Source organism: Alteromonas antoniana (assembly GCF_019249295.1).
GTDB lineage: Bacteria > Pseudomonadota > Gammaproteobacteria > Enterobacterales > Alteromonadaceae > Alteromonas > Alteromonas antoniana.
Genome location: NZ_JAESDH010000007.1, coordinates 1 through 57,671, shown reverse-complemented (window position 1 = coordinate 57,671; position 57,671 = coordinate 1). Strand labels below are relative to the sequence as shown.

The 57,671-nt window shown below is 49.0% G+C and carries 48 protein-coding genes; 27 read left to right on the top strand and 21 right to left on the bottom strand.

Annotated features, from left to right (window positions below; genetic code table 11):
- Positions 1-151 precede the first annotated feature (151 nt).
- The 3 genes from glgX to malQ form a co-directional block, all read right to left on the bottom strand.
- The gene (glgX, locus tag JKP77_RS07650; RefSeq protein WP_218310597.1) at positions 152-2,239 is read right to left on the bottom strand and encodes a glycogen debranching protein GlgX; all 2,088 of its coding nucleotides are present in this window, start codon (positions 2,237-2,239) and stop codon (positions 152-154) included.
- Between the two features lie 2 nt (positions 2,240-2,241).
- Entirely contained in the window at positions 2,242-4,425 is a 2,184-nt protein-coding gene (gene glgB, locus JKP77_RS07645; RefSeq protein ID WP_218310596.1) for a 1,4-alpha-glucan branching protein GlgB, read from the bottom strand.
- A gap of 78 nt (positions 4,426-4,503) precedes the next feature.
- A complete protein-coding gene (malQ, locus tag JKP77_RS07640; protein WP_218310595.1) occupies positions 4,504-6,702 on the bottom strand; it encodes a 4-alpha-glucanotransferase in 2,199 nt (732 codons plus the stop codon).
- A gap of 238 nt (positions 6,703-6,940) precedes the next feature.
- On the opposite strand from malQ, the gene gap reads away from it, so the two are divergent.
- Both gap and JKP77_RS07630 read left to right on the top strand, forming a co-directional pair.
- On the top strand, positions 6,941-7,936 hold the full coding sequence (gap, locus tag JKP77_RS07635) for a type I glyceraldehyde-3-phosphate dehydrogenase (RefSeq protein ID WP_218310594.1): 996 nt from the start codon (positions 6,941-6,943) through the stop codon (positions 7,934-7,936).
- A 185-nt stretch (positions 7,937-8,121) separates the two neighbouring features.
- Entirely contained in the window at positions 8,122-8,979 is an 858-nt protein-coding gene (locus JKP77_RS07630; RefSeq protein WP_218310593.1) for a D-hexose-6-phosphate mutarotase, read from the top strand.
- 142 nt (positions 8,980-9,121) lie between these two features.
- Here JKP77_RS07630 and JKP77_RS07625 read toward each other — a convergent pair whose 3' ends face one another.
- From JKP77_RS07625 to zwf, 5 genes are read right to left on the bottom strand one after another with little or no spacing between them, the layout of a single operon-like run.
- A complete protein-coding gene (locus tag JKP77_RS07625) occupies positions 9,122-9,766 on the bottom strand; it encodes a bifunctional 4-hydroxy-2-oxoglutarate aldolase/2-dehydro-3-deoxy-phosphogluconate aldolase (RefSeq protein WP_218310592.1) in 645 nt (214 codons plus the stop codon).
- A 3-nt stretch (positions 9,767-9,769) separates the two neighbouring features.
- Positions 9,770-10,723 (bottom strand): glucokinase, encoded by a 954-nt coding sequence (locus tag JKP77_RS07620; RefSeq protein ID WP_218310591.1) that lies wholly within the window; start codon positions 10,721-10,723, stop codon positions 9,770-9,772.
- On the bottom strand, positions 10,720-12,549 hold the full coding sequence (gene edd / locus JKP77_RS07615; RefSeq protein WP_218310590.1) for a phosphogluconate dehydratase: 1,830 nt from the start codon (positions 12,547-12,549) through the stop codon (positions 10,720-10,722). Before edd ends, JKP77_RS07620 begins: the two co-directional genes overlap by 4 nt.
- A gap of 9 nt (positions 12,550-12,558) precedes the next feature.
- Positions 12,559-13,251: a 6-phosphogluconolactonase gene (pgl, locus tag JKP77_RS07610; protein ID WP_218310589.1), complete on the bottom strand. Its 693-nt coding sequence runs from the start codon at positions 13,249-13,251 to the stop codon at positions 12,559-12,561.
- On the bottom strand, positions 13,251-14,744 hold the full coding sequence (zwf, locus tag JKP77_RS07605; RefSeq protein ID WP_218310588.1) for a glucose-6-phosphate dehydrogenase: 1,494 nt from the start codon (positions 14,742-14,744) through the stop codon (positions 13,251-13,253). The genes pgl and zwf overlap by 1 nt, the downstream gene beginning before the upstream one ends.
- Positions 14,745-15,018: 274 nt before the next feature.
- On the opposite strand from zwf, the gene JKP77_RS07600 reads away from it, so the two are divergent.
- Together JKP77_RS07600 and pyk are read left to right on the top strand one after the other, a co-directional pair.
- On the top strand, positions 15,019-15,870 hold the full coding sequence (locus JKP77_RS07600; RefSeq protein ID WP_218310587.1) for a MurR/RpiR family transcriptional regulator: 852 nt from the start codon (positions 15,019-15,021) through the stop codon (positions 15,868-15,870).
- 239 nt (positions 15,871-16,109) lie between these two features.
- Positions 16,110-17,546, top strand: a complete 1,437-nt coding sequence (gene pyk, locus JKP77_RS07595) for a pyruvate kinase (protein WP_218310586.1) — start codon at positions 16,110-16,112, stop codon at positions 17,544-17,546.
- A 152-nt stretch (positions 17,547-17,698) separates the two neighbouring features.
- On the opposite strand, the gene JKP77_RS07590 is transcribed toward pyk, so the two are convergent.
- Together JKP77_RS07590 and JKP77_RS07585 are read right to left on the bottom strand one after the other, a co-directional pair.
- Positions 17,699-18,250 (bottom strand): NAD(P)H nitroreductase, encoded by a 552-nt coding sequence (locus tag JKP77_RS07590; RefSeq protein WP_218310585.1) that lies wholly within the window; start codon positions 18,248-18,250, stop codon positions 17,699-17,701.
- An 85-nt stretch (positions 18,251-18,335) separates the two neighbouring features.
- A complete protein-coding gene (locus JKP77_RS07585) occupies positions 18,336-18,950 on the bottom strand; it encodes an HvfX family Cu-binding RiPP maturation protein (protein ID WP_218310584.1) in 615 nt (204 codons plus the stop codon).
- An 18-nt stretch (positions 18,951-18,968) separates the two neighbouring features.
- Here JKP77_RS07585 and JKP77_RS07580 point away from each other — a divergent pair, with 18 nt between their 5' ends.
- The 4 genes from JKP77_RS07580 to JKP77_RS07565 all read left to right on the top strand — a co-directional run bounded on the left by JKP77_RS07580 (position 18,969) and on the right by JKP77_RS07565 (position 23,455).
- Complete coding sequence (locus JKP77_RS07580; RefSeq protein WP_218310729.1) at positions 18,969-19,184, top strand: hypothetical protein; 216 nt, start codon at positions 18,969-18,971, stop codon at positions 19,182-19,184.
- A gap of 113 nt (positions 19,185-19,297) precedes the next feature.
- Positions 19,298-21,160, top strand: coding sequence for a signal peptide peptidase SppA (sppA, locus tag JKP77_RS07575; RefSeq protein WP_218310583.1), 1,863 nt, complete (start codon positions 19,298-19,300; stop codon positions 21,158-21,160).
- Between the two features lie 3 nt (positions 21,161-21,163).
- Complete coding sequence (locus JKP77_RS07570) at positions 21,164-21,652, top strand: SprT family zinc-dependent metalloprotease (RefSeq protein WP_338024849.1); 489 nt, start codon at positions 21,164-21,166, stop codon at positions 21,650-21,652.
- Between the two features lie 177 nt (positions 21,653-21,829).
- Positions 21,830-23,455: an ABC-F family ATPase gene (locus JKP77_RS07565; protein ID WP_218310582.1), complete on the top strand. Its 1,626-nt coding sequence runs from the start codon at positions 21,830-21,832 to the stop codon at positions 23,453-23,455.
- Between the two features lie 61 nt (positions 23,456-23,516).
- Here JKP77_RS07565 and yfbV read toward each other — a convergent pair whose 3' ends face one another.
- Positions 23,517-23,963: a terminus macrodomain insulation protein YfbV gene (gene yfbV / locus JKP77_RS07560; protein WP_218310581.1), complete on the bottom strand. Its 447-nt coding sequence runs from the start codon at positions 23,961-23,963 to the stop codon at positions 23,517-23,519.
- 265 nt (positions 23,964-24,228) lie between these two features.
- Between yfbV and trxB the strand changes: the two genes are divergently transcribed.
- The 4 genes from trxB to infA all read left to right on the top strand — a co-directional run bounded on the left by trxB (position 24,229) and on the right by infA (position 26,992).
- Positions 24,229-25,191 (top strand): thioredoxin-disulfide reductase, encoded by a 963-nt coding sequence (trxB, locus tag JKP77_RS07555; protein ID WP_218310580.1) that lies wholly within the window; start codon positions 24,229-24,231, stop codon positions 25,189-25,191.
- Positions 25,192-25,240: 49 nt separating this feature from the next.
- Positions 25,241-25,987, top strand: a complete 747-nt coding sequence (gene aat / locus JKP77_RS07550; RefSeq protein ID WP_218310579.1) for a leucyl/phenylalanyl-tRNA--protein transferase — start codon at positions 25,241-25,243, stop codon at positions 25,985-25,987.
- Complete coding sequence (locus JKP77_RS07545; protein ID WP_218310578.1) at positions 25,984-26,697, top strand: arginyltransferase; 714 nt, start codon at positions 25,984-25,986, stop codon at positions 26,695-26,697. The genes aat and JKP77_RS07545 overlap by 4 nt, the downstream gene beginning before the upstream one ends.
- A 76-nt stretch (positions 26,698-26,773) precedes the next feature.
- Positions 26,774-26,992 carry a translation initiation factor IF-1 gene (gene infA, locus JKP77_RS07540; protein WP_014949333.1) on the top strand — a complete coding sequence of 73 codons (219 nt, stop codon included), beginning with the start codon at positions 26,774-26,776 and terminating at the stop codon, positions 26,990-26,992.
- A gap of 84 nt (positions 26,993-27,076) precedes the next feature.
- On the opposite strand, the gene clpA is transcribed toward infA, so the two are convergent.
- Both clpA and clpS read right to left on the bottom strand, forming a co-directional pair.
- Positions 27,077-29,353 (bottom strand): ATP-dependent Clp protease ATP-binding subunit ClpA, encoded by a 2,277-nt coding sequence (gene clpA / locus JKP77_RS07535; protein WP_218310577.1) that lies wholly within the window; start codon positions 29,351-29,353, stop codon positions 27,077-27,079.
- A gap of 27 nt (positions 29,354-29,380) precedes the next feature.
- The gene (gene clpS / locus JKP77_RS07530) at positions 29,381-29,701 is read right to left on the bottom strand and encodes an ATP-dependent Clp protease adapter ClpS (RefSeq protein ID WP_218310576.1); all 321 of its coding nucleotides are present in this window, start codon (positions 29,699-29,701) and stop codon (positions 29,381-29,383) included.
- Between the two features lie 203 nt (positions 29,702-29,904).
- On the opposite strand from clpS, the gene cspD reads away from it, so the two are divergent.
- Entirely contained in the window at positions 29,905-30,123 is a 219-nt protein-coding gene (gene cspD, locus JKP77_RS07525) for a cold shock domain-containing protein CspD (protein WP_218310575.1), read from the top strand.
- Positions 30,124-30,303: 180 nt separating this feature from the next.
- Here cspD and JKP77_RS07520 read toward each other — a convergent pair whose 3' ends face one another.
- Positions 30,304-32,529: an NADP-dependent isocitrate dehydrogenase gene (locus tag JKP77_RS07520; protein WP_218310574.1), complete on the bottom strand. Its 2,226-nt coding sequence runs from the start codon at positions 32,527-32,529 to the stop codon at positions 30,304-30,306.
- Positions 32,530-32,938: 409 nt separating this feature from the next.
- Between JKP77_RS07520 and JKP77_RS07515 the strand changes: the two genes are divergently transcribed.
- From JKP77_RS07515 to JKP77_RS07485, 7 genes are all read left to right on the top strand, one after another.
- Entirely contained in the window at positions 32,939-33,481 is a 543-nt protein-coding gene (locus JKP77_RS07515) for a pseudouridine synthase (protein WP_218310573.1), read from the top strand.
- Positions 33,482-33,720: 239 nt separating this feature from the next.
- On the top strand, positions 33,721-34,830 hold the full coding sequence (gene mnmA, locus JKP77_RS07510) for a tRNA 2-thiouridine(34) synthase MnmA (RefSeq protein WP_218310572.1): 1,110 nt from the start codon (positions 33,721-33,723) through the stop codon (positions 34,828-34,830).
- The gene (gene hflD / locus JKP77_RS07505) at positions 34,830-35,456 is read left to right on the top strand and encodes a high frequency lysogenization protein HflD (RefSeq protein WP_218310571.1); all 627 of its coding nucleotides are present in this window, start codon (positions 34,830-34,832) and stop codon (positions 35,454-35,456) included. Before mnmA ends, hflD begins: the two co-directional genes overlap by 1 nt.
- A gap of 14 nt (positions 35,457-35,470) precedes the next feature.
- A complete protein-coding gene (purB, locus tag JKP77_RS07500; RefSeq protein ID WP_218310570.1) occupies positions 35,471-36,847 on the top strand; it encodes an adenylosuccinate lyase in 1,377 nt (458 codons plus the stop codon).
- A gap of 54 nt (positions 36,848-36,901) precedes the next feature.
- The gene (locus tag JKP77_RS07495) at positions 36,902-38,173 is read left to right on the top strand and encodes an adenylate/guanylate cyclase domain-containing protein (protein WP_218310569.1); all 1,272 of its coding nucleotides are present in this window, start codon (positions 36,902-36,904) and stop codon (positions 38,171-38,173) included.
- A 4-nt stretch (positions 38,174-38,177) separates the two neighbouring features.
- Positions 38,178-39,302: a JmjC domain-containing protein gene (locus tag JKP77_RS07490; protein WP_218310568.1), complete on the top strand. Its 1,125-nt coding sequence runs from the start codon at positions 38,178-38,180 to the stop codon at positions 39,300-39,302.
- 59 nt (positions 39,303-39,361) lie between these two features.
- Positions 39,362-39,820: a GNAT family N-acetyltransferase gene (locus tag JKP77_RS07485; RefSeq protein ID WP_218310567.1), complete on the top strand. Its 459-nt coding sequence runs from the start codon at positions 39,362-39,364 to the stop codon at positions 39,818-39,820.
- A gap of 175 nt (positions 39,821-39,995) precedes the next feature.
- Here the strand turns inward: JKP77_RS07485 and JKP77_RS07480 are convergent, their stop codons facing one another.
- The gene (locus JKP77_RS07480; protein ID WP_218310566.1) at positions 39,996-40,412 is read right to left on the bottom strand and encodes a DUF4826 family protein; all 417 of its coding nucleotides are present in this window, start codon (positions 40,410-40,412) and stop codon (positions 39,996-39,998) included.
- Between the two features lie 12 nt (positions 40,413-40,424).
- Positions 40,425-43,481 (bottom strand): D-2-hydroxyglutarate dehydrogenase YdiJ, encoded by a 3,057-nt coding sequence (ydiJ, locus tag JKP77_RS07475; protein WP_420840059.1) that lies wholly within the window; start codon positions 43,479-43,481, stop codon positions 40,425-40,427.
- Positions 43,482-43,672: 191 nt separating this feature from the next.
- On the opposite strand from ydiJ, the gene JKP77_RS07470 reads away from it, so the two are divergent.
- The gene (locus tag JKP77_RS07470; protein ID WP_218310564.1) at positions 43,673-43,888 is read left to right on the top strand and encodes a tellurium resistance protein TerC; all 216 of its coding nucleotides are present in this window, start codon (positions 43,673-43,675) and stop codon (positions 43,886-43,888) included.
- Positions 43,889-44,089: 201 nt separating this feature from the next.
- The gene (locus JKP77_RS07465) at positions 44,090-44,278 is read left to right on the top strand and encodes a hypothetical protein (protein WP_218310563.1); all 189 of its coding nucleotides are present in this window, start codon (positions 44,090-44,092) and stop codon (positions 44,276-44,278) included.
- Between the two features lie 399 nt (positions 44,279-44,677).
- Here the strand turns inward: JKP77_RS07465 and ppsA are convergent, their stop codons facing one another.
- Positions 44,678-47,050, bottom strand: coding sequence for a phosphoenolpyruvate synthase (gene ppsA / locus JKP77_RS07460; protein ID WP_218310562.1), 2,373 nt, complete (start codon positions 47,048-47,050; stop codon positions 44,678-44,680).
- A 192-nt stretch (positions 47,051-47,242) separates the two neighbouring features.
- Here ppsA and ppsR point away from each other — a divergent pair, with 192 nt between their 5' ends.
- Entirely contained in the window at positions 47,243-48,055 is an 813-nt protein-coding gene (ppsR, locus tag JKP77_RS07455) for a posphoenolpyruvate synthetase regulatory kinase/phosphorylase PpsR (RefSeq protein WP_218310561.1), read from the top strand.
- A 73-nt stretch (positions 48,056-48,128) separates the two neighbouring features.
- Here ppsR and JKP77_RS07450 read toward each other — a convergent pair whose 3' ends face one another.
- Complete coding sequence (locus JKP77_RS07450; protein ID WP_218310560.1) at positions 48,129-50,123, bottom strand: tetratricopeptide repeat-containing sulfotransferase family protein; 1,995 nt, start codon at positions 50,121-50,123, stop codon at positions 48,129-48,131.
- A 58-nt stretch (positions 50,124-50,181) separates the two neighbouring features.
- Positions 50,182-52,872: a TonB-dependent receptor gene (locus tag JKP77_RS07445; RefSeq protein WP_218310559.1), complete on the bottom strand. Its 2,691-nt coding sequence runs from the start codon at positions 52,870-52,872 to the stop codon at positions 50,182-50,184.
- Between the two features lie 306 nt (positions 52,873-53,178).
- Between JKP77_RS07445 and JKP77_RS07440 the strand changes: the two genes are divergently transcribed.
- Together JKP77_RS07440 and JKP77_RS07435 are read left to right on the top strand one after the other, a co-directional pair.
- Entirely contained in the window at positions 53,179-55,146 is a 1,968-nt protein-coding gene (locus tag JKP77_RS07440; RefSeq protein ID WP_218310558.1) for a BCCT family transporter, read from the top strand.
- 33 nt (positions 55,147-55,179) lie between these two features.
- Positions 55,180-55,656, top strand: coding sequence for a MarR family winged helix-turn-helix transcriptional regulator (locus JKP77_RS07435; protein ID WP_218310557.1), 477 nt, complete (start codon positions 55,180-55,182; stop codon positions 55,654-55,656).
- A gap of 34 nt (positions 55,657-55,690) precedes the next feature.
- Here the strand turns inward: JKP77_RS07435 and JKP77_RS07430 are convergent, their stop codons facing one another.
- Positions 55,691-56,056, bottom strand: a complete 366-nt coding sequence (locus tag JKP77_RS07430) for an RnfH family protein (RefSeq protein WP_218310556.1) — start codon at positions 56,054-56,056, stop codon at positions 55,691-55,693.
- Positions 56,053-56,484 carry a type II toxin-antitoxin system RatA family toxin gene (locus tag JKP77_RS07425; RefSeq protein WP_218310555.1) on the bottom strand — a complete coding sequence of 144 codons (432 nt, stop codon included), beginning with the start codon at positions 56,482-56,484 and terminating at the stop codon, positions 56,053-56,055. The genes JKP77_RS07430 and JKP77_RS07425 overlap by 4 nt, the downstream gene beginning before the upstream one ends.
- 149 nt (positions 56,485-56,633) lie before the next feature.
- On the opposite strand from JKP77_RS07425, the gene smpB reads away from it, so the two are divergent.
- Positions 56,634-57,113: an SsrA-binding protein SmpB gene (gene smpB, locus JKP77_RS07420; RefSeq protein ID WP_218310554.1), complete on the top strand. Its 480-nt coding sequence runs from the start codon at positions 56,634-56,636 to the stop codon at positions 57,111-57,113.
- Between the two features lie 129 nt (positions 57,114-57,242).
- Positions 57,243-57,671 (top strand): IS4/Tn5 family transposase DNA-binding protein (locus JKP77_RS07415; RefSeq protein WP_274608639.1); only part of this gene is annotated, 429 nt, incomplete at its 3' end.

Here is a 57,671-nt window from a genome sequence, read left to right as displayed (position 1 = left end):
GGATAATCCTCACGTTTCAGATGGGAGCGCATCATACCATCCGCTGGAGATATGAACAGACTTCCCGGCCGGGTTTTTGAAGAATTCGATAAACTTGCTGTAAATCACGACGCTGGTAAATCAATTACCTTGTCTGATGACTGAATTTCCGTCAGCGTGCCTGCTGATTGTAGCTAAATAATGCCATACTACGCCCTGCCTGCAAAAATACGCGCTGAATGCATATCGCCGGTTGCTCATCCACCGAACAATACCGGGTATCCAGATGCAGGGTCCATCCACCGCGCACAGAGAGCGCTGGCAAATTAAATCTGACATCGTTATCGCTGGCATTGACACACAAAAACCAGTGTTCCTGATCATGTTCACCGTCATTACAACCCCGGATTTCAACGCCAAATGCTTTGTTATGCGCGGCCTGCCAGTCTTCTGATGCCTTGTCAGTCCCGTCGGGTTTATACCAGTTTATCGCTGCGACATTGTAACCGTTGTAAAAGAGATCATCTTCCAGGTTCATACGACTGAGCAGTTCGCTGTTTTGTCGTAATCTAATCACATGCTGGCAAAAAGTAAGAAAATCCTGTTTACGCTTGTTCAGGTTCCACTCATACCAGTTAAGTGCATTGTCCTGACAATACGCGTTGTTGTTTCCCTGCTGCGTTTTACTAAGCTCATCGCCGCCTAAAATGTGCGGCGTGCCCTGGGAAAACAGTAAGGTCGCAAACAGGTTGCGTTTTTGACGCTCTCGCAACGACAGGATCCTCTGGTCCTGCGTTTCCCCCTCATGGCCATAATTTGCGGAAAGGTTATGGCCATGCCCATCGCGATTGTCTTCTCCGTTTGCCTGATTATGGCGCTCTGCATAGCTCACCAGATCGTGAAGGGTAAAGCCGTCATGATAGGTCACATGATTTACCGACGTATTGATATGGCGACGGCCTTTATGAAAGATGTCGCGTGAGCCCATCAGGCGCGTAGCGAAGTCGGCAGTAAGGCCTTCATCACCGCGCCAGAACGCGCGTATGGTGTCCCGGTACTGATCATTAACCTCCAGCCAGGAAGTCGGAAAGTTGCCCACCTGATAACCACCCGGACCAATATCCCAGGGTTCGGCAATCAGAACAACATCCTTTAATACCGGATCCTGAGAAATAGCCCGCAACAATCCGGCGTTTTTACGATACTGCTGAGGATCCCGGCCCAGACAGACCGCAAGATCGAAACGGAAGCCGTCAACACCAATAACTTCTACCCAGTGACGCAGGGCATCCATCACCAGCGCTGTTAACATGGTATGCGCCGTATGTACCGTGTTGCCGCATCCGGAATGATTAGAATATACCAGCTCACCGTCAGCGGATTGCTCCAGCAGATAGGATTGATATGGGCTAAACCCTTTGAACGACAGAATCGGCCCCCCCTTCCCGCCTTCCGCAGTGTGATTGAAGACGACGTCAACAATCACCTCCAGCCCTGCCCTGTGGTAGCAATCTACCATGTGCTTGATTTCGGCAAGCGCATCGCGGATCCCATAGCGAGGTTCCGGGGCAAAAAAGTTGACCGGATTATACCCCCAGTAATTCGTCAGTCCCTTCTCGGTGATGTAAGGCTCGGGCATGAAGCTGGCCACAGGCATGAACTGCACTGTAGTAACCCCGAGTGAAACCAGATGCTCAAGGACTTGCGGATGACAGGCACCAAGGTACTTACCCTGCTCAGGCTCAGGTACTTCAGGATGCAGCTTGGTCAGCCCCTTTACGTGCGTTTCATAAATAACACGCTTGTGAGGCGCTATAGTGGGTCTGGTTTCAGAAGGTGCTGCGTAGCGAGTGGCATCAACTACAACACTTTTCGACACCATAAAATGTGAGTCATTTGCGTATTGCCTTGCGTTCCAGTGCATGGGGCGACTGAGTTTTTTCGCGTATGGATCAATAAGCAATTTATCGGCAGGCGCGCTATGAAGCTGTCCGTCTCCTCTGTCAACACGGTACCCGTAGAGTTGCCCGTGTTTGACGTCCGACACAAAACCGTGCCAGATATCGCCGCTTTTGCCGGGCAGCAGCACTTCGCTTAATGGCTCTTCAGTATCGTTGTTATAAAGGCATAGCAGCACAGCCCGGGCATCCGGGCTGTAAACCGCAAAGTTACACCCTGTCTCGCTGACCGCAGCACCTAACGGGTATGGATGTCCCGTGGAGACCACTGAAAACGTTGATGTGTCGACTTTTGCGTCCACACTTACTCCTGTTCAAAGGTTATAAACAGCGTGGCCAGAGGAGGAAGAGAAACTTCGATAGAATGCGGCTGATGATTCCAAGGCTGGTCATCTGCCTGCATCACGCTGTTAACGGGATATTCACTGCCCCAAAATACCTGACTGTCGGTGTTCAATGCAACTGTATATTCGCCTGCGTCCTGCACTCCCAGTCTGAAATGAGAACGTGGCACCGGCGTGAAATTACTGATGACATAGACCTTTTGCTTGCGGTCGGCAGAAAAACGTACGAACGACAGCACGCTTTGCCCTGCATTTTCATGATCAATCCAGGCAAAGCCTTCCGGCTGATTGTCCAGCTCATACAATGCAGGCAGGTTTCGGTAGGTATGATTAAGCGTGCGGTACAGTTGCTGAATGCCGCGGTGTTTGTCAAACTCAAGCAGTCCCCAGTCCAGGCCGATATCGTGGTTCCATTCCCGACTCTGGGCCAGTTCATTACCCATAAAATTCAGCTTTTTACCCGGGTGCCCATACATAAATGCCGCATAACAGCGCATGTTGGCCGCCTGCTGCCATTCGTCACCCGGCATTTTGCCAATCAGGCTGCCTTTGCCATGCACCACTTCATCATGAGAAATTGGCAGCACGAAGTTTTCATCGAATGCATAAACCATGGAAAACGTAATATCACCGTGGTGATAGCGACGATATGCCGGATCTTTGCTGATAAAATGCAAAGAATCGTGCATCCAGCCCATATTCCATTTGAAGCCGAAGCCCAGCCCGCCGTCGAAAACCGGTCGAGACACTTTTGGAAATGAGGTTGATTCCTCCGCAATGGTCATCGCATGGGGGAAGTGCTTATACACTTCTTCATTCATCCAGCGTAATAAACTGATCGCTTCATAGTTTTCGTTACCACCATCAACATTCGGGATCCATTCCCCGTCGTTGCGCGAATAATCCAGGTATAACATAGAGGCCACGGCATCGACGCGCAGACCGTCAATGTGAAATTTGTCCAGCCAGTAAAGTGCGTTGGCAACCAGGAACTGGCGAACAGCACCTTTGCCAAAGTCGTAAATACAGGAGTTCCAATCCGGATGCCAGCCACGGCGCGGATCTTCGTATTCGTAGACATGGCTGCCGTCAAACCTCGCCGGGCCGTGCCCGTCCTCTGGAAAGTGCGCGGGCACCCAGTCGATGATCACGCCTATACCGGCCTGATGGGCTGAATCGACAAAGTATTTAAAGTCGTCAGGAGTTCCAAAGCGACTGGTTGGCGCAAACATGCCTACCGGCTGATACCCCCAGGAACCATCAAACGGGAATTCGGATACCGGCAGCAGCTCAAGATGGGTATAGCCCATATCCTTCGCATAGCTCACCAAGTCATCTGCCAGTTCACGATAGCTCAGGTATCGCTCAGAACTCTCTTCGCCCGGACGTTTCCACGAGCCAAGATGCACTTCATAGATACACATTGCAGAGCGATATTTGTCTTTTTTGCGCGCTTCCATCCATTGCTGATCATTCCACTGATAGTTATCGTGGTAATAAATTCTGGAGGCATGAGACGGGTATTGTTCAGCGTGAAAACCAACCGGATCTGCTTTGTGCGGAAGATCGTTGCCCGCACTGTCTTTAATCTGGTACTTGTACCGTTCACCTTCCTGAAGGCCGGGAATCACTAATACCCAGTATCCCAGTTCGGTTTTCTGCATAGGATGGCTACGTCCATCCCAGCCATTAAAGTCGCCTATCAGAGAGACAGCACCGGCGTTGGGTGCATACACCGCAAAACGGATAGCATGTGCATCGCCTTTGCCATCGTTAATGGTGATTGGCTGCGCACCTGCCTGACGGTACAGGTTTGCTGGTTGGTGATCGATAAAGTGGACAGCGTGATATGCGTCCTGAGAAAACTGATAAGGATCCAGAATCTTACAGGTCTCACTGCCTCGTGTAACATGCAGTATATAGCGCTCGTCATCTTTCAGCGGCACCGCTGCGCTGAATAAGTCGCTGTCATTCTGGCGATCCAGTGATACCGGCTTTTTGCGACTTCCAACGATTGCGGCTTTTACCTCTGTAGCGCCGGGCAGCCAGGCTGTCACCACCTTATTTTTTCCCTGCTGGTGAGGGCCAAGAATCGAGAACGGATGGGGACATTTCGCCCATGCAAGTTGCTGCTCAATCTGCATGCATTACTCCTATAAAAAGCCCGTGGTATCACGGGCTTCATGTTTCTGTGTATAGCGTAGGTCAGTCAGCACTAAAAATTAGTTTGTGCTGGCATTTTTCCTCGCCTGCGACAGTGATCCTGCTAATTCGACAATATCACGGTTGGTGAAAATCGCCTCAAGATTTTGACTGAGTTTTCGACGCCAGTTCGGATACTCATTGAACGTGCCAGGTACATTCACCGGCTTGTCCATCTGCAACCAGTCTTCTAACTGCAGACTCAGTAAGGCACTGGAGCCCCCTGCCATATGCACCTGCATGCCGTAATTCAGCGCCTGCGTCATACCGGTATAATTCACATCGTGACCCACGCTGTCATCAACAGAATGATGGCCATGCAAGGTATTTAGAATTTCCTGCTTGTTTTCATGGCGGTCTTTGTACAACGTACTCAGAATTTCCTCGGTGGGATACAGGCCAAGCTCCTTACCTAATTCTAAGTCAAGGCAATGCCAGTAACCAATCAGCGTGGGCATATCGTGGGTTGTCAGGGTCGACATCGATTGCTCAGGATAATGAGATGGTGAAAAGAAACCACCGTCCTCGGCCTGCTCAAAGAAGAATACCCGATAGGAATGCACACCATTGTCGGCCAGTTTTGCACGAATTTCTTCAGGAACAGTCCCCAAATCTTCACCAATTACCAGACTCTGGTGGCGATGGCTTTCCAGCGCCAGTATGCCCAGTAAGTCGTCCACCGGATAATAAACATACCCACCATCACGGGCATGATCCCCTTTCACTACCCACCACAGCCGAAGCAAGGCCATCACGTGGTCTATGCGTAACGCGCCTGACGATGCCATGTTGGCAGAGAATAAATCAATAATGGGCTGATACTGCTGCTCATACAGCTTTTTCGGATCCATCGGTGGCAAGCCCCAATTCTGACCCAGAGGCCCAAGAATGTCGGGTGGCGCGCCCACACTGGCACCGGTGCAATACAAATCTTTGTTACCCCAGATTTCGGCACTACCTTCACTGACACCCACCGCAAGGTCACGGTAAACCCCAATGGTCATTCCCGCCTTCTCAGCAGCGTCGCTGGCCAGCTTCATTTGCTCGGCCGCCATCCACTGCAGGAACAAATAAAACTTCACCAGCTTTTTGTTGGCTTTTTTGAACTTGGCCACTTCCGGATCCTGATAATTTTTCAGGTTGTCAGGAAATACCGGCCATCCCCAAAATTCCTTCCCTTTCTCTTTGAGAGACGCCTGCAAGGCATCGTACACAGCCAGCATGTCCAGACTTTCACCGCCTTCTTCAACAAAGGCTTTAAAGGCGCGGTTCTGTTTCGTGTTTTTGCTCAGGTATTGAGCGTTATACACGTCAAATACGGCTTTGAGCGCCTGAAGTTTGAGTGCCGAAACGCCATCGTAATCAACATAGTCGACGCTGCGCACATGTTCGAGCTGCGCTTTGAAAGCCTCGCTGCTCACAATCTCCTGAACCGACGCGTCCTGATAGCCATCAATTTTCGTCACGTCGATATACAGGTAATTCAACCAGCGGCGAGATGACGGGCCGTACGGAGAACATGCGTCCGGGTTAGCAGGATACAACGCATGAATCGGATTCAGACCGATAAAGTCAGCTCCCACCTCCGAGGCGCGGTTAATCAGTTGCGTAAGATCGGAAAAGTCTCCAATTCCCCAGTTCGCTTCACTGCGGACACAGTAAAGCTGTACGCTCAACCCCCAGATTTTCTTACCCTGCTTAATCACGTCTGGCGTATAGCACGCATCAGGCGCCACAATCAGACGCATCGACGCGAGCTCGTCACCGTCAGCTTCTAACCGCAACGTATGGTAGCCAAGTGGCAATGCATGGGGAAACGCGACAACATATTCCTGAAACTCCACATCGTCTAATTGCGCTGCCTGTAATAATTCCTCATCTACCGGCGTAAACGTGTGAGTGAACTGCTCACTCGAATCCGTTGTCACAGTAAACACGTATTCATCATTAACCAGGTCAATTGGCAATCGAACTGTTAACTGAATGTTATCGGCTTCACGGTTAACCTGGACCGGGTTTAACGGGGACAACCAGATTTTTCTGGCTTCTTCGGAAAGCTGATGATGGATTGCCTCCTCACTGGAGGTGTCGTAACCCAGTGTATTCAGCAACTTCGCTTTGCTCGACTCTGCGATGGTAGCAGGTTTGCCCCAGGCATCGACGTATTGGCTCTCAATGCCCCGCATCTCTACCAATGTCTGCAGAACGTTTTTCGTCATAGTGTTGTTATTCCTGTTTTAAAGTTGTCGCTCATGGAACCCAACGGGGTCTGATGGCCAACGTACAAATTTTTAACATTATTGTTGAAGTTGCCGCGTAACGAAACTGAATACGTTTGCATTAGGAAATGTTTGTAATTTTGCAACATTATTTGCTTTTTCTTTTGCCAATTATGCCATTTTGATCCATACTTTACGTAATTTATTTTCATTTTTTACAAAACAATCGAGGTACGTCATGACAATACGCATCGGTATCAATGGCTTCGGTCGCATCGGCCGTCTGGTAATGCGTGCGGCAGAAACACGCAACGATATTGAAGTGGTTGCAATCAACGACCTGCTGGACACAGATTACATCGCCTACTTACTGAAGTACGACTCTACGCACGGTTTATTCGACGGTGAAGTAAAAGTAGATAACGATCAGCTGATTGTAAATGGTAAGAAGATCCGTATTACATCAGAAAAAAATCCGGCCGACCTCAAGTGGTCAGAAGTAGATGTCGATGTTGTTGTTGAATCAACCGGATTATTCCTGACAAAAGACACGGCGGCGCAACACCTGGAAGCAGGTGCCAAAAAAGTGGTGATGTCAGCACCGTCGAAAGACGATACGCCAATGTTTGTTATGGGCGTAAACCATGACAGCTACAATGGCGAAACGATCGTTTCAAACGCATCTTGTACTACTAACTGTCTGGCACCGCTTGCCAAAGTACTGAATGACAAGTTTGGTATTAAAGATGGTCTGATGACAACTGTTCATGCGACCACGGCAACGCAAAAGACTGTAGACGGTCCGTCGATGAAAGACTGGCGTGGTGGCCGTGGTGCAGGCCAGAACATCATTCCGTCTTCTACCGGTGCTGCAAAAGCGGTAGGTAAAGTGATTCCGGCATTGAATGGTAAGTTGACCGGTATGGCATTCCGCGTACCGACGCCTAACGTATCCGTCGTAGACCTAACAGTAAATCTGGAAAAGCCAACATCCTACGATGATATCTGTGCTGCGATGAAAGCCGCTTCTGAAGGCGAGCTGAAGGGCATTATGGCATACACCGAAGATGCCGTGGTTTCAAATGACTTTATCGGCAATGCTAACACGTCTATTTTTGATGCCACTGCCGGTATTGCACTGACCGATACCTTCGTAAAACTGGTAGCCTGGTACGATAATGAGTGGGGTTATTCTAACAAGGTCCTGGACCTGGTAGCGCATATCTCAGAGTAAGCGTAAAAGCTTCAGCATTTGCTGTGCTAAATACTTAAAAAGGTGCGATTTTTTATCGCACCTTTTTTTATTTCAGTGCACAATGAGAATGCAATTCCACGGGTGAATTTTATTCTCCGAAACACAGAGCGAAACTGTCATTTGCTCCGTATTTGTCATTGAAACCGTTTTTGCAGGGAGTCGCTATGACCATCGCGAGCAGCGTTACCGTGAATGAATCACAGGGAATAACGTTTCTGGATATTGATAACCCGTTTTCGTCCGGGCGGATTAGTCTGTATGGAGGGCATGTGCTCTCTTTTACTCCAAAACATGACAATATAGAACGGCTTTGGCTTAGTCCTCACGCCTTTTTAAATGGCGAAAGGCCCATTCGTGGCGGCATCCCTGTTTGCTGGCCCTGGTTTAGTGATGACCATGGCAAAGAGAAAGGCGAGCTGCCCTCTCATGGTTTTTTGCGCACTCAGGTATGGCAACTTAAGTCATCAGAAGACATCGAAGACGGTACACGCATCGTGCTCACTCCTTCTTTCACCAGAGGAGACGGCTTTGAGTTTGACTGTAAAGTCAGTCTCACTGTCGTGTTTGGCGAACGGCTTTCCGTATCACTGAAGACTGAGAACACCGGGGTTGTACCTTTCACTTATAATCAGGCACTTCACAGCTATTTTGCCGTACCAGATATCAACAAAGCATCGCTGGAAGGAGTTACCGGGCAATACAAAGATAAACTGCAACACTGGGCCGTGCTGGATACGCCCTCCCCTTATACATTTACGGGCGAGACAGATCGCATTCATTTAGAGCCCATAAACGCCATCACGCTGAACAGTGAAAATCGCCCTGTCACTGAAGTACAGTCGCAGGGTCATGACTCAATCGTGATTTGGAACCCGTGGCGGGGCGCTGCCACCATGTCTGATATGGACGCATTTGGTTATACGCACATGCTATGTGTGGAAACGGCATGTACTAAAGGCGTTACCATTGAGCCAGGCAAGAGCCATACGATGACCCAGACGGTAAGTGGCCTGCCCAACTAGATACCGGCATTGATGCGTCGGATATCGCAAACCTCATGTGCCGGTCAGCACAGACAAAAAAGCCCGGAAACGTTGGACGTTATCCGGGCTTTTAAATAATACAAACCACAGCGTCGTTAAGATACCGGGCTTGTTACTGACACTATGCAGAGGCTCCGTCAACAGCGTCTTTAGCTAACTGCGTGATTCTGTCCCAATCACCTTCATTTATGGCATCATCCGGTGCAATCCACGAACCGCCAACACATTTCACATTGGGAAGGGCCAGATACTCTTTAAAGTTACCCGGACCAATGCCGCCGGTTGGACAGAATGTCACGTCCGGGAATGGACCTGAAATCGATTTAATGGCTTTCACACCACCAGACGCTTCTGCCGGGAAAAACTTCATGTGGGTATAGCCCGCATCCTTTCCTTTCATCAGGTCAGAAGTCGAGGAAATACCAGGAATTAACGGAATATCGCCATCCATTCCGGCTTTCAGCAAATCTGCGGTCATGCCCGGGCTGATGGCAAATTTAGCACCGGCATCGGTAACCGCTTTTAACTGTTGCGCATTGGTCACCGTACCGGCACCAATCAGTGCATCAGGCACTTCCTTCGCAATAGTGCTAATAACATCAATTGCCACAGGAGTGCGAAGCGTGACTTCCAACACTTTAATGCCGCCAGCCATAAGCGCTTTTGCCAGCGGAACTGCTTTTTCGACGTCGTTGATAACCAGTACCGGCACAACGGGCCCCGCTGCAAAAATCTCGGCTGGAGATATTTTCCAATTTGTTGTCATAATTCAGCTCGCAATATGTTGTTGTAAATACGCTGACGCACCCAGAAGGCCGTGATCCGGCTCAGCGATTAAATAAGTGGGAATGTCTTTGACGTAATGCTTCATTTGTCCTTTCGCTTCGAACCGGGCGCGGAAATCACTACGTTGCAGGAAGGCAGTGAAACGATTAGCGATACCACCGCCAATGAATACCCCACCCGTAGTCGCCATATTCAATGCCAGATTTCCGGCGAAACTTCCCATGATTCGGCAAAACTGGGTTAACGTGGCCGCGCAAATATCGCAGCTGCCGTCTACCGCTTTTTCTGTGACCTGGGCAGGCTCTGTCAGTTCGGCCGCAATCCCATTATGCGCAGCCAGTGCACGATAAATGTTTAACAGACCGCGACCAGACATCACCTCTTCTGCTGAGGCCCGCCCAAACTGGTTTTGGAGATAACGCCACACGACAATATCGGTTTCATCTACCGGTGCGAAGTCGGTGTGACCGCCCTCACCATCCAGTGTCTGCCATCCAGAACTGGTCATAGTAATGTGCTCAACCCCCAGACCGGTGCCCGGACCAAACACAGCAATATTGCCATTGGCTTTGCCATGACCCTCACCTATCTGAACGACCTGCTCACCGCTTAGCACCGGAAGTGAGTGCGCCACAGCAGTGAAATCGTTGATGACGTAAAGGTCATCCAGTTTCAGTTGCTGACGAAGCGCCTGCTGGGAAAATGCCCAGCTGTGGTTCGTCATTACAACCTGGTCGCCCAAAACCGGACACGCGATAGCAATGCATCCCTGAGTGAACGAGTACGCCGGCATATCTTTAAAATACTGCAAAATTGCCAGATCAATGCTGGCAAAGTCATTGCACATGTATTTCTTTATATCGCCCACACCGTCGCTGGTGACGCGTGCCAGACGGATATTGGTTCCGCCTACATCAGCAACGAACTGGGCACTCATAGCTTTTGCTCCTGCTCAACAAACAACGAGCATGCACCTTCTTCGGCACCTGTCAGCACAGCACGCATGCCGGCAAACATTTCACGGCCCATACCGATCTGGTGATGACCGATATCCGCGGCACGTGGTTCACGCGCATTCAGCGTGTCTTCGTCAACCAGCAGCGTCAGTGCACCTGTCTTGGTATCAAGCTCAATCATGTCACCGTTTTCGACTTTGCACAGCAACCCGCCCTTGAAGGCTTCAGGAGTAACATGAATGGCTGCTGGTACTTTGCCTGATGCGCCAGACATACGGCCATCAGTTACCAGAGCAACTTTAAAACCGCGATCCTGCAGCACGCCCAGTGGTGGTGTCAGGCGGTGCAGCTCTGGCATGCCGATCGCTGAAGGTCCCTGGAAGCGAACGACAACAATGCAATCTTTATCGAGCTCACCAGATTTGAACGCTTCATCAAGCTCAAACTGATCTTCAAAAACTACAGCCGGAGCCTTTATGTGGCAATGCGGTGTACGCAACGCCGAGGTTTTGATTACGGCACGGCCCAGGTTGCCCTGCAATACACTCAGGCCACCATCTGGCTTAAACGGCGTGTCAACTGGCGCCAGCACCTCTTTGTCCAGCGACTCCGTCGGTCCGTCACGCCACTCCAGCACGCCGTCATTCAGGAACGGCTCTTTGGTGTAGTTGTCCAGCCCTTTACCACAAATGGTAGTTACATCATTATGCAGCAATCCGGCATCCAGCAGCTGCTTCATCAACAGTGCCATACCGCCCGCGGCAGTGAAGTGATTGATGTCAGCCGAACCGTTAGGATAAATACGCGTAAGCAGCGGCACCGCATTGGAGATTTCAGAGAAATCATCCCAGTTGATGATGTAACCCGCTGAGCGCGCGACCGCAATAAGATGCATGGTATGGTTTGTTGAACCGCCGGTTGCCAGCAAGCCCACAAGCCCGTTTACCAGCGCTTTAGCATCAACAATATGACCAATAGGCGTGTAGTTTTCGCCTAAGTCTGTCAGACGTGTTGCCTGTACCGCTGCGGCCTTGGTTAACGCGTCACGCAGAGGCGTACCTGGGTTAACAAACGACGAGCCAGGCAGATGCAGCCCCATCATTTCAACAACCAGCTGATTAGAGTTGGCGGTACCATAGAAGGTGCAGGTACCGGCTGAATGGTAAGACTGCGATTCTGCTTCAAGCAGCTCTTCACGACCGACTTTGCCCTCGGCATAAGCCTGACGAACACGGGCTTTTTCTTTATTCGGTAACCCTGATGGCATGGGGCCGGCAGGGATGAAAACCGTTGGCAGGTGACCGAAGCTCAGCGCGCCCATTAGCAGCCCCGGGACGATTTTGTCGCAAATGCCCAGCATCACTGCCGAATCAAACATGTTGTGAGATAAGGCAACAGCCGATGCCATAGCGATAACATCGCGACTCATCAGACTCAGGTCCATCCCTTTCTGACCTTGCGTTACCCCGTCACACATGGCCGGCACTCCGCCGGCGAATTGCGCGACACTGCCAACTTCTTTTACGGCGTCTTTAATCAGCGCCGGATACGTTTCATAGGGCTGATGCGCAGACAACATATCGTTATACGCCGACACAATACCGACGTTGGCTTTTGTCATTGAACGCAGGTCAGATTTATCTTCTGTGCCGCAAGCGGCAAAACCGTGTGCCAGGTTTCCGCACGATAACACACCACGGTGTGGTCCTTCGCGACGGGCGTTTTCAATTTTGTCCAGATACGCTTTACGCGTGTCTTTGCTTCGTTCAATGATACGCTGAGTGATTTCAGCTAATTGCGAGTTCATAATAGTCTCCTATGGCGCCCACATCAGTGTAACCGGTGCACGGTTGATAACTGCAGTGATGGGTTTTTGCGCTTCGGTGGAATTTTCCAGGGCTTCCGTCAGCACCTCTTTTTTACGTTCGCCGGTCAGGTGCAAAAAGATATTGCGGCTATTCAGCAACGTAGGAAGCGTCATCGATATGCGCTGGTGTGGTGCAGTGGTTGGTGTAACGGCAATACAGGTTCTGCCGCTATTCATATCCAGCCCATCCTGCACCTGCTCTGAACACGGAAACAATGAGGCGGTATGACCGTCTTCGCCCATTCCCAGAATCAGCGCATCGAATGGCTGGGCCATACTGGCAATGTTAGATTCGGCTTCATTAATCCCTTCATTGGCATCCGCATGGTCGGCTTTTAACTCAACGAAATGCGCTGCTGCGGCTTTATTCTGAAGCAGATTCTGTTTCACAAGTTGCGTGTTACTGGCATCGTCGTCTTCGTTTACCCAACGCTCATCAGCCAGCGTAACATCCACTTTACTCCAGTCCAGATCCGCATTACTAAGCAGCTTGAATAAGGCCAGTGGCGTACGTCCACCACTGACGACGAGAGACGCGCGTCCTCGTGTCTGAATACCGGTTTTCAGAATAGAAGTCAGGGTTGATGCGAAGGCTTCAGTCAGTGCATCCGGTGTATCGTAAGATTCAATCGTTAATGCCATTATTTCTTTTTCACCTGTTTGCTTTCATACCAGCTACGGTTTGCTCGTGCCAGCAGACCAATTGAGTCTACCGGCCCCCATGTACCTGCCTGATAAGGCTCTGGCGGCTCGTTGGTGTTTTTCCATGCTTCAAGAATTGAGTCAACCCAGTTCCATGCCTGTTCAATTTCATCACGACGGACGAACAGCGCCTGGTTACCCAGCATCACTTCTAACAGCAGCTTTTCATAGGCGTCTGGAATTCGCTCGTCACCAAATGCTTCAGACAAACTCAGGTTCAGCTTTGACTTTTGCAAATCCATAGAGCCGGAACTGGTCAGCCCAGGCACTTTATTCATAACGGTAATTTCGACGCCTTCATCTGGCTGCAGTCGGATTACCAGTTTATTCGGTGGCAGGTTTTTGAAGCTGTCGCCGAACAAATTGTGCGGCTGACGCTTAAAGTAAATGACAACTTCACTGACTTTGGTTGGCATACGTTTACCGGTTCTCAGGTAAAACGGCACCCCAGCCCAGCGCCAGTTATCAATTTCGGCTTTGATCGCAACAAACGTTTCAGTTTTACTCTGCGTATTGGCGTCTTCTTCCTCAAGATACCCTGGTACTTCTTCGCCTTTCACGAAGCCAGAGGTGTACTGTCCGCGCACCGTCACGTCACTCACATTAGACGCATTAATTGGACGCAACGCTTTAAGCACTTTCAGCTTCTCGTCACGAATATTATCAGCATCGAGGGTTGTGGGCGGCTCCATCGCAACCAGAGACAATATCTGAAGCAAGTGGTTTTGCACCATGTCGCGCATCTGACCGGCGTCATCGAAGTAACCCCAGCGGCCTTCGATACCGACAGACTCAGCAACGCTGATCTGAACATGGTCAATACAGTTATGATCCCAGTTTGTCGCGAAAATAGAGTTAGCGAAACGCAGCGCTACCAGGTTAAGCACCGTTTCTTTACCAAGGTAATGGTCGATACGGTAAATCTGTTTCTCGTCAAAGAACTCAGCAACCTGATTGTTGATGATTTTCGACGACTCCAAATCGTGACCAATTGGCTTTTCCAGCACAACGCGTACACTTGAGTCGATAATTTTGCAGCCATGGAGACCACGACAGATATCACCGTAAATTGCCGGCGGCGTAGCCAGATAGCAAACCATGGTGCGACTCGGGTCAACATGTTCGTCGAACTGTTTGTAGCTCTCGACATCTTTCATATCGACACAAACATAATCCAGTCGGGCTTTAAGGCGTGACCAGGTGTCTTCGCAAAGTTCAGCGCCACCAAACTTCTCGATATTCGCTTTTACTTCACTTACGTACTCATCAACCGTCATCTCCTGACGTGCCACACCAATAATCATGGTATCGGGATGGATGAGTTCCGCTTTTTCAAGTTGGTACAGAGACGGCAACAGCTTGCGCCGTGAGAGATCCCCCATTGTGCCAAACAGCACAAAATCACAGGGTTCGTAGGAGTTATCCACTACCATATTCGTCGACCTTCTTAATAATAACAGTAACGTGGTTTTAGTTCGTTCCAGGCAACGGCTACTGATTGGTTGTTAGCACATAGTTAACACCAAATGTAGTAAAATTACAACTTTGCCGTATTTCATATTTTATTTGATGATTTTTGAGTGTTGACGAGGGAAAAACGAAATTAAAAATGTCAAAAAATTACATTTTTCTTGTCACCACTGTCACTTTCAGTAGACTATCTACCGAACAAGGCGCACATAATACTCTACTAAACGCTATATCCGTATGAATATATTAGAAAAAATCACCCAAAATAAAGCTGTATTCAGTAAGTCAGAGCGCAAAGTAGCAGAAGTTATTCTGTCAAATCCGCAAACTGCCATCCATTCGAGTATAGCAACCCTCGCAAAAATGTCGGATGTAAGCGAGCCTACCGTGAACCGGTTTTGTCGTCGCCTGGATACAAAAGGCTATCCTGACTTCAAACTACATCTGGCGCAAAGCCTTGCAAATGGCACGCCCTATGTAAACCGCCACGTCGATGAGCAGGATGGTCCTGAAGAATATACGAACAAAATTTTTGAATCGACCATGGCGTCGCTTGAAGTGGCCAGGCAGTCCATTGACGTCAATATCGTTAACCGGGTTGTCGATTTGCTTACCCAGGCACAGAAAATATCCTTCTTCGGCTTAGGGGCATCCGCGTCTGTCGCTCACGATGCATTGAACAAATTTTTCCGCTTCAATGTGCCGGTAGTGTATTTCGAAGATATCCTGATGCAACGTATGAGTTGCATGAACTGCTCTGACGGCGATGTGGTGGTACTGATCTCTCATACCGGACGCACCAAAAGCCTGGTAGAGATCGCGCAGATAGCGCGCATGAATGATGCAACCGTAGTGGGTATCACCTCAGCAGAGAGCCCGTTGGCGCAGGAATGCAGCTACGTGCTGTCGCTTGAGGTTCCCGAAGACACCGACATGTACATGCCAATGGCCAGCCGAATCGCGCAACTGACACTGATTGATGTACTGGCAACCGGTTTTACACTGCGCCGGGGCAACAAGTTCCGTGAGAATTTGAAACGGGTTAAAGATACGCTGCGCGGCTCTCGCTACGAGAAGCGCAACGAATAGCGCCAAGAAATTGTGAAAAAACGTCACCCCGGTGGCGTTTTTTTATACCTGCAAAATCAGTGCGTAACACCTATACTGGTAAGCGCAGTTAACATTTTATTCCCAAACATTCACATTTCTGTCAGATTCTACTAGTATTTTGTAATAAAATTACGAAAAGAGATTACAGCATGAGACAGACATGCAAAAATAATATCTCTGATTCAATCACCTAAACGACCAAGAGACTGCGAATTATTATGACCAGAAGAACGAAAATCCTTGCCACGTTAGGCCCAGCTACGGACTCGCTTGAAAAAATCCAGGCAATAATAAAAGCCGGCGCTAACGTAGTACGCATGAACTTCTCTCACGGCCAGGCTGACGATCATATTGAACGCGCTAAGCGCGTACGTGAAGCCGCCAAGAACCTAGGCAAGTATGTTGCGATTTTGGGCGATCTTCAGGGACCGAAAATCCGGGTTGCCAGGTTTAAAGATGGCTCAGTGGTACTAAAAGAAGGCGCCAGCTTTATTCTTGACGCTGAAATGGGCAAAGAAGACGGTGATATCAATGCGGTAGGTATCGACTACAAAGCGCTGCCAGATGATGTTGATGCTGGCGACATCCTGCTGCTGGATGATGGCCGTATTCAGCTAGAAGTTACTGCGGTAAAAGGCCGCCAGGTACACACGAAAGTGACGGTTCCCGGTAAATTATCGAATAACAAAGGTATCAATCGTCAGGGCGGCGGTCTTTCTGCTGAAGCATTAACAGAAAAAGATAAAGAAGATATTAAAACTGCTGCCAAAATTGGCGTTGACTACCTGGCAGTCTCTTTTCCCCGCAGTGGTGCAGACTTAAATTATGCCCGCGAACTGGCTCAGGCTGCTGGCTGTGATGCCATGATTTGCGCTAAGGTAGAACGCGCAGAAGCCGTGGCAACAGACGAAGCCATTGACGATATCATCAGTGCGTCCGACGCCGTTATGGTCGCCCGCGGCGATCTGGGCGTTGAAATCGGCGATGCTGAGCTGGTTGGTGTACAGAAAAAGCTTATTGCCCGCTCGCGCCAGCTTAACAAAGTTGTTATTACCGCAACCCAGATGATGGAATCGATGATTGACAGTCCGATGCCGACCCGGGCCGAGGTGATGGACGTCGCAAACGCCGTACTTGATGGCACCGATGCAGTAATGCTAAGTGCCGAAACTGCTGCGGGTAATTATCCGGTGGAAACAGTGCTGGCCATGGCGCGGGTATGTGAAGGAGCCGAAACGCACCCCAGCATCAAACTCTCCAAACACCGCATGGACGACATTTTTTCTTCTGTCAGTGAAACGGTTGCCCTTTCTGCTGTGTATGCCGCGAATCACTTGCCTAGCATCCGCGCGATTGTTGGTCTGACAGAAAGTGGTAATACTCCGAAACTGATGTCCCGCATTACGACTTCACTTCCTATCATCGCATTATCGCGCCATGAGCATACACTAAACTCTATGGCGCTGTTTCGTGGTGTAAAGCCGGTGTATTTCGACTCGCGCAACTGCGAGCCAGGCCAGTTGAAACACGATGTAATGAATGCATTGAAAGCGCATGGGCTGGTAAAATCCGGTGACAGCGTCATTATGACGTACGGCGATGAAATGGAAAAAATCGGGGCGACAAACGCCTTAAAAATAGTGAACGTTGATTAAGCACCCAACTGACACTCAAAAGGCGCCTTCTTCAGGCGCCTTTTTTATTTAAGGTAAAGGGTGTGCGTTACAGCAGCCCCCACGACACAGATGAGAGAAAAAACACTGAAAGATACCAGTGTTGTTTTACTGGTGTCGCCAGATTTCAGGCACTACGACCAGTGCTCGAAATAGTCGCTCGTATCACGCGTCGGCTTGCTGGCCCCTTCTATCGCGGGTGTTCCCAAATACAGAAAGCCTACAATTTCATCCTCTTCTGCCACATTCAGCGCATCACGCACTGTATCGCAGTGAGCATAGCTGCCCGTCCGCCAGATACCGTTAAACCCTTGTGCTACAGCCGCCATCTGCATTGCCATCACAGCGCAGGATGCCGACGCAATCTGCTCAACCCGCGGCACCTTTTCATGTTCTTTGTAGTTAGCGATGGCGACAATGATCATGGGTGCGCGCTGCGTTAACTGAGGCGCGCGCTCAATCTCTTTTTCGGACTTATCGTTATCGATAGCCGACTGTTCAAAAATAGAACCTAGTTTCAGTAGCCCTTTATCCTGACAAACAATAAAACGCCAGGGCGTCAGGCAGGCATGATCGGGGGCCCTGAGCGCGGCCTGCATGATATTCTCCAGCGCCTGACCTTCCGGCGCCGGGGCTTTCAAACGAGGCTGGGAAGCCCGATTCAGTAACAATGACATCGCATCCACAAACAGTCTCCTTGTGCTGCAGGTTTGATAATGTGATTTATCCTACGCACAGGTGCTCAAAAAGACCAGAACCTTAAGGGCGAATTTAACCTATTTTTGTTTTCATAAAGCGGCTGATGATGTCGTCTGCGCTGACATACCGCCCGCCCCCGTAAAACAGTAATACTGCCAGCATGATAAAGTACGTTGCGGCGAACTCTATCCCGTTGTTCAGGATCACAAATTTACCTGAGCTGGTCAGCCAGTCGATGTACCCGTGCTTTTCCAGCAATGTGTTAGCCGCGGTCAGTTTTTCCGGAGCTGCGAGCACTGAGGGATCGTAATAAATTGTGCCATCCGCAAACCAGCTTGACGCATCAGCAATGGCCAGCCATCCATGCTGTGCATGAACCGTTAAGATAGCGACTACCATCGTAATCATCAAAGGCAAAGACACTAACCGGGTGGCCAGCCCAATTAATAACAATACACCGCCAACCAGCTCTGTTGCCGTAGCCAGACACGCGAGCAGTTCAGGAAATGGCAAGCCCAGTCCCCATTCGGGATCACCGAACCATTGCACAATATCGTCAAATGCAGTGACTTTATTCCATCCAGCCTGAATCATAACTGGTGCCAGATACAGGCGAAGTAACAGCAAGGGAAGTCCGTCTGCGTGACGTAAACCCGATATCGTTCCATAATAGACAGAAGTCAGCATAACTATTTCCTGGTAACAGTGACTGCTAATAAAGAACCTGCGAAGCGAAAAAATCTTTCACCAACCACATCGGACACTATGTCGCCACTGACACGCTTATTGGTCAGAGGGCATCAAAAAGTAGGCTATAAAGAGAAAAAAGGCAGGCTGCTGATGCAGTTTAGCGAGAAGGATCACCGCCGTATCGCACAACTTATTGCTAAATGGCTGGAAGATTCAGAAAATCAAAGGTAAGGTCCGATGCAATGCGTGTTCAGGACAGATCACACTTCATTACAATTTTAATTCGCTATACCCTGCGGTTTGGATAACATACTGGGTAAATGACTCTGAGGTAACGAGATACTATGGCTGCCAACGGAAACTGGACGAAATCCTTATTTATTGGCCTATGGACGGTACTAAATTTTTGCCGGAAGCTGTTTTTTAACATTATATTTATCATCATATTTGTTGGTCTTCTAATTGTGATCATGCGCGAAGAAGATCCTCTTACGGTGAATGCTGACAGTGCACTGTATCTTAATTTGTATGGCACGCTGGTCATAGAAAAAGAAGCAGTAGACCCGTTCGAACAATTCATGCAGGAAGCGTTCGGGGAAGAGCCGGAAAATCCGGAAGTGTTGGTACGCGACGTCGTTAAGGTCATTGAAAATGCCCAGCAAGACAGTCGTATTAAAGCGTTGGTTCTGGATTTACACGGGCTTACCGGCGGCGGGCTGGATAAGATGCGCACCATCGCTGAAGCCATTGAAGCGTTCAAGCGTTCCGAGAAGCCGGTTTATGCAATCGGTGACTACTTTTCTCAGGATCAGTACTACCTTGCTGCTCACGCCGATAACGTGTATCTGAACCCTATGGGCGCGCTTCTGCTTGAAGGTTATGGCCGATATGGGCTGTACGTAAAAGACATGTTGGAAAAGCTGAAGGTTACCACCCATATTTTCCGTGTAGGAACATACAAATCAGCAGTCGAACCGTTTATTCGCAACGACATGTCAGATGCCGCTAAAGAAGCAAACAAAGAATGGCTTGATGCCTACTGGGCACAGTATAAAGCTGATGTTGCCGCCGCACGCAACATGGATGTCAGCAACTTTGATGAAACCCTTCAGGGACTGCTGGAAAAATTCAACGAAGCAGGTGCGGATTTCGCAACCTATGCGTTGGAAAACGGCTGGGTAGATGCGCTGAAAACCCGTGAAGAAGTGCGCCAGGAACTGGTGGCTTTGGTAGGGTCAGATGAAAACAAACTGGGCGTGAACGTCACCCCTTACTCCACGTACTTGAAAGTCGTAAATCCCCCATTACCGAGGGTACAGAACGACATGGATAAAGTCGCTATCGTGGTTGCCAAAGGTACCATCTTAAATGGTAATCAAAAAGCCGGTACCATCGGCGGTGACAGCACTGCACGTTTATTACGCAAAGCCAGACTGGACGATAACGTGAAAGCTGTGGTGCTTCAGGTTGATTCTCCGGGGGGTAGCTCCTTTGGCTCCGAGATAATTCGTCAGGAAGTGCTTGAACTCCAGGAAGCCGGGAAACCGGTAGTGGTATCAATGAGTACCTATGCGGCATCTGGAGGTTACTGGATCTCTGCTGATGCTGACAAAATCATCGCATCGCCCAGCACCATCACGGGATCCATCGGCGTGTTCGGCATGTTTATGACGTACGAGAAAAGCCTGGATTATTTGGGTATTAACAGCGATGGCGTCGGTTCTACCGAACTGACCGGGTTATCCCCTACCCGCTCGCTGGCGCCTGAGTTCGGCCAGATTTTGCAAAATAATGTAGAAAGCAGCTACAACAACTTCATCACTATGGTCGCAGATGCCAGAGGCATGAAAGTCGACGATGTTGACGACATTGCACAGGGCCGTGTCTGGATTGGCGAAACAGCGCTTAAACTGGGCTTGGTCGACGAGCTGGGCGATCTTAACGATGCCGTTATGTCTGCAGCCGACATTGCCGGTCTGGAGAAATACGACAGCTTTTATGTTGAACGTGACCTTTCTGCCCAGGAAATGTTTTGGAAAGAGTTTTTTGGTCAGGCAATGGTATGGGCTGCGAAATGGCAATTTTCACAATCAGATTCAGCCCTGATGGGCATGGTGAAGAGTGTGTTGAAAGAGTTCGATACCATGCAGCAGCTTAATGATCCAATGGGCGTATACATTTTGTGTTTACAATGCAACGTTAAATAGCCCGTGTCACAAATAAGTCAAACAGAGCGCGCTGCTGTGAAGCAGCGCGTTTCTGCTCTCTATCAACATGCTGAAAAGTATTTTTCCCGCGCATTTGTCACGCCTGAGGTAACATTCCGCCGTTCAGGGAGAAATGCGGGCACGGCCTTTTTAAACCAAAACCGCATTAACCTAAACGGCGCCCTGTTCACTGAAAACCGGGACGCGTTTTTCTCACAAGTTATTCCTCATGAAATCAGCCACCTCCTGGTTTGGCAGTTGTATGGCCGGGTCAAGCCCCATGGGAAAGAATGGCAACATATGATGGAAGAGGTATTTAACACGCCGGCCTCTGCTACCCACAGTTTCGATTTGGCACCGCTGAATCTCAAAACGTTTCGTTATCGCTGTAATTGCGATGTCATCGAGTTGTCAGTGCGACGACATAATAACGTACTGAAAGGCCAGCGTTATCTCTGCAGACGCTGCAATAGCTATCTGACTGCTGAATAATCGTTATCACGAGAACCGTCAGCTAAACCTTGCCTCCGGTCTTTCTGACTTGTGTATCTGAACAGAAAAAGCGCAAAAATTCCTCGACTCCGGAGCCGCTTTTCTTTATATTGCGCGCCCCTGGCTTCGAACTTCGAAGCCATTTCTTTTTCTACAGATAAACGTCCTGGACTCGCTTTGATTACTACCGCCAATATCACAATGCAATTTGGCTCTAAGCCTTTGTTTGAAAATATCTCAGCCAAATTTGGTAATGGCAACCGTTATGGCCTGATCGGTGCGAATGGTTGCGGTAAATCCACTTTCATGAAAATTCTGAGCGGACATCTCGTACCGACCTCAGGCAATGTCTCAATGGCCCCCGGCACCAAACTGGGGATCCTCAGTCAGGACCAGTTTGCCTTTGAGGAAATGAGCGTAGTCGATGCGGTGATCATGGGCGACCGTGAGCTTTGGGAAGTGAAACGGGAACGCGACGCCATATATAGCAAAGCGGAAATGAGTGAAGAAGACGGTATGCGCGTAGCAGACCTCGAAACCCGCTTTGCAGAAATGGATGGCTACACTGCAGAGGCACGTGCCGGTGATATCCTTACCGCTGCCAGTATCGAAGAGCATTATCATTTCGGACTGATGAAAGAGGTAGCGCCTGGCAAAAAGGTGCGTGTATTACTGGCTCAGGCTCTGTTTGCCGAGCCTGATATTCTGCTACTTGATGAGCCTACCAATAACCTGGATATCTATACGATTGAGTGGCTGGCGCAAGAACTGAACAAGCGCAAGTCTACGATGATCATCATTTCGCACGATCGCCACTTTCTGAACTCTGTGTGTACACACATGGCAGACATTGATTACGGCGAACTGCGTATTTATCCGGGTAACTACGACGACTACGTGCAGGCAGCCATGATGGCGCAGGAACAACTGCACCAGGAAAATGCCAAAAAATCAGCAGAAATCGAAGAGTTACAATCTTTCGTTGCTCGTTTTTCGGCAAACGCGTCTAAAGCCAAACAAGCCACGTCACGGGCAAGACGACTTGAGAAAATTGAACTGGCGGAAGTGAAAGCGTCCAGCCGCCGCAAACCGTTCATTCAGTTCAAGCAGCATAAAAAACTACATCGCCTGGCAGTCACACTTGAAGAAGTCGGTCACAGCTACCCGGATCTTCCGCTGTTTGACAACGCCAATCTGTTATTGGAAGCAGGCTCCCGTCTTGCCATCATCGGTGAAAACGGCGCGGGTAAAACTACCCTGCTTAAGTGTCTGGTCGACGACCTGACACCCAATAAAGGTGTGGTGAGATGGGCGGAAAATGCGTCGGTAGGTTATATTCCCCAGGACAGCAGTAACGATTTCGACTGCGACCTCACGCTATTTGAATGGATGTCGCAGTGGCGCAGTCCGAAGCATGATGACTTACAGGTAAAGGGCATGCTGGGACGCCTGCTTTTTGGCTCAGATGACTTCAACAAAAAAGTGAAGGTGTGCTCCGGTGGTGAGAAAAACCGTCTCCTGTTCGGCAAACTTATGCTTCAGGATATCAACGTCCTGGTGATGGATGAACCCACCAACCACCTTGATATGGAATCTATTGAGGCGCTCAACAATGCGTTGTACAAATTTGATGGCACGGTGATTTTCGTCAGTCATGACCGCGAGTTTGTCTCATCGCTGGCCACACAGATCATCGAAATCAGAAATCAGGCTATCACGCACTTCGATGGTAACTATGAAGAGTTTGTCGCCCATTGCGATGGGCTGTCAGAGACGCCCCAGCGTAAGGCAGCAATTGCCTGATAATCTGCACTACGAAAAAACGCGCCTGACCAGCGCGTTTTTTGTTTTCTCGCGATAAGGTTTAGAACCAGCTTCGCGTAAAGACTTTATCGATATCGTTAAAGGCCGTTTTTAACAGTGCAGCAAGCTCTTTGTAGCGAGGTCTTGATTTTAAAGACTGCACCTGACAGCCGTGAGTACGCATCTTCGAGTGAATCTCGTGATACCAGTGTTTAAGCTGCGGAGGTAAGGCCTGATTGGAGCGATGGCCAAGCCATAAAAGGCCCTGTAGCGGCAGGCTCAGGAAAAACGCACCGATGGCGATGGCCTGTGGTAAGTATTCAGCACCGAACGTATTTAACATAGCCGCGCAAGCAAGCACGGCCATGGGTGGCATCACTTTCACCGCCAGACGGGTGGCCGAAACCACGCGACACTCAGGAAAATGTGCGTACAGTTCCTTTTTCACCGGCCAGGTAGTCATATAGTCCTGACCATCACGGAAAAGTGTCATTACAGATTGTGCCATGTTCCACCTCACTTCTGTGCGCAAATGCCCACAGTTACACTATAACCAATATGCAGCATCAGGTGTATAACGTTTTTCTATAATACTGTTTAAAACTGATTATAGCTCACCTTCTGTAAGTGACATACCAGCCAGATAAAGGCATCATATGGCTATTCGGCGCAGGCTGGGACTATCAACTCATGTTGAAACTAGAAATTTTGCCCCAACCTAGCTGTTATCAAGAATTTCGCCCTATCGGGCAACGACGTATTTGGAGAGAAAAATGGCAGAAAGCAGACATGTTCGTCTACTGATTTTGGGGTCCGGACCGGCAGGCTATTCTGCTGCAGTGTATGCAGCCCGAGCCAACCTGGAGCCCGTATTGCTGACGGGTATTCAGCAAGGCGGACAACTGACGACTACCACTGAAGTTGAAAACTGGCCCGGTGATCCTGAAGGTCTGACTGGGCCGGACCTGATGGTTCGTATGCAAAAACATGCGGAAAAATTCGACACAGAGATTATCTTCGATCATATCAACAAAACGGATCTCTCTAAGCGTCCGTTCACATTGTACGGCGATAACGGCACCTATACCTGCGATGCGCTTATCATCGCTACCGGCGCTTCAGCTAAATACCTTGGCATGGAGTCTGAGCAGGCCTTTATGGGTAAAGGTGTATCAGCCTGCGCGACCTGTGACGGCTTTTTCTATCGTAACCAGAAAGTAGCGGTTGTTGGCGGCGGTAACACCGCGGTAGAAGAAGCATTGTACCTGTCTAATATTGCTTCAGAAGTGCATGTCATTCACCGTCGTGAAGAGTTCCGAAGTGAAAAAATCCTCGAGCAACGCCTGCGTGACAAGGCAGAAAATGGCAACGTTACACTGCATCTGAATCGCACCCTTGATGAGGTCATGGGTGACGAGATGGGCGTAACCAAAATTCGTATTAAAGACACCGATTCAGATACCACTGAAGAGCTGGATATTATGGGTCTTTTCATCGCCATTGGCCACAAACCGAATACTGATATCTTTGACGGTCAGCTTGCAATGAAAGACGGTTATATCGTGGTAAACAGTGGCCTTAACGGCAATGCCACTCAAACCAGTGTTGAAGGTGTATATGCAGCAGGTGATGTCAGCGACCATGTATATCGCCAGGCAATTACATCGGCCGGAACGGGCTGTATGGCTGCGCTGGATGCTGAAAAGTATCTTGACGGCCTGAAAATGGAACAGTAAGCGATCCGCGAAGGCCGACAGCGGCCTTCGCCATATTTCGTGACCCTTCATGATTGAATTGCCGTACCTCCACGAAGATACCCCATTTCCCCCGGTGAATGAGGCTTTAGACGACCCTAACGGCTTGCTTGCCTTTGGCGGTACACTTGATATCAACCGGCTTTTTAACGCTTATTCTCATGGCATATTCCCGTGGTTCAGCGACCAAGAACCGATATTATGGTGGTCACCGACGCCCCGCGCGATTATTGTGCCCGACGCGTTTTGCTGTTCAAAAAGCCTGCGCAAGCTGGCACGCAAAGCCATTTACGATGTTACAATGAATCACGCCTTCACGGATGTGATTAACGCCTGCGCCACCATTCCACGCGTTCACCCTGGTTCAACCGAGATGTCATCAGACACCTGGATAACAGAAGATATGCAACGCGCGTATATCAGACTGCATCAGGCGGGCCTGGCCCACTCTGTGGAAGTATGGGAAGGCAATAACCTGGTGGGTGGTCTTTATGGCGTTGCCGTAGGGAAGGTATTTTGTGGAGAGTCGATGTTCCACTTTAAAAATAACACTTCCAAACTGGCTATGCTGGCGTTGGTCAATCATATGAAAGCGCATCAAATGGCATTTATCGATTGCCAGCTACCCACAGAACATCTCACATCATTGGGTGCAGTCGAGGTGAGCAGAGACGCATTTATCAGCAGACTTGCCGCACATAATCAGACACTGGATGGATCCGGAAAGCTGAGTGACCAGTACAGGAAGGTATGGTCAAGGCAGGATATCACACCATGAGATTTGGCATTACACAGGTATTTCCCTGTAGCTACCTTGCCAACCGCCACGAACAACTTTTAGTCTATGCGGAAGAGGACACCGATCTGGCGCTGCGATACAGCCAGCTGATACAGGCAGGCTTTCGTCGTAGTGGTGATCAGGTGTACCGGCCCCATTGCCCTCAATGCGATGCTTGTCAGTCAGTGCGGGTTCTGGTTAACACCTTTACCCCATCTCGCAGTCAAAAGCGCGTAATCCGGAAAAACAGTCATTTGCATTCTGTGCTATCCTATACCCCTGGTAAGGATTACTATCCGTTATATGAGCATTACATTTGCGAAAGACATGCCGATGGTAGTATGTTTCCACCTTCCCGGGATCAGTTTGACAGCTTCATTGATTGTCAGTGGAAGCAACCTGTATTTATTGAAGCATACGACGATGACAAACTCATCGCAGTCGCGGTTACTGACATCGTTGATGACCGTGTCAGTCATAGTGGAATGTCAGCGCTGTATACCTTTTTTGATCCCGCCTATTCAGAATCCTCTATTGGTACCTGGATGATTTTGCAGCAACTGCAGCACGCAAGAACAATGGGCATAGATTATCTGTATCTTGGCTACCAGGTGGACGCCTGCCCAAAAATGGCGTATAAAACGCGTTTTCTGCCCCACGAGCGTTTTTATCACAATAAATGGCACCGAATTGATAAAAAAACGGTCTAAACGCTTTACACTGCCGCCCGGATTGGTTAATGTCTGCGCGGCAAAAATTTTGACTTATTTGAGGTAACTGCTTTACATGGCGAAAGAAGATTGTATTGAAATGGAAGGAACGGTTCTGGATACCCTTCCAAACACTATGTTCCGCGTTGAGCTGGAAAACGGTCACGTGGTGACTGCGCACATCTCTGGCAAAATGCGTAAAAACTATATCCGGATCCTAACCGGTGACAAAGTGACTGTAGAGATGACACCATACGACCTGACCAAAGGCCGTATCGTGTATCGTGCAAGATAATACGCCAGTAAGCGGTCCCCGCTACAAAAAAAGCCCGATATCGCTATCGGGCTTTTTTGTTTTTATATGACAGGAGACGCTGAATCAGTTCGATTCAGCTTCCTTTTTCTCTTCATTTACGCCGGTGTAGTTGAAAGTCAGCTTATCGTCAGCCAAATCAACCTTCACATTGCCACCTTTGCTCAGTTCACCGAACAGCAATTCGTTAGCAAGTTCTTTTTTGACTTCGTTTTTAATAAGCCGTGCCATAGGACGTGCGCCCATCGCTTTGTCATAGCCTTTCTCAGCGAGATACGCACGCGCAGCGGAGGTAACCTCCAGTGACACGCCTTTCACGTCCAGCTGCGCCTGAAGCTCGATAATGAACTTGTCGACTACCTGCAGAATCACTTCCGAATCCAGATGATTGAACCAGATGATCGAATCCAGACGGTTACGGAACTCTGGTGAGAATATTTTGTTGATTTCACTCAACGCATCATGGCTGTGATCCTGTTGCTTAAAGCCAATGGACTTACGAACGGTTTCCTGTACGCCTGCGTTTGTGGTCATTACCAGCACCACATTGCGGAAGTCGACTTTACGGCCGTTATTATCTGTTAATGTCCCGTGATCCATCACCTGCAGCAAAATGTTGTAGATATCACTGTGCGCCTTTTCTATCTCATCAAGCAGTACCACTGAGTACGGGTTCTTTATCACCGCATCCGTAAGCAATCCGCCCTGATCAAAGCCAACATAACCCGGAGGTGCACCAATCAGCCGGCTCACCGCGTGACGCTCCATGTACTCCGACATGTCGAAACGTACCAGTTCTACGCCCATAATTTTAGCCAGTTGCTGCGTGACTTCGGTCTTCCCTACCCCGGTAGGTCCTGCAAACAGGAAGCTACCGATCGGTTTCTCTTCTTGTCCAAGACCAGAACGCGACAAGTGAATGGCATCGGTGAGATTCTCAATCGCATCATCCTGACCAAACACCACCATTTTCAGGTTGCGGTTCAGGTTTTTCAGCACTTCTTTGTCTGACGCGGATACAGATTTTTCTGGTATACGCGCCATCTTGGCGATGATTTGCTCGATGTCACTGACATTAATGGTCTTCTTGCGCTTAGACACAGGCAGCAAACGCTGGCTTGCGCCCGCTTCATCCATCACATCAATGGCTTTGTCTGGCAGGTGTCGCTCATTAATGTACTTCGCCGACAGCTCTGCCGCTGCCTGCAGCGCTTTTTGTGTAAAGCGCACACTGTGATGCTCTTCATACCGGGATTTCAGGCCCTGAAGGATCTTGGTTGTATCGCCAACGCTTGGCTCTACAACATCCACTTTCTGGAAGCGGCGCGCCAAAGCACGGTCCTTTTCAAAAATGCCCTGATATTCCTGATATGTGGTAGAACCGATGCAGCGTAGCTCACCACTGCTTAATTTTGGCTTCAATAAGTTAGATGCATCCATTACACCACCTGATGCTGCACCAGCGCCGATGATGGTATGAATTTCATCAATAAACAGAATAGCGTCTTTGTCTTTACCCAGCTCTTTAAGAATCGCTTTGAGACGTTTCTCAAAGTCGCCGCGATATTTCGTTCCGGCAAGCAGGCCGCCTAAGTCCAGCGAATATACTGTGCTTTCAGCAATGACCTCTGGCACATCGTTATTAACAATCCGATAAGCAAGTCCTTCCGCAATCGCGGTTTTCCCTACACCCGCTTCTCCTACCAGCAGCGGATTGTTTTTACGGCGGCGGCATAAGATCTGAATGGTTCGCTCAAGCTCAGCGTCACGACCAATCAGCGGATCGATTTTGCCGTCCTGTGCATGTTTGTTCAGGTCGGTAGCGTACTTGCTCAGCGCGGAGCTGTTTTCATCTCCTTCAGCGCCCTCTTCGGCAGCTTCAGGCGAGGCTGATTCTTCGTCATCCATTTTGCTGACGCCGTGACTGATATAATTTACGACATCAAGTCGGGTGACATCCGCTTTCTTAAGAATGTACACCGCCTGGGATTCCTGCTCGGAAAATATTGCTACCAACACATTCGCGCCGGTAACTTCATCTTTACCCGATGATTGCACATGGAATACCGCACGCTGAAGCACGCGCTGGAAACCCAGCGTAGGCTGTGTCTCGCGTTCTGTTGCCTGATCGTCAAGGATCAGGGGCGTGGTGTCTTTAACAAATTCGATTAGCTCGCTTTTTATCGCATCGATGTTCGCGCCGCACGCTTTCAGTGCATCGCGGGCCGCAGAATTGTCCAGCAATGCCAGAAGCAGGTGCTCTACGGTCATGAATTCATGGCGGTGCTCACGAGCAAACACGAATGCTTCATTTAACGTTTGCTCTAACTCTTTATTCAACATATTGCTCGCCCTCTAGTGGTTTACCAACTACGCCTGCTCCATGGTGCACATAAGTGGATGATGATGCTTACGTGCGTACTGATTGACCTGCATCACTTTTGTTTCTGCAATCTCTGCAGTAAATATGCCACAAACCGCCTTTCCCTGATAATGAACGGTGAGCATAATCTGATTGGCCTTCTCAGCATCCAAATTGAAAAAATGCATGAGTACTTCGACCACAAAATCCATTGGCGTGTAGTCGTCATTATTTAACAACACTTTATACATCGGGGGCGGTTGCGTTTTTTTGCGCACCGCATCAATCTGTTTTTCCTTCTCGATACTGATTGCGTTGTCTTTGCTCATAATTTAATGATAGTGCCTTCGCCAGCAATGTCGCGGAATTTTTGCTAATTAATTAATTTACGAAAATACCCTTGACATGGGATGGTTAAAAAATCTACAGTTTGACTATGGTTCTGTGAAGTGACGCACATGACCATTGTGCTCTCAATTTCTATTGTGGGGGCATACAAGTGTGAGTTCAAGGATTAAGAGGAAGTCGAAGTATGGCGGTTGGCAAAGTAAAGTGGTTTAACAACGCAAAAGGTTTCGGATTTATCGTTCCTGAAGATGGTGGTGAAGATATCTTCGCTCACTATTCTACAATTCAGATGGATGGTTATCGTTCGCTAAAAGCAGGTCAGGAGGTCACTTTTGACGTCCAGCAAGGGCCTAAAGGTCTTCATGCGGAAAACATCGGATTTGTAGACGAACCGGAACGTTAATTCGAAATAATTTATCGAATCAACAAAAGGGTCTATTACTGTATGGCGGTCGGTAATGGGCCTTTTTTATGACTTAGCCGGTCTTGTTGCTTTTCCCGTCACTGTCTCGCAAACAAGCAGCGTAAGAAAGTCAAAAAAAAGCCCGACATCATGTCGGGCTTTTTATTTCCATCTGCGTCACTACGCTTTTAATACTTTGTGCAGTGTTTCACTCGGAGACATTGCCTTAGCTACTTTTTCCGTATCCGGGAAGTAGTATCCACCGATATCCTGTGGTTGTCCCTGCGTCGCATCGATTTCCGCGATAATGGTATCAATGTCTGCAGTCAGCTTGTCGAACATCGGTTTGAACAGCTCAGCCAGCTCTTTGTCTTCTGTCTGATTAACCACTTCCTCAGCCCAGTACATTGCCAGATAGACGTGGCTACCACGGTTGTCCAGTTGACCAGCTTTGCGAAGCGGAGACTTACCGTTGTTCAGCAGCGTTTCCGTTGCACGGTCTAATGCTTGTCCGATAATGCGGGCACGAGGATTATCGTGCTTGGTCGCGGCATCTTCCAGGGAGACTGCCAGCGCCAGGAACTCACCCAGTGAATCCCAACGCAGGTGACCCTCTTCAACAAACTGCTGAACGTGCTTAGGCGCAGAGCCACCTGCACCAGTCTCATACAGACCACCACCGGCCATAAGCGGCACGATAGACAGCATTTTGGCACTGGTTCCCAGTTCCAGAATCGGGAACAGGTCGGTCAGGTAATCACGCAGCACGTTACCGGTTACGGAAATCGTATCCAGTCCACGCATTGCACGTTCCATGCTGTAACGGATTGCACGGACAGGAGACATGATTTGAATATCAAGACCATTGGTATCGTGGTCTTTCAGATACTTTTCGACTTTCTGAATAAGCTGGCGGTCGTGTGCACGCTCGTCATCCAGCCAGAATACCGCAGGCATACCAGACTGACGTGCACGGGTAACAGCCAGTTTCACCCAGTCCTGAATCGGCGCGTCTTTCGCCTGACACATACGCCAGATGTCACCCTCTTCTACCTCATGCTCAATCAGAACGTTGCCATCCTGATCGACAATTTGCACGGTGCCATCGGTTTCCATTTCAAACGTTTTATCGTGTGAACCGTATTCTTCCGCTTTTTGAGCCATCAGGCCAACGTTAGGCACTGTACCCATTGTCGTCGGATCGAATGCACCGTGCGTCTTACAGAAGTTAATCACTTCCTGATAAATCGTCGCATAAGTGCTTTCAGGGATAACCGCTTTGGTATCATGTGGCTTACCATCCGGCCCCCACATCTGACCTGAATTACGGATCATTGCTGGCATAGACGCATCAACAATGACGTCCGATGGTACGTGCAGGTTGGAGATCCCTTTATCAGAGTTAACCATGGCAATCGGTGGGCGATCGGCATAACACGCGTTAATATCGCGCTGAATTTCAGAACGCTGAGACTCAGGTAGTGAAGAAATTTTATCGTAAACACTGCCCAGGCCATTGTTCGGGTTAACACCCAGTTCTTCAAACAAATCACCGTATTTGTCAAACAGCTCTTTATAGAACACTTTGACACAATGACCGAACACGATGGGGTGAGAAACCTTCATCATGGTCGCTTTTACGTGCAGTGAGAACAAAATGCCGGTGTTCTTGGCATCTTCAATTTGATCTTCAAAGAATTTGCACAGTGCATTTTTGCTCATGAACATGCCGTCAATGACTTCACCGGCAAGCAGGTCAACGCGAGGCTTCAGGGTTTTCTTCGAGCCATCTTTGCCGGTAAATTCAATACTGACATAACCTTCTTTCTCCACCGTGGTAGATTTTTCACTTGAGAAGAAGTCGCCGCCACGCATGTGCGCAACGTGAGAACGTGATGCCTGACTCCATTCGCCCATGCTGTGTGGGTGCTTGCGCGCATAGTTCTTCACTGCTGTTGGCGCACGGCGATCTGAGTTACCTTCACGCAGAACCGGGTTTACGGCGCTGCCTAAGATTTTACCGTAACGCTCACGAATGTCTTTCTCTTCATCTGTTTTTGGATCTTCCGGGAAAGCAGGAACATCGTAACCCGCAGCGTTCAATTCCTTGATTGCTGCACGCAACTGAGGAATTGATGCACTAATATTAGGCAACTTAATAATATTAGCGTTAGGATTTTGCGTGTAATCGCCCAGCTCAACCAGTGCATCCGCAACTTTCTGGTCGTCTTTCAGGTAGTCAGGAAAATTGGCCAGGATACGGCCAGCCAGAGAGATATCACTGAGCTCTACGTCGATGTCAGCGGCACCAGCAAAGGTTTTGATAATCGGGAGAAACGAGTATGTCGCCAGCATTGGCGCTTCGTCGGTTTTGGTGTAGATGATTTTCGACTTGGCTTTGGTCATTATATACCTCAATGTTGTCGGTAGCTGACTACCTGAATTAAGTCCATTCGCGCATTGTTTACGACAATACGTATCTTGCCGGCTTGCCCGGATTTACCGGAACGCCGTAATTAACTTTCACTTTACGCTTCTTCGACCGTTAGAAACGCTTCGACTTGCGGAGTCGAAATCGACGTATGCCCGCTCAAAAAACAGACACAATAATCCCAACGGATTAACCGCCGCGCTCAATAGTATAGGGTCGAATGAAGGAGTTACAAGTCATACCATTGTCGTAAGTGGAGAGATCACTTTACGTTTGCTGCGAAATTCGCCAGCTTCTCTGCACGTTTGTACTTTTATTTCAGGGTTCGGTAAACCGTCGCATTCTGATACACTGCGCGCACAATTTGTGCCCCGGAAATCTTCCATGTCTTCTACCGTAGTGTTGTTTAACAAACCGTTTCAGGTGCTATCTCAGTTCACTGATGCTGACGGGCGCAAAACCCTGAAGGATTTTATCGATATTCCTGATGTCTATGCTGCCGGAAGGTTAGACCGCGACTCGGAAGGCTTACTGGTACTGACCAATAACGGCAAATTACAGCACAAACTGGCGAATCCGGATGCGAAAACCAGCAAAACCTATTGGGTACAGGTAGAGGGCGAGCCCACAGATGACGCCATTAATGCGCTTCGTGAAGGTGTTGAACTGAAAGACGGTATGACGCAACCGGCAAAAGTGAAGCGGATGGCACCACCAGCCGTCTGGCCCCGTACTCCCCCAGTAAGATATCGACAACAGATCCCCACTTCCTGGTTAGCCATCACCATCACTGAGGGACGCAACCGCCAGGTCAGGCGGATGACCGCGCATGTTGGCTACCCTACCCTGAGGCTGATTCGCTATCGCGTGGGTAACTGGACGATTGACGGCATCGACAACGGCGGCTATCTGGCCTTCGAGCAGTAAACAGTCATACCGCAGCTCGCCAGCTATGCCTTTTACTCTGTTGCCTTTACGCGTGCTGTGAAAGGCAACAGGAAGGCTGACTCCCCACTGGCCTTGCAGCAGTAACTGCCGCGCAGATCAAATTTCGTTTCCCCATCACAATTGGCATATCTCATAGCCGCATTAATCGTGAAACTCCGGAATTATTCTGCTAAAATCCGCGACCCTAAAGTAACCAACCAGCGAGTGTCGAGCAAACGGTGTCTGAAACAGCTTCTCCTGCAACGAAAAAAGTCATAGTCGGCATGTCCGGCGGTGTCGATTCTTCTGTCTCTGCCTACCTGTTAAAAGAACAGGGCTATCAGGTAGAGGGCCTGTTTATGAAAAACTGGGAAGAGGACGATAATGATGAATACTGTGCTGCGGCAGAGGACCTGAAAGACGCGCAGGCAGTGGCTGATAAGCTTGGCATTGAGTTACACACTATAAATTTCGCGGCAGAATACTGGGACAACGTATTCGAATACTTCCTCGAAGAATACAAAGCCGGTCGCACCCCAAATCCTGACATCATGTGCAACAAAGAAATCAAATTCAAAGCGTTTCTTGAGTTTGCAGCAGAAGACCTGGGTGCAGATTATATTGCTACGGGGCACTATGTCCGTCGTCGCCATCAGAACGACCACTGGCAAATGTTACGCGGCCTGGACAACAATAAAGATCAGAGTTATTTCCTTTATACACTTGGCGAGGAACATATTGCCAAAACTCTGTTTCCTGTCGGTGAGCTGGAAAAGCCCCTGGTGCGGAAAATCGCGGAAGATCAGGGATTGGTTACTCACGACAAGAAGGACTCTACCGGTATCTGCTTTATTGGCGAGCGTAAGTTCAAAGACTTTTTGTCACAGTACTTGCCAGCCCAGCCTGGAGTTATCGAAACCGCAGAAGGCGAAGAGATTGGCAAGCACGAAGGTTTGATGTATCACACCCTAGGGCAGCGCAAAGGCTTGCATATCGGCGGACTTGCAGATTTCGGTGACGATCCTTGGTATGTGGTAGACAAAGATGTAGAACGCAATGTATTAATTGTTGGCCAGGGTGCTGACCACCCCCGTTTGTACTCAAAAGGCCTGATCGCAAAACAGCTTCACTGGGTTGACCGACAGCCGCTGAACACGCCTGTTCGTGCGGCTGTGAAAACCCGTTATCGTCAGGCTGATATTCCCTGCACAATCACGCCGGTAGGTGATGATCAGGTTGAGGTCATATTTGACGAGCCGCAAAAAGCGGTTACCCCCGGACAATCCGCGGTATTCTATCAGGAAGAAGTCTGCCTGGGTGGCGGCATTATTGAGAGTTATATCCGCTGATGTTAGATCCACAAATAGAAAAAACGTTGGCGCTGGCAGGTGTTTGTCAGGCCGCCTCACTGGTTCAGCAACTGGCTCGCCGCGGCACCATTGATAAACAGGCATGTGAAGCGTCACTGTCAAGCATTCTGGTGACCGATCCAGAGACCCCGCAACATGTTTTTGGAAAACTAAGCAATCTGGAAGTGGGCTACCGAACTCTGGTAGCGCAACTGTCAGATAAGTCAGCGACCAAAGATACCGAGCTGACACGCTATATTGCGAGTATGCTTGGCCTTGAGCGCAAACTGGCCAAAAAGCAGTCCGCGCTGGGTGAACTGGGCAACCGCATTTCGCACGTTCAGCGCCAACTCGCCCACGTTGACTTTGACAATGTGCAAATTGTGTCTTCCCTTGCCAGTATTTACTCAGACATTGTCAGCCCGCTGGCACCGCGCATTCAGGTCGCTGGTAATCCGGATTACCTCGGTCAGCCGGTAAACCAACACCGTGTCCGGGCGTTGCTGCTCGCAGGGGTTCGCTCTGCTGTCATGTGGCGACAAATGGGCGGCAAGCGCAGACAAATCCTGTTTAACAGAAAAGATATTTTACATAGCGCTAAGCAGGCGCTGAGATTAATCAATTAGTTGAGGAGCTACAGGTGGAACTGACTCAGTTGACCGCAATTTCCCCCGTCGATGGCCGCTACGCCGGCAAAACCGAAGAACTGCGCAGTATTTTCAGCGAATATGGTCTGTTGAAATATCGCGTACAAGTGGAAGTTCGCTGGCTACAAATGTTATCAAACCACGAGCAGATCGCCGAAGTGCCTGCCTTCTCTTCACAGTCTACTGCCCTGCTGGATTCGATTGTTGAGAACTTTTCTGTTGATGATGCGATGCGCATCAAACACATTGAAAGCACAACCAATCATGATGTGAAAGCGGTTGAATACTTTCTGAAAGAAAAAGTGGCTGATAACAGCGAACTGAATGCTATCAGCGAGTTTATTCACTTCGCCTGTACCTCTGAAGATATCAACAACCTTTCACATGGCCTGATGCTTACCGAAGCCCGTGACGATGTGATTCTGCCTTATTGCGATAAGCTGATTGATGCGCTGACAGCGTTGGCAAAAAAATACAAAACCGTTCCTATGATGGCGCGTACACACGGCCAACCAGCCTCCCCTACTACCATGGGTAAAGAGATGGCGAATGTGGCGGTGCGACTTAAACGCCAGCGTGCACAAATCGCTGAGGTATCCATTCTGGGTAAAATTAACGGTGCAGTAGGAAATTACAATGCGCACCTTTCTGCCTATCCGGATGTGGACTGGCACGCGGCTGCAGAGCAATTTGTAACCAGCCTCGGACTGACATGGAACGCGTTTACCACACAAATCGAACCGCATGACTACATTGCGGAGCTGTTCGATGCCGTTTCCCGCTTCAACACGATCCTGATCGATTTTGATCGTGATGTGTGGGGATACATCGCGTTAGGCCACTTTAAACAAAAAACCGTGGCTGGAGAAATTGGCTCATCTACCATGCCGCACAAAGTCAATCCTATCGACTTTGAAAACTCTGAAGGTAACCTGGGCATCGCGAATGCCATCTTTGATCACCTTGCCGCCAAGCTTCCGATCTCCCGCTGGCAGCGCGACCTGACCGACTCAACGGTACTGCGCAATCTCGGGGTTGGCGTAGGTTATGCGGTAATCGCGTATCAGGCGTCACTGAAAGGGATCAGCAAGCTGGAAGTCAATGAGCAGAGTCTGCTTGATGAACTTAACAATAACTGGGAGCTGCTGGCTGAGCCGATTCAGACGGTTATGCGCCGCTACGGCATTGAGAAGCCTTACGAGAAGCTCAAAGAACTGACTCGCGGTAAGCGTGTTAATGCTGCGGCTATTGGTGAATTTATCGATTCTCTGGACATGCCTGAAAGTGCGAAAACTGAACTAAAAGCCCTGTCGCCAGCGTCATATATTGGCCAGGCAATCCGGCTTGTCGATCAGTTACTGGAAGGCTAAAACCGGTTTACACTCCGGGGACATGTCAGGTTTGACCTATCCCCGGAGGAACACATGCACACCTTACCTGCGTTATCTGGCAGCGAAAAGCACCTGCTAACGCAGCTTTATCAGACAAGCAAGTTGTTACTGGCTTGTTTGATTTTACAACTCCCTTTTGGCCTGTGGCATTTTAGACAAGGTCCCGCTTTTGCATTACTCAATATCGTAATCCACATCGCCGTTATTGCGATAGTTGTGCGTATGTGCTCACGTCAGCAATTCTATAATGCAAGGCGGATAATGCTTTTTGGCTTTATGAGTTTTGTATCGCTGGCTGCAATTATCTGGCAGCAACCCGGCATTCCCTACTTCTTATTGCTTGGTACAGTGACCTGCGGCTTTTTCTTCCGACGAAAAGAATTAAAAAGTCAGAGAATGTGGGCTGCGGCGTTTGCGTTGATGTTCATTGCGCTGAACCTGCAGAGTTTTACGAGCTCATCTGGTCTGGAGCTGGCTGTGCATGTCAGCAATACCATTACACTCGCCTGTGCAAGCCTGCTTATCCTTTATACCCTTGATATCCACAGTAAGCGCCGATGGCTACACATGCTTGCTTCTCAGCGACAAATGCAGGAACGATTGCAACAGCTTCTGCCCCCGGTCGCATGTTCACCTGCGCAAAGTATGTCATCGGGAGAAACCTTTCCTATTGATTCCTGTGCCGTGTTATTTGCCGACATGGCGGGCTATAAAAGCCTGACAACAAAACTGGATGACGAAGACATAGTGTGTGTGCTTAACGCCCTCTATCAGCGTTTTGATCAGCGAGCCCAGCTGATGGGTATTTGCCGCATCAAAACGAACGGCGATGAATATATGGCTGCACTATCCGGTGCCTTTACGTCCCGTGAAAATCAACATTGTGATGTTGCAGAGGATATGCTGCGTTATGCTCGTCAGATCAGTCAGGACTTTTGTCAGGTGACCAGCGAGTTTTCCATCGGCGTAGAGTTACGCATCGGCATTGCCTTGGGGCCGGTGCGCGGTGGCATGATAGGCCTGCAACGGCCGGCATTCGATATATGGGGTCGCACCGTCAATCTGGCCTCGTTACTGGAGCAAATCAGTCCTCCTGGTTTTATTACAGCCTGTCCGCAATTTTACGAAGCGCTGTCTGCTTCTAAAAATCAGGTGACATGCCGTAAGGGAGTGGCACTACCTGACGGGCCGGGATACGCCCTGCGGTTCACCACAAATCAGGCAGTAGATACACGACATCTGAATACAGAATTGAAGCCGGGACGGTCTCACGCCATAATGCGAGGCGAATTTTCAACAGAGTAGAGTCATGACGTTTTCCCCCTCGCAGTTTTTGTCACAGCACTGGCAAAAAAGCCCCGTTGTGTTACGCAGTTTTTTCCCAGATTTTGAAGATCCCATCGATGAGCATGATCTGGCAGGGCTGGCACAGGAAGAAGACATTGATAGCCGTATTATTGCGTATGCAGATAATCATTGGCACGTAACACATGGCCCTATCGCGTCCTTTGAGGACGCGTGCCGGGGCCAGTGGACTTTACTGGTTCAGGCTGTAGACCGCTACATACCTGAAGTCAGTGACTTAATGAACGCATTTGACTTTATTCCCTACTGGCGCATGGACGATGTCATGATCAGCTTTGCCAATCAAGGCGCAGGGGTTGGTCCGCATGAAGACCAGTACGATGTCTTTCTCATTCAGGGCAAAGGCAGTCGTCAATGGCGTGTGGGAGAGCCGGGCCAGTACACCGAGCACTTCCCGCACCCTAACCTCAGACAACTGCAGTCATTCCCAACCTGGAAAACCTTCACGCTACACCCCGGCGATGTGCTGTATATACCGCCCGGCTGGCCGCATGACGGTATAGCAGAGTCAGATTGCCTCACCTACTCCATCGGCTTCCGGGCACCGGATACGGCGCTGCTGGCACAACAGTTGACCGAAGGGTTAATTGGTGGCGATCTAATTGGAAAACGCTATTCTGATCCGGAACTAGCAATGCGTTCTCACCCGGCCATAGTAAACGAGTCTGAAATTTCCTCACTAAAGGAGCTTTTACTTTCTCAGCTATCAAGCCCGGAGTTTGACGATAATCTGATGCGGTTTTTGTCTGACCAGCAGTTACCTTACAACCTGCCAGATTCGTTACTGACTCCAGAGGCGTTGCGCCACGAGCTAGTGAATGGTGCAACGTTTGGACTGGCCAGTGGTTGTCACCCGATATACCCGCAAAAACAACCTGCTGACAGCTTCATCTTTTACGTGAACGGTGAGCAGTTCGCCGCCTCACCGAGCGATCGGGAACCGGTTGAATTGATACTGAAGGGACAGCCGGTCAACGCCGCCTGGATGCAGTCTTTGGGTACCTTGGCGTTTATCGATATCATGACTATACTGATCAATAAGGGATACTGGGAGCGTATGGATACGTAACAGTGTTATTTCACTGTTAATTTTTACGCAAACTCCAATGCTCTGAAAATGGTGAACAAATGACGTTTCGTGTTGAAAACGTCGATTGGATGACAGGTAGAGATCGACTCGAAAAATTGCGTGAGCACGTATTTGTGCTCGAGTGGCGGTTACCCAGAGAAGCTGAATTTGATGAACATGATGATTCGGCGTTTCATGTTCTGATTATTGGCCCTGGCGATGCCCCGGTAGCGACAGGCAGGCTGACCCAGCATGGCGAAATCGGGCGAGTGGCGGTAAAGCGTCAGTATCGCTCTTTGCAGATGTACAAGCGGCTTTTTAATGCGCTTGTTGGCCTCGCTAAAACGCACGATGTTCCCGTGTTACATGTCAGCTGTGATTTAGACAGCGTGAATTACCACGAGAAACTGGGTTTTACGCCCGACGGGCCTGCTTTTATGGAAGCTGGCATACCACGCCAGAAAATGGCGTGCGATGTTAACCAGTTTACGCTTCCCGACGTTACGCATATGCACTAACTAAAAAAAGGTACAGTCAACAAGGACTGTACCTTTTTTCATTAAGGCGCTGCACACGGTTCTGGCGTAGATAACTACCACGGCATGCCATCGCAAATCGCAAACGCAGCACCGTGGTTAAGGCGTAATATTTTATGCCTAAAACTATCGCCAAAGCGGCTTAAGCAGTGACCACTTAGTCTTTCCAGAGCTGTTCAGCAGCCTGCATGTTGAAAAGGTTTTCAGCCCGCGCCTGCAACAAACCGGCAAATTCAAGCTGCGTTTTATCCTGCGTACCCGACTGACGGATGTTTTCGGCCTTTAGTTGCCACTGCATAGAAAAGTACTTAATGGCTTCGCGGGCATTCGATGCATTTTCATAAAGGGTATAGTCAGCAGGTAGATCGCCGCTCATTACCCAATAGAATTTTTCATCCAGCGCTTTCAATTTCCAGACCGCCACAAAAGGCACCAGGTAGCGGCTTTCTTCTGTCACTACAGAATGGAAAAGCACACCATTTTCAGCAAGATGTTTATTCGCGCGTTGAAATTGCGCTTTAACCCATTCCTCACGCTGCTCCTGTGTCATGGGCTGTTGTGTTTGTTCTGTCATAGTTATTCCAATTTAGCGTGTTGTTTTTCTTATACATGCCAGCAACGCCTGCAAAGGGTGCTGAGGTTTAAAATTTTCAATGCGGTCTACCTGACTTCGACAGGAATAGCCCGTTGCCATCACCTGTTCCGGCGAATAACGGCGGACAGCTTGTTCCCAGCTTAGTGCATAGATCCCCATTGAATTTTGCTTTTGGTCGGCTTCGTGGCCATATGTGCCAGCCATACCGCAACATCCTACACCGACGATGTCGACAGGTTGGCCAACCCTTGCGAACAAGGTCTGCCACAGCTTCTCTGACGTGGGTAACGCCGTCTTCTCAGTGCAGTGCGTAAACAGTGCCATAGGCGACTCGTTGGTGGACGTTTCCACATCACGCTCCCAACGGGTGTCGGGAAGTGTCTCAAGCCATTCATGGACCGCAAGTACGGTAAATTCGCCTCTTTGTTTACCTAAGGCTTTGACATATTCATCCCGGTAGCAAAGCACAAGCGAGGCATCGACACCGACCATGGGAATATTGAGCGACGCGACGTTATTCAAAAACGACGCTGTTGACGCCGCCGTGTCAGCGAATCGCTTCAGGAAGCCTTTCACATGCTCAGGTTTTCCATTGGGTTTAAATGGCAACAATACCGGCCGATAGCCCATCTCGCGCACCAGGCTGGTGAAGTCTGCGACAACCTGAGCATCGTAAAAGCTGGTGAACGGATCCTGTACGATCAACACGTACTTCTCCCTTTCACTCTCACTGAGCGATGACAACCTGGCCATATCAAAGGGTTCAGCGGTATGTTCTACACGCTTGGTAAGCACCGGTGACGACAACAGTGGCGTATCAACGTAACCGATTTGTTTTTCAATTAACCCAGCGACAATTTTACGACGAAGAAAGAAGTTCACAACGGTGGGCATCTTAGCCATTAACGGGGCCATGCGCTCGATATTGGCCACCATGTAATCTTTTTGCGGACGCAGGTATCGCTGATAATATATCGATAAAAATGTGGCTCTGAATTCAGGCACGTCTACCTTCACAGGGCACTGACTGGAGCAGGATTTGCACGCCAGACAGCCATTCATGGCATCCATCACTTCATGGGAGAAGTCAGCCTCGCTACTGCGGGTATTTTTCCAACGCTGAATAAACGATGTGCGGAAGTTATCGGCACTGAGCTTCGCGGTTTCAATACCAGACTCCCCTAACAACCGGATCCATTCACGGATCAGTCCTGCCCGGCCCTTCGGACTATGGCGGCGGTCACGGGTAATTTTACTGGACGGACACATTGGCGAGCTGGTGTCGTAATTGAAACACAACCCGTTACCGTTGCACTCCATCGCTGGCGCAAACGCCGATTTAAAGGCTACCGGAATCGTTCTGTCGAATGTTGCGCGTTTGGTATCGCTCACCTTTACCAGCTCATCATTGCTGGCAAGTGGCGTGCAGATCTTCCCGGGGTTCATCTTATTCCCCGGGTCAAATGCGCCTTTAATTTTGCGTAATTCTGCAAACAGCGACTCGCCAAAGAATTCCGGCCCGTATTCGCTGCGAAAACCTTTACCATGCTCGCCCCACATCAGACCGCCATACTTCGCTACCAGCGCGACTACCTCATCTGAGATACGGTGCATCAGTTTTTCCTGCTCGATATCACACAGATCCAGTGCAGGGCGAACGTGCAATACGCCCGCGTCGACATGACCAAACATGCCATATTTCAAGCCATGAGAGTCAAGCAGGTCACGAAACTCCATAATAAAGTCGGCCAGGTTTTCCGGCGGCACAGCGGTATCTTCAGCAAACGCGATAGGTTTCTGGCTGCCCTTCGTTTTGCCCAGCAGTCCGACGGCTTTTTTACGCATAGCGTAAATCCGGCCAATATCGGCTTTATCGAACGTTACCTGATAACCAATCACCCCATACTCGCCGCTTTCCGCTGCCCGGCTAAGCTCTTCTTCAAGGGTGTCAATCCGGGCTTTTATTTCCGCTTCATCATTACTGTTATACTCGACCATATTCAGGCCAAGTAACGTTTTATCAGGCACATCGGTGATGAGATCTGCAATGGAGTGCCAGATAATGTCAGTTTTTGCCAGGTTCAGAACCTTGCTGTCTACAGTTTCCACTGACGTTGCGTTTGCCGCTACCATCCTTGGCGCATGACGAAGTGCTGACTCGAAAGAGTCGTACTTAATGTTAACCAACGCCTTATGGGTCGCGATAGGAGTAAGCGATAATGTGGCTTCAGCAACCATCGCCAGAGAGCCTTCCGAGCCGGTTATCAACCGGCTGATATCAATTTTCTGATTATCGGCATCGTAAGCGTGTTCAAGATCATAGCCGGTCAGAAAGCGGTTCATGCGTGGGAACTTCGCGATAATTTCATCGCGTTTGTCTACCGATGTCGCTATTACCTGTCTGAGAATTCGGCCAAGGGTATCGCTTCGCTGGCTGCGCTTGCGCGCGTCATCTACATCCATTGGCGTGGTGATAAGCTCTTCACCGTTTGCAAGTACCGAAGTAAGTCCTAAAACATGATCACTGGTTTTACCGTATACCAGCGAGCCCTGCCCTGATGCATCGGTACTGATCATGCCGCCGATGGTGGCGCGATTGCTGGTAGACAAGTCCGGAGAAAAGAAGAAACCATGGGGACGCAGCGCATCGTTGAGCTGATCTTTAACTACCCCGGCCTCTACTCTCACCCAGCCTTCATCAATATTGATTTCCAGCACCCGGTTCATGTGACGGGAAATATCCACCACTATACCGTCAGTGAGACTTTGTCCGTTGGTTCCGGTGCCGCCGCCACGCGCTGAAAATTTTATCTCAGGATGTTGATTAGCCAATTCACCAAGGCACCGTAAATCGGCTTTCGATTTAGGAAACACGACCGCCTGTGGCAATTTTTGATACACAGAGTTGTCAGTTGCCACGGCAAGACGGCTGCCGTAACTGTATTCAATGTCTCCGCAAAAAGACGACTCGCCAAGCGCGTCAAGATAACGCAGATAATGCTCGGATACACTTTGCTGTGGTTCAACACGTGGAAGACTCAAAGACACCAACCTCCTCTGAAAACAGGAAAACAAGTATACCTAGCGAGCCCGGCAGTCTCTAGCGATAAGGGGGATTTTTATATTAATTACGCTTAAACTTTGTTCATTCTGATACAAATACTTACAACTGCGCACTTGGCATTGCACGCTATGACTGACAAAGTATCCTCTGACAGAATTTTGGAACCGGTAAACCTATGAAAGCAATTCGACTGACGCTTGGCGCGCTGCTCTTCACAGCGGGGGTTATCTTTACATTACTACCGGGCTCTATTTTATTCGTTCTGGGTGGGCTGGTGCTGTTAAGTTACGACTGGCCTCGCGCCAGAGGCTGGTTGCGTCACTGTCAAACCGGCATGTCACGCTCGGCCAGACGCATTGACCGTTTTTTGCTGGCCAGAAAACTTCGTTAACAGCTACGCCCATCGGAAGACGGCAGACGGTTCTCGTCTGTTATCAGTAAGATAAAACTAAACCTTCAGTATTGTCGCATCGTAATAATTTGTGTCTACCGCGTTCGATAGATTACGTCGCGCGCGTGTCGCGTTTAGCGTTTAGCGTTTAGCGTTTAGCGTTTAGCGTACCAGATTATTTACCGATTCAAAGGATTGCCAATGATTGCTATAAAAGTCATCGCGTTACTGCTGATAATTACCGGCTTTCTGATTTTTCAGTCTCTGTACTTTCAAAGTCAGCCTATTACCGAATCCTTTCTGCTGTTGGTAAATGCCATTATTGGCGGCATCATTGGTGGTCTTGGTGTGCATCTTTACGATATCTACAAGGCAAGGCCGAAAGGCTGATATTGGTGTGGGGCTAACGTATCGCCCATACTGCACTTTCGTGGCCCTCTGAACCGGGTCAGGTATACTGTGTTTCTGATGCAGCCACGTCCTTTTGTTGCTTTGCCCTCACAGCCAAAACACCGTTTTCAGCGCTACGATATCGATAAATGGTTTTCCAAGGGAAAGACCTGAGGAAGCTGCGATTACACGCTATCGCCAAAGCAAAACATCCTCTCCTTTTTACGTCTTAAAAAAACAAAAGCGAATTGCGAGCGTTAGTCCTACAGGATTACCCACTGGGAGCCTGTAAGTTGACACCTAAGGCCCGCTTGCGCCATCTGGCGTGAATACACAATAAAAAAAGCCGCAAGTGCGGCTTTTTTATCAGGACTTAATCATCCGAAATGGTGTTGTGCGTTAACCGTGGTTTTCTGCCAGGTATAACCAGGTCTCTACTACTGTGTCAGGATTCAGGGATACAGAATCAATCCCCTCTTTTACCAGCCAGGCAGCAAAGTCTTCATGATCTGACGGACCCTGACCACAAATTCCCACGTACTTGCCGCGCGCCTTAGCAGCCCGGATAGCCATAGACAACAGCGCTTTTACTGCTTCATCACGCTCTTCAAACAGGTGGGCAATCAGGCCGGAATCTCGGTCCAGACCCAGCGTCAGCTGTGTCAGGTCGTTAGAACCAATAGAGAAGCCATCAAAGATGTCCAGGAACTTATCTGCCAGCAAGGCATTGGACGGCAGTTCGCACATCATAATAACGCGCAGGCCGTTCTCTCCCTGCACCAGCCCTTCTTCTTTCAACAGCTCTATGACCTGTTTTCCTTCGTCCACTGTTCGCACGAACGGGATCATGATCTCAACATTGGTCAGCCCCATTTTACCGCGTACACGTTTGATCGCTTCACACTCCAGCGCAAAACAGTCACGGAAGTCTTCAGAGATATAACGGCTGGCACCGCGGAAACCCAGCATCGGGTTTTCTTCATCAGGCTCGTACTGGTATCCGCCCACCAGGTTAAAGTACTCGTTAGACTTAAAGTCAGACATACGTACGATAACTTTCTTCGGTGAGAATGCCGCGCCAATCGATGCGATCCCCTCAACCAGCTTTTCAATGTAAAACTCAGTCGGCGAGTCGTAGCCAGCGATCATGTCGCTGATTTCTTCTTTTAATTCTTCCGGCTGGTCGTCGAAGTTAAGCAGCGCTTTCGGGTGAACGCCAATCATGCGGTTGATAATGAATTCAAGACGGGCAAGTCCGACACCTTCGTTAGGCAGACGTGCAAAATCGAATGCGCGGTCCGGGTTACCTACGTTCATCATGACTTTCAGAGGCAAGTCAGGCATTGAGTCGATACGCGAGGTAACCACGTCGAACTCAAGCTCAGCGCCATAAATATAGCCTGTATCGCCCTCAGCACAAGACACAGTAATCTTGTCACCGTTGGCGATAGAGTCTGTGGCGTTACCGCAACCAACAACCGCCGGAATACCTAATTCACGTGCAATAATGGCAGCGTGACAGGTACGCCCGCCCCGGTTGGTAACGATCGCGGAGGCCTTTTTCATGATCGGTTCCCAATCCGGGTCGGTCATGTCAGTAACCAGCACATCACCGGCCTGAATTTTGTCCATCTCTTCAATTGAGCCAAGCACTTTCGCTTCACCGGCACCAATTTTATGACCGATGGCACGGCCTTCACAAACGATGTTGCTTTCGCCTTTTAACTGGAAACGCTCGATGCTCTGGCTGTCCTCGCGGCTGCGAACCGTTTCAGGGCGCGCCTGAACGATATAAAGCTTGCCATCTACGCCATCTTTCGCCCACTCAATATCCATCGGACGCTTGTAGTGCTTTTCGATGATCACGGCTTGCTTAGCCAATTCCATCACTTCATCGTCAGTCAGCGAGAAGCGCATGGAATCCTGCTTCTCAATATCAACAATGGATACCTGCTTACCATGGCTCTGATCGTCAGAGTAAATCATCTTAGTCAGCTTGCTGCCCAGGTTACGTCTAACAATCGACGGCAGGCCTTTGTCCAGCGTTGGTTTGTGTACATAGAATTCGTCAGGGTTAACCGCCCCCTGCACCACCATTTCGCCCAGACCGAATGAACTGGTGACGAATACCACATCTTCAAAGCCCGATTCCGTATCGATGGTGAACATAACACCTGAAGAAGCGATGTCGCTACGTACCATGCGCTGAATACCTGCGGAGAGCGCCACACCTTTGTGGTCGTAGCCCTGGTGAACACGGTACGAAATAGCACGGTCATTAAACAATGAGGCGAACACATGTTTAATGGCGACCATCACTGAATCATAGCCTTTCACATTCAGGAAGGTTTCCTGCTGGCCAGCGAAAGACGCATCCGGCATATCTTCCGCTGTCGCTGAAGAGCGTACCGCAAACGATGCTTCATCTCCCGCGTCGCCTTGCAGCGTGTCGAATGAGGACTTAATAGCCTCTTCCAATGCTGGCTGGAACGGCGTGTCGATGATCCACTGGCGAATATTTCTGCCTGCTTCGGTCAGCGCGCCCACATCATCCACGTCCAGTGAATCAAGCACCTGATGAATTTTCGCTTCTAAACCACTTTGTTCGAGAAATTCATTAAATGCCTCTGCGGTGGTAGCAAACCCACCTGGCACCTGAACGCCGGCATTTGCCAAATTGGAGATCATTTCCCCCAACGATGCATTTTTGCCGCCTACGCGACCGACATCATGCATGCCCAACTCTTGATACCAAAGTACGTATTCTTGCACTGCCAAAGCCTCCAAGCTTTTTTTAAAAGTGTCGCCCACCGAAGCGGGCGTGTAGGGTACAGTGAGAAGCTTGCAGTCGTAACGTCTCGACACGACTAGCTTTTCCACGAAACCATCTTAGAATGGGGAAAATTAGAAAGTAAAATTTTTTATGCTTTCGTAATAAATTTACAACAAAGTTAAGGAAATGTTGTGCGTACAGCTTTTTATATTTCAGACGGTACAGCGATTACTTCAGAGGTCTTTGGCCACGCCCTGCTTTCTCTGTTCCCGGTTCAGTTCAATCACAAAACGATTCCATTTGTCGAAACTGAGGAACATGCCTACAAGGTTTTAGAAAAAATATCTGAAAGTTTTCAAGACACCGGCGAAAGACCGCTCGTTTTTTATACAATTGTGAATGTAGATGTGCGCAAAATTATCTCCAAATCGGTGGGGATAAATTACAATTTCCTGGACCAATTCGTTGCGCCGCTGGAAAAAGTGCTTGGTGTGCCATCAAAACCAGAAAAACATCGTACCCACAGTATTCACGAAACCACCTACGATATTCGTATTGAGGCGGTTAACTATGCGCTGGCGAATGACGATGGCTCTAACCTGAAGAATTATCATGAGGCGGATATTATATTGGTAGGGGTATCGCGTTCTGGTAAAACCCCAACCAGCCTGTATCTGGCACTACAATACGGTATCAAAGCCGCCAACTACCCGTTTACAGAAGAAGACATGGGCGACATGCTTAAATTGCCTCCGGCGTTACGGCGATTCAAAGACAAGCTGTTTGGCCTGACAATTCATCCTGAGAGATTGAGCCAGATACGCTCAGAACGCCGCGCCAACAGTCGCTATGCATCCATTCAGCAATGCCGAATGGAATTGCGGGAAGTGGAAAATCTGTATCGAAAAGAAAAGATCCCATTCCTTAACAGTACCAAATACTCTGTAGAAGAAATTTCCGCGAAAATTCTGGCAGAGACCGGCTTGCAGCGCCGCAAGTATTAAGCGCAGCCTCTGCTGTTTTGATCACAAATGAGCAAGGGAAGGTGCAAATAAGCCTTCCCTATGCCTGTTACCTTCACGGATATTGCTGCAACGCGTCGAAAAGTGGTGTCAGGTGCGCTTCGAAAGGCTTCCATTGCCCCATCCCGGTTTTGTAAATAGGCTGTCTTACCTGTTCAGAACTTGGAGTTTTGATGACCCGCTGGGTTTGATGAAACGCCAGGCAAGCCTCTTCAAAGGGAAGCCCACAGAAATCCAGCAGCCTTTTCACCTGCCCTTCCAGGTCTTCAAGCAATGCTTCATGCTGCACTGTGAGTATTTCACCAGGCAGGACCTTATGCCAGTGATCCATCAAATCAACGTAAGCCCGGTAGTACCGACCTATTTCTTCCAGCCCGTAACTGAACTCCTGGCCATCACCAAACAGTTGTTTGTACCCGCTGAAACAACAATCAAAAGGATGTCTGCGCGCATCAATAATCTTTGCGTTAGGTAAAATGCGCTTTATCAACCCGATATGAATAAAGTTATTGGGCATTTTATCAATGAAATACGGGGCACCTTGTCGGTATGCGCTGGTCTGTTCAATGTATAGCCTTCCAAGTTGTTCGCATTGATCATCACTAAGCGATGGAAGGTTATACGGGTATGGCGTTTTCTGACCACTGATGCGCGAGGCAATGGTCAGAATATCATGCAGTTCCATCGTGCCGTCGACCTGAGAATGCGACGCCAGGATCTGTTCAAGCAGAGTCGAGCCTGCTCGCGGCAATCCGACGATAAAAATTGGAGCCGGATCAGAACACCCGGATTTACTGGTAAATAATGATGCCGGACAGGCTTCTTTCTGCGCATCCATGGCCGCTTCAGTGCGCGCGATATCAAACTGTGTTGTCGAATGTTTAAGTGCGTTACCTTTTTTATAATAGGCAAAGGACTTTTCGATGTTCTTTTTGTCCTCGTGAGCTTTACCCAACGCGAAACAAAGGTTAATCAAATCATCAAGTCTGAGCCCGTCACCTGAAGCCAGTGTCTCCATTTCTTTCAACAAGTCGTCAGAAAATGTATAGGTTTTCGTATTTGCCAAGCTCCAGTAAGCATCGCCAAAATCGGGCATATAACGAATAGCGGTTTCGTACGCACGGATTGCGAGCTCACGCTTACCCATTGCCTTCTGAGCATGGCCCAGTGCCAGCCACACTGCGGGGCGTTGTTCATTCGCACTGAGTAACTGATGATAAATAGCCTCGGCATCTTCTAATGTGCCCATGCCCACCAATGCAGAGGCGTGTGCCATTAACACTGACATGTCGCCGGGTTTCTGTTCTCTGCGCTTACGACAAAATGCTTCGGCCTGAGGGAATTTACCCAGCTTCGATAGCACAGACTGGTAAGCCACTGCGGCTCTTTCATGGTCAGGATGAATAGCCACACAGCTTTCCAGTAGAAATTCAGCCTCATAGTAGGCCTTTAATTTCATTCCTATCTCAGCCAGTAACACCATCGCCTCTGCGTCATGTTTGTGCTGTTGGAGGTACTTTCGACACAAACTGTCTGCAGCCGCTAACTGCCCGTCGTACATTAAGTCATGGGCCCCAAGTATGGGTTTTGGTAAAGACTCAAGAAAGGCGATTTGCTCACTGGCTAGTGACACCGCCTGCTGGTTGTCCTGTTCCTTGTAAATGCTAATCAGCTGTTGCCAACTCGCCAGCAATGCCGGATTAAAATGTGTAGCCTGGTAGAATGCTTTGGCTGCGGCTTTATTACTCCCCAGGGCTTTATAACTGTATGCCTGCTCCTGATATGCTCTGCCGTGATCCGGACGAACCGATAACAGCGCATTAATGTCATCAATGGCGCGCTGGTACTGCTTATTCAGTCGATGTGTCACCGCCCGCATGTATAGACACTCCGTACGCAGCCCCGTCGCTAGAGTGCTTTCAGATAGCAATGTGTCAATCATACTTTGAGCAGTGTTCAGCTGCCCCTGACTGATTGCCTGCCTTATTGCCTTAAGTGAAGGGAGAGAATGTGTTTGCGTATTTTGCATAGGTATAGATTGCCTAATCATACAAAAAACGGCAAGCCATTGCTGGCTTGCCGTTTTGATTAACTAACTTTTCTGACGATTAATAATAATCGTAAGAGAAGCGTACACCAACAGTGCGTGGTCTGTTTGTGACCACCTTCGGCGTGAATTGCTGCGTGTCAATGTTCAGAATGGCGCTTTCGTCGAATACGTTATCAACAAAAAGTTCTGCCTTCCATTCATCGTTAGTAATACCTACAGCCAGGTTCGCAATCATGTAGCTCTCCTGCACGTAGCGACCACCGCGGATCACCTCACCGTTTCGGTCGGTGTAAGTAGCACCTTCAAATACAGCGGCTTCGTCCTGAATTTTCAGACCAGAACCCGTGCCATAAATAAGCTGCGTCGCATCTTCCATCGCGTATGCATCCATCACCATTCCCGCCAGACGATCGCCGGTATAGCTTACAGATCCATTCACGTAACCGGTTTTACCATCATCAAGCTCAAAGAAGTAACGTGCATTGATGTTACCCGAGAAGTTTGCAGAGTAAGGTAACTCAGAACCTACGCCGGCAGCGATACCAACCAGTTCTTCGTTAATACTGGTAAGCTCAGTATCCAGTAAACTGAATGCTGCGTTGACCACCAGATTGTCCGTAGCCAGCCAGGTGATGTCTGCGTCTAAACCTTTGATCTCTGCATCACCTACGTTATCGGTGAATACCAGGAAGCTGATATTGGTCGGATCGAAACGTGAAGTTTGTAAATCTGAAATTTCTGAATAGTACGCCGTCGCGTTAACACGCACGATGCCGTCCAGGAAATCACCTTTCAAACCCAGTTCATAGTTATCCAGCGTATCGGTAGTCGAGTAAACCGGAATACGGAATCCTTCAAACTTACCTGACTGATTGTCTGCCAGACCACCACCCACGCGGTTTGTTACCGGCGGACGGAAACCTTCTGAGTAATTAGCGAATAACAGGATGTCATCTGTGGCTTTCCAGTCCAGAGAGAACTTAAAGATAGTATCGTCAACTGACAGTACGCCATCTGAACCCAGCTCAGACACTTCAAGCTGCCCGCTGTTAACTGAATTCTGCACTTCCACCGGATCAAGTCCAACCGCTGCCAATGCGTCCGGGTCCATAGAACCAAACGCTTTAACACGCGCACTGACGTCTACCGTTGAAGTTGAACCTTTGTACTCATCATCTATTTGATACCAGCGCGCGCCAACGCTAGCCGTTAACGTATCGGTCAGGTCATACTCTAACTGTCCGAATACCGCTACCTGTTCGATGGTATGCGTAATATCGTTTACAAAGCTCACTTCACCCGGGAATGGACCACCGTCAGAATTAATTCCTTCAGTGCCCAGAGTTGTGGTTGCTAAATTAGGAAAGAGTTCGGTATTTGCGATTTTGAATTGACCCACCGTCGCCACTTCCTGATCATCATAGAAAAGACCAGCAGTTACACGCCATGGAGTATCCATGGTGGTGTTGAATCGCAGTTCGTGCGTTGAACGTGTGGTATTCGTATCTTCTTTGAAATATTTGGTTGGATCCAGGCAGCGCTGATCATCCGGATCAGCCGTATAATCACAAACGTAGTACGACGCGTACAGACCACCGTTGGTATAGCCAGTGTAGTCAGCCAGCGTATCAATATCACGATCCAGATAGCCACCGGTGTAAACTACGTCCAGCTTTTCGAGACGACCTTCAAGGGTCCAGGTTGTCAGACCAAACTCGTCGTTATTTTCTTCTGGCTGAAAGCGGTTAGTGGAACTTTCGCCTTCAAGGTTAGGGTCATACGCGAACACACCTTCTGTTTCCAGAGTCTGTTGCGTGTGCTGTACCAGCAGATCCCACTGCTCATTGAAGATGTAAGACAGTCCAAACCGTGCACCTGAGTAAACCGCATCGTTAAAGTTGTCTTCTACCAGCGCGTCGTTCTGAGGTGAAACAACCGCTGCCTCTCCCATGGTGTTAATGTCAGGGTTTGTGATGCGTCTCTGATCCATGCCAATCGGATCGGCCAGTTTCCCGAAGTCTGCGGAGATACGGTCGATAACCTGTGCACTGCCAATGTAGCCGCCGTTGCCCGGATCGTTTTCAATATTATCAATCCAGCCACCCTGACGGTCGTTGTAGGCTGCAACACGCACTGCCATGTCGTCTGTAACGGCCATGTTGAAATACGCTTCAACCGCGTTGCTCATGTCACCGCCTTTGGTGAACGAGATAGACGTATCAAATCCTGCGCTGAAACCTGAATGATCTGGCTTGTTGGTAATCAGTCGAACCGTACCTGCCTGTGAGCTGGCACCAAACAGCGTACCTTGTGGACCTGGCAATACTTCTACGCGCTGAACATCTGTTGCATACACGTCAAGGTTACGTCCCGCCATTGATACCGGCTGTTCATCAACATAAAACGCCACCGAAGGCTGTAATGCCTGAACAGACGACAGCATAATATTTGACTGCGTTGTTGCCGCACCACGGATATAAATTTCGTTCTGACCAGGTCCTGTGCCCTGGAATACCACATTTGGAAGGAATTCAACGTAATCCTGGAAGTTATCGATTCCCAGATTTTCCAGCGCTTTTCCATCCAGCGCCGTGACCGAAACCGGAACATCCTGAATAGACTCCGTACGTTTCGTCGCGGTAACTTCGATGGTTTCAATTTTCGCCTTTGCAGTACTTGCTTCTTGCGCGGCAATCGAAGTAGACGCCAACGCAGCGACGATGGCACAGCTTACCTGTGTTTTTCGCATGATAGGTGTGTTCCTCTGTTACTAGTTAAACTATTATTATTCGACATACTTTTACTAAAGCACTCTGTATTAGATCATACTTACCTTGCCAAATATTTCACTTATACTTTAATTCAAATTGTTTCATAAAATTTAACTTATTATTTTATTTAAAGATTTACACAAAAGAGAACAAATTTCCACCAATTGTCGACAGCAACACGAATAATTACAGCAGAAGTTTATAAATACTGCTCCATACGATATATTCATGCGTAACAACGATAATTCGAATAAATTCATTACCGACAGAAGGATGTCTACTGCGTGAGTGACTCTCAACCGAAATCTCCTTTGAACAAGCCGGTGTTCATTACATCATCTGTTGTCATCGTACTTCTGATGGTGTTTGCAGCAGGAATGCCCAAGCTTGCCGATAGTCTTTTTTCTGCAATGCAGTCTGTTATTGTGTCCAACGGCAGTTGGTTCTACGTACTGACGGTTGCCATTATTCTGATTTTCGTCATCTTTTTGGGTGTCAGCCGGTACGGCGAGATAAAACTGGGACCGGATCACGCCACCCCCCAGTTTAGTTTTCCAACCTGGCTCTCCATGCTGTTTGCTGCAGGTATGGGTATTGGACTAATGTTTTTCGGGGTCGCTGAACCGCTCATGCATTATCTCTCTCCGCCTACCGCCGAGCCGGGAAGTGTGGAAGCTGTTCGCGAGGCAATGAAAACCACCTTTTTCCATTGGGGCGTCCACGCCTGGGCAATATATGCTGTGGTCGCACTGGTGTTAGGCTATTTCGCCTATCGACATAATTTGCCGCTAACGCTTCGATCTGCCCTTTACCCGTTAATCGGTGATAAGATTTACGGCTGGCCGGGTCACATCGTTGATATCTTTGCGGTTACCTCAACCATCTTTGGTGTATCGACTTCACTAGGCTTAGGCGCTTCACAGATTAATGCCGGATTGAATTACTTATTCGGAGTTCCCTCGAATACCACGGTTCAAATAATGTTAATGGCTGGTGTTGTTGCGTTGGCTATTGTTTCCGTCGCGACGGGGCTAGAAAAAGGCATCCGTCGGTTATCTGAAACCAACATGATTCTGGCAATTCTGTTATTGCTGTTTGTGCTGGTGTTAGGCCCAACGGTATTCTTACTACAGGCTTATCTGCAAAATACCGGAGCCTACGTTTCAGATATTGTCAGAAATACCTTCAACCTGTTTGCTTATGACAAAACCGACTGGATTGGCGGCTGGACCATCTTTTATTGGGGATGGTGGCTGGCATGGGCACCATTTGTCGGCCTGTTCATCGCTCGTATCTCATTTGGACGTACCATCCGCGAGTTTATTATCGGCGTTTTATTGATTCCTTCTGCTTTCACGCTGCTCTGGATGACTGTGTTTGGCAACACGGCGATAGATCTGGTGTTTACCCAGGGGCAAGAGATGCTGGCAAATATGGTCGAGCAAGACACCTCTGTGGCGCTGTTCGTTTTTCTTGAACAATTCCCGTTTTCCAGCGTGTTGAGTTTCATTGCCGTATTGATGGTTATCGTCTTTTTCGTGACATCATGCGACTCCGGCGCCATGGTTGTTGACATGCTGTGCTCTCACGGAGAGAACAATACACCAGTCTGGCAGCGTATTTACTGGGCTGTGGGCGTAGGCGTCGTTGCCGCAGTACTGCTTTATGCTGGCGGGCTGAACGCACTACAGACAATGACCATAGTGTCGGCTCTACCGTTTGCAATCGTTCTGTTAATTGCCTTGGTGGGCTTACTGAAAGCCTTAAGAGTGGAAGGTTACAAGCGGGAAAGCTTACAGGTACTCGCCGGAGCTCCGCCGCACTCTGATACCGATAAAAACTGGAAAGAGCGACTGGAAAACATCACCAGCTTTCCGGATAAGAATGTGGTGTCTCGGTTTATGAACAGGATTGTTGAGCCTGCACTTGAAGAAGTAGGGAAAGAGTTCAGGTCACAGGAATTCGAAGTAGATATTTCTAAAGAAGATAAGCTGATCACCCTTACGGTATCCATGGGTACTGATCCTGACTTTATTTACTCAGTTTATATGACTAAAACGGCGCAACCTGAATACGTCGCCCATGAAGAAAGTGTGGACGACGACGCGAACCAGACGTACTATCGCGCCGAAGTTCACTTGAGTGAAGGTGGCCAAAACTACGACATCATGGGATGGTCGAAGCTGGCTGTAATAAACGATGTCATTGATCACTATCAAAAACATCAACATTTCATACACTTGATGAAATAACACGTTTATTCAACTTGTATTGATGAGAATGGAATGCGGAAAGAAGAAGAACTGTTAGTGGCGTTGCGCAGAGTCATCCGAGCGGTTGACCTGCGCAGTAAGCATCTCAGTAAATCTGTGGGTCTTACCGGCCCACAGCTGATGGTTATGCAGAATATCCAGGAAAAGCCTGGGATCATGGTGAAAGACATTGCTGAAAATATTAACCTCAGCCCTGCCACGATTACTAATATTCTGGACAGGCTGGAAGCCAGAGATTTAGCGCAGCGTATTCGCAGCACCACAGACAAACGTAAAGTCGGTGTTTTTGTTACCGAAAAAGGAAAAGACGCTCTGCAAGATGCACCCCGCCCTTTGCAGGAACACTTCATTGAGCGCTTTAACCACCTAAAGGAATGGGAGCAAAGTCAGATGGTAGCAACAATGCAACGTATCGCTACCATGATGGACGCAGAAGATATCGATGCGTCACCGTTTCTTGAAGTGGGGAATTTATCAGACAGGAATTAGTGGGGTTACTGTGTAAGTGAATACTGTATCTGCATTATTCACTTTTTTCCTGTTCACTTTTTGATTTCAAGGGATTGGGCCTGCCGCCGGTTACTTTATCTGCGCGGCCCTCTTCTTTCGCTTTCTCCGCTCTGCGCTTTCGAACCTCTTTAGGGTCGGCAATAAGCGGCCGGTAAATCTCAATTCGATCGCCTTCTTTCACCTTATCTCGCAGTTTTACTACCCGGCTCCAGATCCCCACTTTCGCTTTATCAAGTTCGATATCAGGATACAGTGTCTGAATATTAGACGCCGCGATGACTTCCTCCACGCTGCTACCCGATTTAACGGCAAGCTCAACAATGGACTGCTTAGTCGGCAACGCATAGGCCACTTCAACGCTAATCATCTTTTCTGTCACGAGTACACGCTCCGGGCACGCTCGGTGAACGCATTGACCATACTTGTCGCCAGCGCATTGAACACTTTACCAAATGCCATTTCGGCCAATTTGTTACTGAATTCAAATTCAAGATTCAATTCAATTTTACAGGCTTCTTCGGACAGTGCAGAGAACGTCCAGCCGCCGGTAAGACGTTTAAACGGCCCTTCAACTAACTGCATATCGATTCTGGAGGCCGGATACAGGGTATTGTGGGTAGTAAACCATTGTTTTATGCCTGCCTTTGCCACCAACAGCGAGGCTTTCATTTCCTCGGCGGTGTTCTCAAGCACTTTGCTATCCTGGCAGCCTGGCAAAAATTCAGGGTACGACTCAACATCATTGACCAAATCAAACATAGCTTGTGCACTGTGAGCCACCAGGGCACTGCGTTGAATACTCGGCATTTACACTCTACTGTGTTTTCAGAAAACGCGCAGTTTATCATGAGAAATCCGACGCGACTAACCTTCCCTTCGCACAATTCATCCCCACATACCACGATAACTGCATAACTATTAAAGACTTTACGTGGACAATCAGTATAATACCGACCATGAAGAAAAATAAAGCCAACAAGAACTCAACCGGGACTATCGCGCTGAACAAAAAAGCGCGTCATGATTATTTCCTGGAAGATAAATTTGAAGCCGGTATGTCGCTGCAGGGATGGGAAATCAAAAGCATCCGTGAAGGCAAAGTGAACATTACCGATGCCTACGTCATTATTCAGAATGGAGAGGCGTATCTGGTGGGTAGCCGCATCACGCCGTTGAGTCAGGCCTCTACCCATGTCATATGTGAGCCAGAACGCGCGCGCAAGCTTTTATTAGGGCGTCGTGAACTAGACCGTCTGATGGGTGCGCGAGATCGCCAGGGTTACTCCATTATTGCCACCGCAATGTACTGGAAAAAATGCTGGGTGAAGCTGGAAATCTATCTGGCAAAAGGCAAACACAGCCATGATAAGCGCGATACAGTGAAAGACAGGGATTGGGCGCGACAGAAAGAACGCGTCATGAAACATAGCGTATAGCGTTAAAAAGCCTGTCATAAGACCTGTCTCTTATACACAAATCCCTGCTAAGTAATTAGTGGGGATTTTTTTTGAACTCTATTTACCAAGCTTGATCAGATCTTCCATTCCGCACTTAGGTGAAAGATCATGAATAACTCATCGCGCTGGGCAAAAGACACGTTTGGAAACACCAGTTTGGGTGATCCCCGTCGTACTTCGCGTCTGGTAAAGTTGGCTGAAACGCTTGCTGATAATCCAGGAAAATCGCTTATGAATATCACTGAATCTCCTGCAGATATGGAGGGAGCTTATCGCTTCATCCGAAACGATAACGTGGATGCAGAGGCCATTGCAGAAGCGGGGTTCTGCGCGGCACGTGTAAAGGCCGGACAGCATGGTACACTGCTGGCGCTGGAAGATACGACGACGATATCATTTAGCCACAGAACGCTTCGTAACCAGCTTGGGCATGTCAATCAGGGCGACCGGTGTCGAGGAATGTTAGCCCACAGCGTTTTACTTTTTGCTCCCGAGGAGAAAGAAATAGTCGGGTTAATTGCGCAGTCCCGATGGACG

Bases quoted from the DNA above. Each gene is read 5' to 3' on its own strand.
- JKP77_RS07515 (WP_218310573.1), top strand. From the start codon at position 32,939: ATGTCTTCTACCGTAGTGTTGTTTAACAAACCGTTTCAGGTGCTATCT.
- trxB (WP_218310580.1), top strand. From the start codon at position 24,229: ATGGCAGAAAGCAGACATGTTCGTCTACTGATTTTGGGGTCCGGACCG.
- cspD (WP_218310575.1), top strand. From the start codon at position 29,905: ATGGCGGTTGGCAAAGTAAAGTGGTTTAACAACGCAAAAGGTTTCGGA.
- JKP77_RS07620 (WP_218310591.1), bottom strand. From the start codon at position 10,723: ATGAGTGCCCAGTTCGTTGCTGATGTAGGCGGAACCAATATCCGTCTG.
- JKP77_RS07485 (WP_218310567.1), top strand. From the start codon at position 39,362: ATGACGTTTCGTGTTGAAAACGTCGATTGGATGACAGGTAGAGATCGA.
- JKP77_RS07585 (WP_218310584.1), bottom strand. From the start codon at position 18,950: ATGCTGACTTCTGTCTATTATGGAACGATATCGGGTTTACGTCACGCA.
- JKP77_RS07480 (WP_218310566.1), bottom strand. From the start codon at position 40,412: ATGACAGAACAAACACAACAGCCCATGACACAGGAGCAGCGTGAGGAA.
- pyk (WP_218310586.1), top strand. From the start codon at position 16,110: ATGACCAGAAGAACGAAAATCCTTGCCACGTTAGGCCCAGCTACGGAC.
- infA (WP_014949333.1), top strand. From the start codon at position 26,774: ATGGCGAAAGAAGATTGTATTGAAATGGAAGGAACGGTTCTGGATACC.
- JKP77_RS07630 (WP_218310593.1), top strand. From the start codon at position 8,122: ATGACCATCGCGAGCAGCGTTACCGTGAATGAATCACAGGGAATAACG.
- JKP77_RS07435 (WP_218310557.1), top strand. From the start codon at position 55,180: ATGCGGAAAGAAGAAGAACTGTTAGTGGCGTTGCGCAGAGTCATCCGA.
- JKP77_RS07625 (WP_218310592.1), bottom strand. From the start codon at position 9,766: ATGACAACAAATTGGAAAATATCTCCAGCCGAGATTTTTGCAGCGGGG.
- JKP77_RS07425 (WP_218310555.1), bottom strand. From the start codon at position 56,484: ATGCCGAGTATTCAACGCAGTGCCCTGGTGGCTCACAGTGCACAAGCT.
- JKP77_RS07520 (WP_218310574.1), bottom strand. From the start codon at position 32,529: ATGACCAAAGCCAAGTCGAAAATCATCTACACCAAAACCGACGAAGCG.
- glgB (WP_218310596.1), bottom strand. From the start codon at position 4,425: ATGCAGATTGAGCAGCAACTTGCATGGGCGAAATGTCCCCATCCGTTC.
- JKP77_RS07470 (WP_218310564.1), top strand. From the start codon at position 43,673: ATGAAAGCAATTCGACTGACGCTTGGCGCGCTGCTCTTCACAGCGGGG.
- sppA (WP_218310583.1), top strand. From the start codon at position 19,298: ATGGCTGCCAACGGAAACTGGACGAAATCCTTATTTATTGGCCTATGG.
- pgl (WP_218310589.1), bottom strand. From the start codon at position 13,251: ATGGCATTAACGATTGAATCTTACGATACACCGGATGCACTGACTGAA.
- JKP77_RS07495 (WP_218310569.1), top strand. From the start codon at position 36,902: ATGCACACCTTACCTGCGTTATCTGGCAGCGAAAAGCACCTGCTAACG.
- hflD (WP_218310571.1), top strand. From the start codon at position 34,830: ATGTTAGATCCACAAATAGAAAAAACGTTGGCGCTGGCAGGTGTTTGT.
- smpB (WP_218310554.1), top strand. From the start codon at position 56,634: ATGAAGAAAAATAAAGCCAACAAGAACTCAACCGGGACTATCGCGCTG.
- zwf (WP_218310588.1), bottom strand. From the start codon at position 14,744: ATGGTAGTGGATAACTCCTACGAACCCTGTGATTTTGTGCTGTTTGGC.
- edd (WP_218310590.1), bottom strand. From the start codon at position 12,549: ATGAACTCGCAATTAGCTGAAATCACTCAGCGTATCATTGAACGAAGC.
- malQ (WP_218310595.1), bottom strand. From the start codon at position 6,702: ATGACGAAAAACGTTCTGCAGACATTGGTAGAGATGCGGGGCATTGAG.
- clpA (WP_218310577.1), bottom strand. From the start codon at position 29,353: ATGTTGAATAAAGAGTTAGAGCAAACGTTAAATGAAGCATTCGTGTTT.
- JKP77_RS07465 (WP_218310563.1), top strand. From the start codon at position 44,090: ATGATTGCTATAAAAGTCATCGCGTTACTGCTGATAATTACCGGCTTT.
- JKP77_RS07450 (WP_218310560.1), bottom strand. From the start codon at position 50,123: ATGATTAGGCAATCTATACCTATGCAAAATACGCAAACACATTCTCTC.
- JKP77_RS07445 (WP_218310559.1), bottom strand. From the start codon at position 52,872: ATGCGAAAAACACAGGTAAGCTGTGCCATCGTCGCTGCGTTGGCGTCT.
- gap (WP_218310594.1), top strand. From the start codon at position 6,941: ATGACAATACGCATCGGTATCAATGGCTTCGGTCGCATCGGCCGTCTG.
- JKP77_RS07490 (WP_218310568.1), top strand. From the start codon at position 38,178: ATGACGTTTTCCCCCTCGCAGTTTTTGTCACAGCACTGGCAAAAAAGC.
- clpS (WP_218310576.1), bottom strand. From the start codon at position 29,701: ATGAGCAAAGACAACGCAATCAGTATCGAGAAGGAAAAACAGATTGAT.
- aat (WP_218310579.1), top strand. From the start codon at position 25,241: ATGATTGAATTGCCGTACCTCCACGAAGATACCCCATTTCCCCCGGTG.
- JKP77_RS07600 (WP_218310587.1), top strand. From the start codon at position 15,019: ATGAATATATTAGAAAAAATCACCCAAAATAAAGCTGTATTCAGTAAG.
- JKP77_RS07545 (WP_218310578.1), top strand. From the start codon at position 25,984: ATGAGATTTGGCATTACACAGGTATTTCCCTGTAGCTACCTTGCCAAC.
- yfbV (WP_218310581.1), bottom strand. From the start codon at position 23,963: ATGGCACAATCTGTAATGACACTTTTCCGTGATGGTCAGGACTATATG.